This is a genomic window from Primorskyibacter marinus (assembly GCF_003313245.1).
Lineage (GTDB): Bacteria > Pseudomonadota > Alphaproteobacteria > Rhodobacterales > Rhodobacteraceae > Primorskyibacter > Primorskyibacter marinus.
In genome coordinates this window covers 1-57,413 of record NZ_QJSD01000009.1, presented here as the reverse complement: position 1 = coordinate 57,413, position 57,413 = coordinate 1, and the positions used below count along the sequence as shown (strand labels likewise).

Sequence of the window (57,413 nt, the reverse complement as noted above, 5' to 3'; positions counted from 1 at the left end):
GCATCCCGAAACCCGCATTCTGTTCTGGTCAAATTACGCCGACGAGGCCTATCTGCGCGGCATCACCACAATTGTGCCAGAGACGAGCGCCTACGGATATGTCCTCAAGACGACATCGACAAACCGGCTGGGTCTGGCCTTGCGGGCGGTGCTGATCGAGGGGCAGATCATGGTTGACCGCGAGATCAACCGCTATCATCAACGCGCAACCACCCCGCGCAGTACCCTGACGGAAAGCGAGTTCTCGGTTCTGGTCGATCTGGCACTGGGGTTGACGGACAAGCTGATTGCGGATCGCCGGGCGATGTCTTTGCGCTCTGTCCAGAATCGCCTGTTGTCGCTCTATCAAAAGCTGGAGGTCGATGATGAAGGCGGGGCATTCAATAAACGCACACGCGCCGTCAACCGGGCGCTGTTGACCCGGATGCTGAACGTCGAGACATTGATAGCAGCCGAACGCGAGCTTGGCCCGTGGTATGCCAAGAAGCTCGCCCGCAGTAAATGAGCGTTCAGGGTTGTCGTTCGACCAAGGCGCAAAGCAGGATTTCAAGCAATGAATTATGCCGATACACATCAACATCTTATCCTTAGGAACCGGCTGGGCTACGCATGGACCAGTGGTATCGCAGAGCTGGAGAACCGGAGTTTCACGCTTGACGACTATGCCGCCGACACGACCGGCACAGTCGCGCAATCGTTTTTCATGGAAACCGGCGTCGATGATGCGGATTACAAGGACGAAGCGCGTTACATTGCCGGTCAAATCGAACAAGGCCGCTTTGCCGGGCAGATCGCGTCATGCCGCCTTGCCGAGCGCGATTTCGAGACCTGGTTGGATGAATGCGGGGATCTTGGGGTCCGGGCCTTTCGCCAGATTCTGCATGTTGTGCCGGACACCGTTTCGGATGATCCGGTATTTCGCGCAAATCTGGCGCTGATGGGGCGGCGCGACTATCCGTTCGAACTGTGCTTGCGTGCCGATCAGCTTCGGATCGGACTTGATTTGGCACAGGCAAATCCGTCGATGCGTTTCATCCTCAATCATTGTGGAAATCCGGACATTGCAGGGGACCGGTTTGACGCTTGGGCCGACGCGCTTGCCCGCTTCAAAGGGCTAGAGTCCGTGGCCATCAAACTGTCGGGCATAACCGCGAACGCGCGCCAAGACCAACAGACCGACGCGGTGATATTCCCGTATATGCGCCGCGTGATCGACATCTTCGGCCCCGAACGCGTTGTCTGGGGAAGCGATTGGCCGGTCTGCAACACTGGTATGGGACTGCCAAACTGGATCGCGACCTGCGACCGGTTTTTATCTGCCTATAGCCCTTCGGAAGCGGCAGGTATCAGAATGAACAACGCGCTACGCCTTTACGGTGGGGCGCTTGCGAATTGAGCCTATTTTGTTTCGACAATATTGCGGCGGGGTGGTCGCTTGACCAGCCTCCAAAGCGTCACAAGAAAGTCGTTCAAAGTTTCCCGACAGGCGCAACCCGCTTAGCATGACGTCCCAAAGGTCCGGAGGCAGGGAGCAACATGATTTTCGACTATATCATTGTCGGCGCGGGGTCGGCAGGGTGTCTGCTGGCCAACAGGTTAAGCGCGGATCGCAACAATCAGGTGCTGCTGCTTGAGGCGGGCAAGGCGGATACCTATCCGTGGATCCATATCCCTGTCGGGTATCTTTATTGTATCGGCAATCCGCGTGCGGACTGGATGTACAAGACAGAGCCGGAACCGGGGCTGAACGGGCGCAGTCTGCTTTATCCGCGCGGCAAGACCCTTGGCGGATGTTCGTCGATCAATGGCATGATCTACATGCGCGGTCAGGCGCGGGATTACGACAACTGGGCCGAACTGACCGGCGATGACGAATGGAACTGGGAAAACTCTTTGCGGGACTTCAAGGCCCATGAGGATCACTACAGGCTGGATGACGGTGCCGATCCGCAGACCGGCGACAATAGCCGATTTTCCGACATGCACGGCCATGGCGGCGAATGGCGCATTGAAAAGCAACGCTTGCGTTGGGATGTGTTGGACAGTTTTGCCGACGCGGCAGAGCAGACGGGCATTGCGCGGACCGATGATTTCAACAGCGGCGACAATGCGGGCGTCGGCTATTTCGACGTCAACCAGCGGTCCGGCTGGCGGTGGAACACATCGAAGGCGTTTCTGCGTCCGGCCAAGACGCGCCCCAATCTGACGGTCTGGACATCGGCGCAGGTCGAGAGGCTGACATTTGAGAATGCCGCGGATGGGCGACCGCGCTGTAGCGGTGTCGTGGTGAACAAGGGCGGCACAGCGGTTTCGGTCAGTGCCGCGCGCGAGGTGGTGCTGTCAGCGGGCGCGGTCAATTCACCGCAGATCCTGCAACTGTCGGGCGTCGGTCCGGGCGGTCTGTTACGTTCGCACGGTATTGACGTGGTGCTGGACGCGCCCGCGGTAGGCGAAAACTTGCAAGACCATTTGCAGATCCGCGCGGTCTATAAGGTCAAGGGCACCAAGACACTGAATGCACTCACAAGCACGCTTTTTGGCAAGGGGACGATCGCGCTTGAATACTTGTTCAGGCGGTCCGGCCCGATGAGCATGTCGCCCAGCCAGTTGGGGGCGTTCACCCGGTCGGACCCGGACCAGCCTTACCCGAACCTTGAATATCATGTGCAACCGCTAAGCCTTGAGGCCTTTGGCGAACCACTGCACGCCTTCCCCGCAGTGACGGTAAGCGTGTGCAACCTGAACCCGACCAGCCGGGGGAAAATCCATATCCGGTCAGCGGATTTTCGTGACACACCCGTGATTTCGCCAAATTATCTGGACACGGAAGCAGACCGAAAGGTTGCCGCGCAAAGCCTGCGGCAGGTGCGTCAGATCATGTCGCAGCCGGCCATGGCCGCCTATCAGCCGGAAGAATTCAAACCGGGTATCCAATTTCAAAGTGACGACGATCTGACAAAGCTTGCAGGCGATATAGCGTCCACAATTTTTCATCCCGTGGGGACGGTAAAGATGGGCAGAAAGGACGACCCGTCAGCCGTGCTGGACCCACATCTGCGCCTTAAAGGCGTGACAGGACTGCGCGTCGTCGATGCCAGCGTGATGCCGGCGATTACCAGCGGCAACACCAACTCACCCACCTTGATGATTGCCGAAAAAGCGGCTGGCTGGATTCTTGACCGGCAGTAAAGCGACGGCATGTCTTCGCGCAGTGCGTGGAGACGATGCGGTTCGAGGGCCGCCAACGTGTGACGGCCCCGACAAGTGTTTCTAAAGCAGCGCCAGCAACTTCTGCGCGGCCTCTTCCGAAGAGGCGGGGTTCTGGCCGGTCACAAGCTTGCCGTCGGTGACAACAAACGACGCCCAGTCATCGCCCTTCTTGTAGGTGCCACCATTGGCAGTCAGCATATCCTCAACCAGAAAGGGAACGACGTCGGTCAGACCAACGGCCTCTTCCTCTGTATTGGTGAACCCGGTCACGGTCTTGCCAGCCACAAACGGTTTGCCGTCAGCGTCTTTGACATGCTTAAACACGCCCGGCGCATGGCATACGGCACCGACCGGGCGATCGCCGGAGGCAAAGGTTTCAATCAACGCCTTGCTGTCCGCGTCTTCGGCCAGATCCCATAGCGGCCCGTGACCGCCGGGATAGAAGATCGCGTCAAATCCGTCGGCAGAGACAGACGACAGAACTTCGGTGGTGGCGAGATGTTTCTGGGCCGCCTCGTCAGCCTTGAAGCGTTTGGTGGCGTCGGTTTGCGCTTCCTCGGTATCGCTGCCGGGGTCAAGTGGCGGCTGCCCGCCCTTGGGCGATGCGAGCGTGATCTCCGCGCCCGCATCCTTGAACACATAATAGGGGGCCGCGAATTCTTCGAGCCAGAAGCCGGTCTTGTTGCCCGTATCGCCCAATTTGTCGTGCGATGTCAGAACCATCAGAATTTTCATTGGTCATTGCCTTTTGGATTGTTTCAGTCGCTCAGCTTGACGACGCGCTTGCCGAAAGCCTCGCCCTTCAACAACCCAATGAACGCGGCGGGTGCCTGTTCCAAACCGGTGATGACTTCTTCGCGATATTTGATCTTGCCCGACTTCACCCAATCGCCCATCTGTTTCGCAAACTCCGGATAATACGGTCCGAAATCGTCAAAAACGATGAAGCCGCGCACAGTCATCCGCTTGCGCAGGATGGTCCCCAACAACTGGTTCAGACGGTCCGGGCCATCCGGCAGAGAGATTGCGTTATATTGGCTGATCAAACCGCAGACCGGAATGCGTGCCAGGGTGTTCAGCAGGGGAAACACCGCATCGAAAACCGCGCCGCCGACATTTTCGAAGTAGATGTCGATGCCGTCTGGCACAGCGGTTTTCAGAGCGTCCGGAAAACCCTCGGCCTTGTAGTCGATACAGGCATCAAACCCCAGCGTGTCGACAACATGCGCGCATTTTTCGGACCCGCCGGCGATGCCGACAACGCGCAGGCCAAGGATCTTGCCGATCTGTCCAACCGTGGCACCCACCGGACCGCTGGCACCGGCGACGACAAGGGTTTCGCCCTTCTTGGGCTGCCCGATTTGCGTCAGGCCTGCCCAGGCGGTCAATCCCGGCATCCCCAGAACGCCAAGTGCCCAGGACGGGTTTTCGGGCGATTTGCCCATATTGATAACGCCTTTGCCGTCGGACAGGGCATAGTCCTGCCACCCGCCAAAGGCGACAACCCAATCATCCTTTTCAAACCCGGTCACGTCCGAGCTTAGCACTTGCGCCACGGTGCCGCCGATCATCACCTCGCCGATTTCTACCGGGGCGGCGTAAGAGGGCGCATCGCTCATCCGGCCGCGCATATAGGGGTCAAGCGACAGATATTCGTTCCGAAGCAGCATCTCGCCCTTGCCCGGTGTCGGAAGATCGACGGTTTCCAGACGCAATGTGTTTTCGTCAGGCGCGCCTTTGGGGCGCTCTGCCAGAACGAATTTCCGGTTCTGGCTGCTCGATTGTATCACGATTGTATCCTTTCTTGCAGATATTGGGGCTGATCTGCCGTGTGAATGGCATTGCTGGTCGCGTAGGCTCGCGGATGGCAACGCTCGATTTTGGTTTATGGTTTCTTATTTGTGGTGTTGTTCAACATGTAGCTATGCCTGCGACGCAAGAATGCAACGGGCGAAGGCTGCTTTCTGGCTGTATCGCCGGTATCCGCGCTTGGCGGCGCTGTATGTCGAGATTGTTGCCTTGCCGGACGGTCCTACCCGGTGTGTCGAATGACCGGAACGTATTTGTTCTGATCTGTGACCTTGAACATTCCGCAATCCAGCTTCCTGATCTTGTCTTTCTCAAGCAGCCGAGAGAGACACTGCAACCGGTCTGTTAGACTGTAATCTGTGTGTGTTGCCGTGCGAAGTCTGGACATGAGTTGACGTCGCGAAAATTGGGCGTGCCCCTCGACGAAAGTCAAATAAACGGTTGCGGCTTCCATCAAGTCCGGCAGATTGATGGCGTTCACCTCGCTGACGAACGCGGCGAAAGTTGTGGTGCGGTCAATATGATTGATCTTCTTTTGCCTGGGATCAGATACTGACGGGGCAGGCGTTCGGGTCAGATCATTGCGCGACGGGGGTGTTCGGCATGACGGTTTGATTTGTTGTTCGACCTCCAGCACCAATTTGGCGTGGCGCTTAGACGGGTTGCAGAGGCCGACAATGTCGTCGGGAGCCGTCGGTACGCTGCGCGTTCGTACCTCCTTTGCCAAATCCTGCCGATAATTCTGTTCTTGTTCGCGCATGTCATTCCTTGCGGTTCTGGACATGCCAAGCCCGGCCTTGGTCGCTGCCACCGCGGCACGAAGATGCTCAATGGCTTTGCGCCCATGCGGTCCACCGGCCTTCCCCATTTCGTCATTGGTTTTGCTGATCAGTCTGGACAGGTTTCCATGGGGGGCGTCGCCTACCTGTTGTTCGGTCAGCAATGCACGCGCTTGCGTGCCCGTTTCGGGAGGCCGCCCAGAGTCTGCGCGTGTCGGCGAAACGCTCGCCTCGGTGACTTCTTCAAGCTGTCCTGTGGCGACAATCCTCTTGAAATTTGTGCGCTTGATCTTCAACACGCGAGCGAGGGCAACTGCGTCTGCTGGAGCTTGGTGTTTTTTTGGCGATACCGCAGAGGGGGATAATACAGTGACACCGTTGCGCGTATAGGCGCGGACGGCTGAGCCGATTGTGCACCCGACAATCTTGGCAAGCATCTGTGGATCCGGTTGCCTCAGGTCTGGATCCAAGGAGCCGGAGCGCTGTTTGAGATATCGGTCTATCAGGCGGACGATGTCGGCAGGTCTGTCAAAACCTTCAATCCGGCAGGTGAATGCCCCATTGGAAACAGCATGCGTGCTATCTTTCTCTGCCATGCGCATTTCACCTTTGTCGTGCGGCCAGAAGAATATCTGACATGCAATTGCGGCCTTGAACGGCCCTAACCTGTGCCTTTAAATCAACGATTTAGCGGCCATATTGTGTTCTGTTTCCAAAAACGCCATTAAATGACATGAACAAAAAGATATTACATAGTGCCGAACCAGTTACGCTGGTTGGTGGCGGTGACCACGACGAAATTGTTTTTCGCGAATGCCTCAGACACGCGCCAAAAGTGGTAGCAGCAGATAGTGGCGCTGATGTGGCGCTAGGCTGCGACATTTTGCCCGACGCGGTGATTGGCGATTTTGATTCACTGTCAGATGCGGCGAAGGCTTCGATTCCGCCGGAACGCCTGCACCATGTCAGCGAACAGGACAGCACGGATTTCGAAAAATGTCTGCGCAGTATCGAAGCGCCCGCCGTCCTGTGTGCCGGGTTTCTTGGGGCGCGGTTGGATCACCAGGTCGCGGTTCTGTCAGTGCTGGCGCGGCATGACGGGCAATGTCTGTTGGTCGGGGCGGTGGATATCGTCTTTGCTGCGCCGCGACATATCGCGTTGGACCTGCCATTGGGCAGTCGGTTTTCCCTGTTTCCGATGGGCGCTGTAACAGGCCGCAGCAGCGGGCTGCGATGGCCCATTGACGGTCTCGACTTTGCACCTGACGGGCGTATTGGCACGTCCAACGAAGTCACCGGACCCGTCGAACTGGAGACGGACGGCCCCGGTATGCTGGTTATTCTGCCGCGGAGCGGATTTGCGCCGGTCCTGGAGGCGTGGGGCGTAATCGGCTGAGGTTCCGTTCGCGCACGACGATATAGAGGCCGGCGGCCATGGTGATCAGGATGCCGACGGATGCCAGCGCATTGGGCAGGTCGCTGAAAATCAGCCAACCGATAAGCGTTGCAAAGGGGATTTCCAGATACTGCATGGGCGCAAGCGTGGCCGAGGGTGCGTAGCGCAGGGACCATGTCATCAGAAGATGCGCCAGCGTCCCCAGCAGGCCGATTCCCAGAAGCAACACCCAAGTGTTCATCGTCGGGGTCACCCATGTGAAGGCAGAGCCGGAAATGCCACCGAACAACAAAAGCGCGGGGGCGATCATTGCGACAGCCATGACTCCGCTGACGGCTTGCAACCCGATCGGATCAACCTCTTTGGCGATCTGCCGTGTGACCAGCATGAAACAGGCAAAGTTCAGGGCCACGCCAAGTGGCAGCAAGGCTGGCCAGCCGACCTCTTGAAAGCTGGGCTGGACGACCAACAGCGTGCCTATGAAACCGACTGCACAGGCAACCATCCGTCGCCAGCCGATCTCTTCATCCAGAACATAATGGCCGAGAATCATCATCAGGAAGGGCATCACAAACGCAATTGCCACGGCATCGGCGAGCGGCAGGTAAATCAATGCAGTGAACATCATTGCAATGCCGAACGCATGCAGAATGGTGCGCAGGAACGTCAGGCGCAAAACGCGTCCACGCATACGCCAAGGCCGTCCGGTCATGGCGATCAATGGGATCAGCACCAGCGCCTGTACGCCGAAACGTACCAACAGAAGCTCCCCGATCGGGACCACGCCGCCAAGCAACTTGGCTACCGCATCGCCCATGGGGGCCACTACACAAAAACCGAGCATGAGCCCGATACCAAGCAGGGGTCTGTCCATCATCCAGCCAAACTAAGCGGAGATGTTGAACTTGGCAATCTGATTTCATCTATTGCGTGTGGTGATTTCTTTATGCGTGTGCGTCACATTCTGTTCTGCCCCCTGCCAAAATGCAGGCAAGAGACGGTCAAATTGCGGGGCCGCACCCTTAGCAATTGGGGACGTTTACGGCCAAACCACCCAGCGAGGTTTCCTTGTACTTGTCGGCCATGTCCTGGCCAGTCTGGCGCATTGTTTCGATACAGGCATCAAGCGGCACCAGATGCGTCCCATCGCCCCGGATCGCCAGACTGGCCGCGGTGACGGCCTTGACGGCCCCCAGCCCGTTCCGCTCGATACACGGAACCTGAACAAGACCCTTCACCGGATCGCAGGTCATGCCAAGGTGATGCTCCAACGCGATCTCTGCGGCGTTCTCTATCTGCGCGGGCGTGCCGCCCATGACGGCGCATAAGCCGGCCGCAGCCATGGCAGAGGCGCTGCCGACCTCGGCCTGGCATCCCGCTTCTGCACCAGAAATAGAGGCGTTATACTTGACCAGACCGCCAATCGCAGCCGCAGTCAGCAGAAAGTCGGGGATCTTGGACGTCATGGCCCCCGGCACATGGTCCAGCCAATACCGAATTGTCGCCGGCACCACGCCAGCAGCACCGTTGGTGGGGGCGGTGACAACCTGGCCGCCGGCGGCGTTTTCCTCGTTCACGGCCATTGCATACATGCTCATCCAGTCGTTGATCGTGTGCGGAGCCGACTGGTTCATGCCGCGTTCGGCCTGTAGCGCGTCGTGGATGCCCCGCGCGCGTCTTCGGACATTCAGCCCGCCGGGCAGGATGCCGTCACTCTCCAGGCCGCGGTCGATGCAGTCGTTCATCACCTGCCAGATGCGCTTGACCCCATCATCCAACCCTTGGGCCGTACCGCGCGACAACTCGTTGGCGCGTTTCATCTGGGCGATGCTCAGACCGCTATCGTCGGCCATGCGCAGCATCTCGGTTGCGGACTTGAACGGGTAGGGGATGGGGTCGCCCCGATCGGTGTCCTGCCCTTCGGCCAGTTCGGCCTCTGTCAGAACAAAACCGCCGCCGACGGAATAAAACGTCTCGCGCAGCAAGACGTCTCCTTGCGCATCAGTGGCCATCAGGATCATGCCATTGGCATGTCCGGGCAGGGCAGGGCCAAAATCAAATTTCAGATCATTGCGCGGATCAAACTGCATGGGCGGCAAGCCCTCGGGTGTCACCTGTTTGGTGTCTCTGATCTGCTCCATGGCGGCGTCTGCCGCATCGCGGTCATAGGTTTCGGGCGCAAAGCCTGCGAGGCCCAGCACGGTGGCGCGGTCCGTCGCGTGGCCGACCCCGGTATGTGCCAGCGATCCGTGCAGGCTGGCCCGCAACCCGTGCGCTTGAAAAGGCGAATTGCGCAACGTTTCAAGAAAGCGCCCGGCCGCGACCATCGGTCCCATCGTGTGGGACGAAGACGGGCCGATGCCCAGTTTGAACATCTCGAAAACAGAGAGGAACATGGCGAGTTTCCTTTGTTGCGGGCTATCCAGAGACCTAAGCCCAGACACAAGACATAGAAGGCGCAGTCGTCGGCACAAAACTGCGTTCAGGTGCCTATCCAGAACGAGGCCCACAGGAACAGCGCCCCGATCGCTATCGCGGTAAGGCCGACCAGGCGGCGCGCGTCAATATCCAGACTGCGCAGGGCTTCCAGCAGGGTCTCGATAAGCGAAGGGGCCAGCAACCAGGCCAGCCCCTCCACGATGAGCACGAGTCCGATCGCGAGGATCAGCGTCTCGATCAATTGGATGCGGCAGGCGCATCGTCTGCGCCCTCCACGGGATCGCCGGGAACAGGGTCATCTGCCTCTGGTTCGTCGGTTATCGGCGCGGGCAAGTTTGGCGCACCCGGACTTTCGGGGGCCATCTGGCGCAGCTTCTCGACATCCATGTTATCGACATTCACCGCACCCAGACCTTCCGCCCGGATTGCACCGAACATCGGGCTGAGCAGATCACTGTCAGGCGAGATCACCAGTGTGGAGTTCTGTTCCTGCATGGTTTGCTCGAATGCGGCGAGCGAGCGATAGAAGGCGAAGAACTCTGTATTGTCGCCAAAGGCTTCGGCATAAACGCGGTTTCGTTCGGCATCGGCCTCACCTCGGGTGATGTCGGCGTCACGTTCCGCATTGGACACTGTTTCCACCACGGTTCTGTCGGCTGTCGCGCGCACACGCTGCGCGGCCTCGTTACCACGGGCGATCTCGTCGGCGGCTTCGCGTTCACGCTCGGCGCGCATCCGGGCAAAGGTGGCCTCAAGGTTCTGCTGCGGCAGGTTGGTCTGCTTCAGCCGAACATCGACAATCTCCAGCCCAAGGCTTTCGGCGCGGGTCCGGGCCGCAGTGCGGATGCGGACCGCCAGATCGCGGCGCTCAACCGACAGGATGGTGTCAGAGGTGACCTGATCGGCACCCAGAACTTCGCGGATCTGCGCGTTCAGGATGGCCGACAGACGGTCCTCGGCGGTGCGGATGCCACCCACGCCAACGGCCTGACGGAACTGCACCACATCGGAAATGCGGTAACGCGCGAAGGCATCGACGACCAACCGGCGGTCATCCGAGGGCGTCACCTCGATCGTGTCGGTGTCCAGAGACAGGATGCGATCGTCATATTTCACGACCTCCTGAATCAGCGGCACCTTGAAGCCAAGACCCGGTTCCTCGACAACCTGACGGATCTGGCCAAATTGCAGCACCAGCGCCTTTTCGCGTTCATCGACGATGAACAGCGACATGAAAAGCCCAATCAGCACCACGGCGATGACGGGGACAAGCAAAGCGGATTTACGCATCAGTTCGACCCTCCGGAAGTGGAGCCCGCGCCGGATCGGCGCAATTCGTTCAGCGGCAGATAGGGCAACACGCCCTGGCCGTTGCCGCCGCTGCTTTCGTCAAGGATGATCTTGTCGACCTTGCCAAGCGAGCGTTCGATGGTTTCAAGATAAAGACGTCGCTGGGTGACTTCGGGTGCCTGATTGAACTCGCTTGCAACGGCGATGAAACGGCTGGCTTCACCGATGGCCTGGTTGACCACGCTGGCGCGATAGCCTTCGGCCTCTTCCAGCGTTTGCGCCGCTTCACCGCGGGCTTCGGCCAGAACACGGTTGGCATAGGCGTCAGCCTGACGCTGCAAACGGTCGCGTTCCTGCTCGGCGGCCTGCACTTCGCGGAACGCGTCGATCACCTCGTTCGGCGGGTCGGCGCGGTCAAGGTTGACGCGCACCACGTTGATGCCGCTTTCATACTCATCCAGCGTCTGCTGGATGTTTTCCAAAGCGGTATCGGCGATCAGACCACGGTCGCGGTTGAGGATCGGTGCCAGGTTTGACGCCGCGATAATCTCACGCATGACCGATTCGGACACGGCCTGAACCGTCAACTGAGGATCACGGATGTTGAACAGCACTTTTGCGGGGTCGGAGATGTTCCAGACCACCTGAAACCCGATATCCACGATATTGGCATCGGTGGTCAACATCAGGCCGTCGCCGCCGGCACCACGCCCGTCGCCGATATTCTCGGTCCGCTCCGATGTGACGTTGATGACTTCATAGGTCACAAGAGGCCAGGGGGCGAAGTTCAGACCGGAATTGCCGGTGGCGGAATATTCGCCAAGGAACAACTCGACCGACTGTTCTTCGGGCTTGACGGTGTAAAAGCTGGAGAACGCCCACAAACCGATTGCCGCGAGCGCGGCAATGCCGACCGTGCCGCGAGAGAACGCTGGCCCACCGCCACCACCAGAGCCGGTGCCGTTGCCACGACCACCCCTGCCGCCCATCAGGACGCGCAGTTGTTCCTGTCCTTTTTTGACCAGCTCGTCGATCTCTGGCAGCTGAGAGCCGTCGTCGCCGGGTCGTCGGCCACCGCCATTGTTTCCGTTATCGGAACCGCGGTTCCCGCCGCCTTGTCCGCCGCCGCCCCACGGGCCGCCACTGTTGCCTGCCATCTGTGCCGTAACCTCCTCGATCATTTCGCCCGTTCTAACCGGTTACAGGGTAACTGTGAACGAATGTGTGAATTTCAAGCTGTGCGGACTGGTTGCCGCATTGTGACCATCTCTTCGGACATGGTGGGGTGTACTGCCACGGTCCGGTCGAAATCTTCTTTGGTCGCTCCCATCTTGATGGCGATTCCCGCCATCTGGATCATCTCGCCCGCGCCCGGTGCCACGATGTGACAGCCCAGTACCTTGCGGGTTTTCTGGCTGACGACCAGCTTCATCAATACCCGATCAGAGCGGCCTGCAAAGGCCTGTTGCATGGGTTTGAAACTGGTGCAGTAAACCTCGATCGGTTCCTGATCGCGGGCGTCCTCTTCGGACAGGCCAACGGTGCCGATCTCGGGCTGGGTGAAAATCGCGGTCGGGATCAACTCGTGATCGACCGGCGTGGGATTGCCTTTGAACACCGTCTCGACGAAAGCCATGCCCTCGCGGATCGCGACCGGCGTCAGTTCTACCCGGCCCGTTACGTCGCCGATCGCATAGATTGACGGCACGGAGGTTTGCGAAAACTCGTCCACTTCAATCTCGCCACGACGGCCAAGTTTGACACCGACATCTTCCAGTCCCATATCGGTTGTGTTCGGCGCGCGCCCGGTGGCGAACATCACCTGATCGAACACCCGTTCGGAACCATTTGTGCCTTTGACCCAGATGCCATCCTCGACCTGTTTCATCTCAAGCACGTTGGTGCCGAGATGCAGATCGACGCCGGATTGCATCATTTCTTCGGAGACCAGTCCGCGCGCCTCTTCGTCAAAGCCGCGCAGGATCTGTGCACCGCGATAATACTGCGTGGTCTGAACGCCAAGACCGTTCATGATGCCGGCAAATTCACACGCGACATAACCGCCGCCCACGATCAGCAGACGTTTCGGCAACTTGTCGAGATGGAAGATCTCGTTCGAGGTGATCGCCAGTTCGGCACCGGGCAGGTCGGGTTTGACCGGCCAGCCGCCCAGAGCCAGCAGGATATGCTTGGCGGTCTTGCGCGTCCCATCGGACAGTTCCACCGTATGCGGATCGGCGATGCGGGCGCGCATGTCAAAGGTCTCGACGCCGGAATTGGCCAGCAGGTTGCGGTATACGCCTTCAAGCCGGTCAAGCTCTGCCTCCAGCTTGTCACGGAACGTCGGCCAGTCGAACCCGCCTGCCATCATCTTCCAGCCATAGGCCTGTGCGTCCTTGGCAGTCTCACCGTATTCGCTGGCAAAAACCATCAGCTTCTTGGGGACACAGCCCCGGATCACGCAGGTGCCACCATAACGGCTTTCTTCGGCCAGCCCCACTTTCGCACCGGCCTCTCCGGCTGCGACGCGCGCTGCGCGCACCCCGCCAGAGCCGCCGCCGATCACAAACAGGTCGTAGTCAAATTCCATCGGTCTTGCCTCAACTTCTTTGCTGGCAGGTCAGTCCGTCCTGCGCGTTCAGTCGTCCAGATCGCTGAACAGGTTTTCGTTCTTTTCAGTGCCCGGTCGGGCCTGTTTGGCCATTGTCGACGTAATGTCGCGCAGATCGACCGTCCCATCGCTGTGCCCGATCACCACCACGTCACATACGTCGATGAACAGGCCATTTTCCACCACGCCGGGCAGTTGGTTCAAGGTCAGTGCTATTTGACGCGCGTTGCCGATGCGGCCAAGATGCAGATCAAGGATGTGGTTGCCTTCGTCGGTCACATAAGGCGCATCGCCGTTCATCCGCAGGGTCACGTCGCGGCCCGATACATCCATTGACCCCAGCGCATCCTCGATCAGCGTCTTTGTTGTGCGCATCCCGAAGGGGATGACCTCGACAGGCAGAGGAAACTTCCCCAGACTCGCGACTTCTTTGGCGGGATCGGTGATTACTACCATCTTGTCGCTTGCCGTCGCGACGATCTTTTCCTGCAACAATGCGCCGCCGCCGCCCTTGATGAGGTTGAAGTCGCTGTCGAACTCGTCGGCCCCGTCGATCGTGACGTCCAGCCATCCGGCCTCGTCAAGCGTAATGACTTCAATGCCGACCTCGCGGGCCAGATCGGCGGTGCGGGTCGATGTCGGGACGCCGCGGAATTTCAATCCGTTGTCGCGGACCCTCTCGCCCAGACACTTTACCAGCCAAGCGGCGGTTGATCCGGTGCCAAGCCCGACCCGCATCCCATCCTTGACGAAATCGGCGGCACGGCGGGCAGCGGCATTCTTGGCCCTGTCATTGGCGGACAATTCAGACGACATCGACGGCACTCCGTTGGTTGTTGGGGCGTTATAGGCAAGATGGGGCAGGGGTGCGAGGGGCCATTTGCCACAATTCGCTCCGGCCCTGTCGGAAATGTGGGGGTTGGCACCGGACGGGCGACCCCGATGATCGAAATGTTACAATGCGCATCGTAGTGTCAGCATGCGATGCAAGGCCTGCAAATCGAACGCGGTTTTTCCAAGTCCCGGCAATGTAATGATGTTCTGGTCCAGTCACGCAAACCCCTTGATCGCAGCGCGCTCAAGGACTCTCACAACGCGTTGAACAGGGTTTGGATGGACCTACGGGCTGTTTGCGTTCCGCAATTCTGTGCCTACATTGACCCCATTAGATGGTTGTTCGCAGGAATTGACCATCCCACGTCACTGACAAGGAGAAGTCGAGTGCAACCACAGGCAATCGCAACCACGCAGATCTCCGGGTCCCGCCTCCGAATGATCTGGCTGTCCGGTCTGACCGTGATGCTGATCATGTCGCAGGCGATCGCCGCCGCGGCGCGCGGGGCCCCAGAAACTTTCGCCGATCTTGCCGAGCGTATCAGCCCGGCGGTCGTCAATATCACCACTTCGACGATGGTCGAGGGACGTAGCGGCCCGCGGGGCATTGTCCCCGAAGGCTCCCCTTTCGAGGATTTCTTCCGTGAATTCCAGGACCGCAACGGTCAGGGCAACCGCCCACGCCGTTCATCCGCGCTGGGATCCGGCTTTGTGATTTCCGAGGATGGCTTTATCGTGACCAACAATCATGTGATTGATGGTGCTGACGAGGTAACGATCGAATTCTTCAATGGTGGGGAACTGCCCGCCACTGTCGTAGGGACAGATCCCAACACCGACATCGCCCTGCTGAAGGTCGACGCGGATGAACCGCTGCCATTTGTCAGTTTCGGTGACAGCGATATCGCGCGGGTCGGCGATTGGGTCATGGCCATGGGCAATCCGCTGGGGCAGGGTTTTTCCGTTTCTGCCGGGATTGTCTCGGCGCGGAACCGGGCACTATCGGGAACCTATGACGACTATATCCAGACCGATGCTGCCATTAATCGCGGCAATTCCGGTGGACCGCTGTTCAATATGGATGGCGAAGTCGTCGGCGTGAATACGGCCATTCTGTCGCCCAATGGTGGCTCGATCGGGATCGGATTCTCGATGGCGTCCAATGTTGTCACCCGCGTGGTCGATCAACTGAAGGAATTTGGTGAAACCCGCCGTGGCTGGTTGGGCGTGCGCATTCAGGACGTGACCGACGATGTCGCCGAGGCGATGGGCCTTGAGACAACTGCGGGTGCTTTGGTCACCGACGTGCCCGAAGGTCCAGCAATGAAAGCCGGCATCAAGCAAGGTGACGTGATCGTCAGCTTCGATGGCCGCGAGGTCGAGGACACCCGTGAATTGGTCCGTCAGGTCGGCAACACCGAGGTCGGCAAGTCCGTGCGCGTGGTCGTGAACCGCGAAGGCACATCTGAAACGCTGAAGATCACGCTTGGACGCCGCGAAGAGGCACAGGGTGCGATCCCTGCGGCGCAGCCCGGCGCGAACACGCCCGAATCTCCTGCTGAGACGGAGGTTCTTGGTCTGACGCTTTCGGTGCTGAACGACGAGTTGCGCGCGCAGCTTGATCTGGGAAGCAATGCCGAAGGTCTTGTGGTCAAGGACGTGGACGAGGTCAGTCAAGCCTATGAAAAGGGCTTGCGTGCTGGCGATCTGATTACCGAAGCGGGACAACGCAAGGTAAGCAGCATCTCCGATTTCGAGGGCCGGATCGACGAAGCCCGCGAGGCCGGACGCAAATCACTCTTGCTGCTTGTGCGTCGCAACGGTGATCCACGCTTTGTGGCGCTGGGACTTGACGAAGACTGAGCCTGACGCAAAGCGTTACTGAACGGATGGAAAAGGGCGCTTCTTGGTGCCCTTTTCTATTGGCGCACCATGCCTGCGCACGGTTTGCACTACCCCGAGCGGTTCGGTCTGTACGCGGGTGCGCGCATGGGTCCATGCGCGCTGCAAAACATGGGTTGACCGCTTGCGACGAATGGCCTTGATTTGTCCGCTTTGGGTTGACCGGAGATAGGCACGAACGGGACGTCGGAGAACGGGCATTGGACTGGCCGAGCTTATGGCCCTTATCACCATGCACAGCGTCCGCTGCAGCGCGCAAACGCCCATTTGGGGTGGTGCGCGCGTGGTGGCTTGGCTAGGAAGGTCAAAATACTGAGAAACAAGGAGCCAGTGATGGCGAAGATCACCTATATCGAGCACAACGGAACACAGCATGTGGTCGATGTGGCCAATGGGCTGACTGTTATGGAAGGCGCGCGCGACAACAATATCCCCGGTATCGAGGCCGATTGCGGCGGGGCTTGTGCCTGCTCCACCTGTCACGTCTATGTCGATCCGGCCTGGGTCGAGAAATTGCCTGCCCGCGACGACATGGAAGAGGATATGCTGGATTTTGCATTCGAGCCTGATCCGGAACGGTCCCGGCTGACATGCCAACTCAAGGTCACGGATGAGCTGGACGGATTGGTCGTCCAGATGCCTGTAAAACAGATCTGAAGAACAAACTCTGGCGTTTTGTATGCGAAGCAAGGCGCGGCGTCTGCTGCTTCGCGCGTGGCTTGGTCCCGCTCGCCGCGCTCTGCATGCGTCGTGCCTGTGGAGAGCGGGATTGCCGCTATGGGTGTGGCACCACCCTATTTGATTTGCGTGCTATTTGGCACCGACGAACCGCAATGGGCGCGGCATTTCGTTCGATGCGGTCGGAGTGCGCGCGTCGGAGTGGTGCTTTCGGGACGTGATGACGAGACGGCGAAGCGCCGGGATCCTTGGATGCATATGGTGGCTGTGCAATCCTTGACGATGTCATGCATCGTCGATGACGCGCGGTTCCGTCAGAGCGCCCGCCACCCGATGTCGCGACGACAGAAGCCGCCCGGCCAGTTGACGCCGTCGACCAGCGCATAAGCGCGGTCGCGGGCTTCGGACAGGCTGGCACCGCGCGCGGTGGCGTTCAGCACGCGTCCGCCATTGGCGGTGATGCGACCGTCCGACAGTTTGGTGCCGGCATGGAACATCATGTGAAAGCTGTCCTCGGGCAGGGTTTCAAGGCCAGAGATGACATCGCCCTTTTCATAGCTGCCGGGATAGCCGTCCGCCGCCATCACCACCGTCATCGCATGATCGTTTCCCCAGTTGACCTGCGCATCCGCCAGCCTGCCCTCGGCTGCGGCATGGATCAGATCCAGCACCTGAGCGCCAAGGCGCATCATCAACACCTGACATTCCGGATCGCCGAACCGGACGTTATATTCCACCAATCGCGGCGCGCCGTCCTTGATCATCAGGCCAGCGTAAAGAACGCCCTGATAAGGCGTGCCGCGCCGGGCCATTTCGGCCATGGTCGGGCGGATGATCTCGGCCATGGCGCGTTCGGCAATCTCGTCGGTCAGGACCGGGGCGGGGGAATAGGCACCCATGCCGCCGGTATTGGGGCCGGTGTCGCCTTCGCCGACGCGCTTGTGGTCTTGCGCGGTGCCGATGGGCAGCACGCTTTCGCCGTCACACAGCACGAAGAACGACGCCTCTTCGCCGGTCATGAATTCCTCGATCACCACCTCTGCGCCCGCAGCGCCGAAGGAGCCGCCGAACATGTCGTCGATGGCGGCTTCGGCCTCGGCCACGGTTTCGGCGATGATGACACCCTTGCCTGCGGCAAGCCCATCCGCCTTGACCACGATGGGGGCACCCTGCGCCCGGACATGCGCCTTGGCGGCTTCGGCATCAGTGAAATGGCCATAAGCGGCGGTGGGCGCGTTTGCGGCATCGCAGATCTCTTTGGTGAAGGCCTTGGACGCCTCCAGCCGGGCAGCGGCGGCGGAGGGGCCGAAGACCAGCAACCCGGCGTCGCGCAAACGGTCAGCAACGCCAGCAGCCAAGGGTGCCTCGGGCCCGATAATGACAAGCTCGATGGCCTCGGCCTCGGCGAAATTCACCACTGCGGCACGGTCTTCGATATCGAGCGTTGCGCAGGTGGCGATCTGGGCGATGCCCGCATTGCCCGGTGCCACGATCAGCTTGTCGCATTTGGGGTTCTGCATCACCGCCCATGCCAGCGCATGTTCGCGCCCGCCGCCGCCAAGAATGAGGATGTTCATTGCATCGCCTCTGCCCGTTGTCACGTTGCACGCCTTCTAGGGTGCCGCGCCAAAAGGCACAAGCGCGGCTAGGGCCCGTGCACCATCAAGGCGACAACAAATGCCGCGGCATCCTTCCGGTACAGCGCAATATCCTCGCGCAGCCGGGTCAGCAGTTCGTGTTGCCTGTGCGCCGGTACACGCGCCAGCTCCATCGCCGTGCTGATCCGGGGGCCGGTCCCAGCGGCGATCTCATCGATGATCTGAGCGTGGTGGTGCTGCACATACCATGCAAGCCGCGCCCGCCGGGCATTGTAGGCCGCGTTCTCCAGTCCCGTTGCAACCGCCTGACCCGGCAACGAAAGCGGGTTGGGCAGATGGCTGGCACCGGGACTGCAACCGGCCAGCAGGCAAAGCCCAAGGATCAGGAACGCACGCACCATATCGCCAGACTGTCAGTTTTCGCCTGACCTGAGCAAGCCTGCTTGGCCTTGGGCATTGGGACGATTACACTGCGCCCAAACAGGCAGGAAACCAGCACTTTGTCCGATCTTTTCGACGATCCCATTCCCGGCAAAAACTCCCCCGAATTCAGCGTCACGGAGCTTTCCGGCGCGATCAAACGCGTGATCGAGGGCGAATTTGGCCATGTCCGCATCCGTGGCGAAGTGGGGCGCGTGTCAATGCCGCGCTCGGGGCATGTCTATCTAGATCTCAAGGATGACCGTTCGGTGATTTCGGGGGTGATCTGGAAAGGCGTGGCAGGGCGTCTGGCCACCAAGCCGGAAGAAGGGATGGAGGTGATCGCCACGGGCCGCATCACCACGTTTGGCGGACAATCCAAATATCAGATCGTGATCGAGGATATTCGTCCCGCAGGCATGGGCGCGCTGATGGCGATGCTGGAAAAGCGCAAGGCCGCTTTGCAGGCCGAGGGGCTGTTCGATCCTGCGCGCAAGAAAAAGCTGCCCTACCTGCCAGAGATCATCGGCGTCGTGACCTCGCCCTCGGGGGCGGTGATCCGCGACATTCTGCACCGGCTGCGCGACCGGTTTCCGCGCAAGGTGCTGATCTGGCCGGTGGCGGTTCAAGGGGCGGCTTGCGCGCCGGAAGTGGCGAAGGCCATTCGCGGGTTCAACGCCATGACACCGGGGGGCGCCTTGCCCCGGCCCGATCTGTTGATCGTGGCGCGGGGTGGTGGCTCGATCGAGGATCTTTGGGGGTTCAACGAAGAGGTCGTCGCCCGCGCCGCCGCAGCATCGGAGATCCCTTTGATTTCCGCCGTCGGACACGAGACCGACACCACCTTGATCGACTTTGTGTCGGACCTGCGCGCGCCGACGCCGACCGCCGCCGCCGAACATGCGGTTCCGGTGCGGATGGAATTGCTGTCCTGGGTCGGGGATGCGCAGGCGCGGCTGGGCCATGCGTTGACCAGCCGATTGGATCGCAATGGTCAACGGCTGCGCGACCTTGCCCGCGCCCTGCCGCGCCCGGAGACGCTGCTGGACAGCCCGCGCCAAAGGCTTGATGCGCAATCGGACCGCCTGCCCGCCGCGCTGATCCGCTCGGTTCAGGTGCGCCGGGTGGCGCTTTCCGATGTCGCGGGCAGCTTGCGGCCGTCACTGTTGCGCCGCGCCATCGAGGGGGAACGCCGCCGCCTTTCTGTGCTGGGTCCACGTCTTGCGCCCGCCCTGTCACGCAGCACGGAGAACAGGCGCGCCGCGCTTGACGCGCTTTCCGCACGGCTGACCCCGCGCCCGATCCGCAGTGAGGTGACACAACAGCATCGTGCATTGACTGACCTGACACGACGGCTGAGCGAGGCGCAAACCCGCCGCGTCGATGAGGCGAAGGCGCGGCTGGATGGGCTTGACCGGTTGCGTGAAACCCTGGGCCATCGCGCCACCTTGGCACGGGGCTATGCCATTGTGCGCGGCGACGACAAGGTCATCACCAACACGGTGGCCGCTGCCGATGCGTCGGGACTTGAGTTAGAGTTTTCCGACGGTCGTTTCAAAATCGGTGGGGCTGGCACCAAGGCAAAACGGTCAAAGCCCAAACCGCCCGAACAGGGGTCTTTGTTCTAGTCAGGCACGGGCGGGAACAGGCAAATGCGCCTCTCGCGTGGCAGGCGTGCCGAACATTCATCTGGGTGAGGGTCGCGCCGTGTCGATTGCCGGTCAGACCCCGACTTCTGGGCCTAAACACAGCATCGGATCATCATCCTGCTGTGCTTCGTACAGCGTCGTCGCGTCGGGATCATTTTCGAAAATCGCCCTCAGGCCGCCCGGCTCTTGGTAAAAGGTCCAGCACTGCGGATCGGGCGTGTCGTCATAGACAAAGCAGATCTGATCGGCCTCTTCATACCAGAAGCCGTCCTTGCATTGCCCATCCAGAAACGACCACTGCACGCGCCGGTTGCCCAGATACCGCTCGACCCCGTAAGCCTCGCCATCATAGCCGAAATACAGCGTCTTGCCCTGCACATAGCTTTCAAATTCCGCGGCTGACATGGCGCTTTGCGATGCGGCGATGCCGGGACAGACCGCCAGGGCCAGAACAAGGGAAAGCTGAATTCGTCTCATACGGTCACCCTGCCAGATGTGGTTCGCCGGGGGAAGCCTGTCACGCTCACGATGCAGTCAGACGGCAGCGCCCTGCCGGTTTTTCGCGTCCCACTTGGCAACCTGCGGGTCCATCACTCGGCGCCACAGGGGTGGCCAAAGCGCCAGCATCGCCATGACCGGCAAGGACCGGGGCAGGATCGGCATGGAAGCAGGCCGCAAATCCAGCGCCGGATAGGGGGTGGCAGGGCGCTGATGATGATCGGAATGGCGCGTCGCATTCAGCACGAGTGCCGACGAAAACCACTGCGGCGCGTTCCACGAATGTTGCGGTCCCACAGGTTCCGTTCGGCCGTCGGCACGTTGATGGCGGCGAAGCCCGTAATGCTGCACATAATCCGACAGAAGCAACTGCATCTGCGCATGGGCTGCCAGCCCGCAAAGCACAAGGACGCCCGTGAAACCTGCCAGCAGAAACGCCACGATCAACACGGCACCCGCCCCACCAAGATAGACCGCATAGGGATGCAGCAGCGCAGGCGAGGCGGCGCGCGCCCGAAGAGCTGTTTCCGCCCGTAACCCTGCCCGGAATGACCCGACCCAGGCGCGGGTGGCAAAGCGGTAGTAGCTTTCTCCGGCGCGGGCGCTGTTGGGGTCGGCAGCTGTTGCGACATTCACATGATGCACCCTGATATGGGCCGAGGCATGATGCCCGAATAGCAATGACACATAGACCGTCACCCCAAGCCGCCGCAGCCAACGGTTCGATCTGTGAACAAGTTCGTGGGCATTGGCGTTGCTGACCTGTCCGAAGAACAGCCCCAGCCCGATAAAGGCAGCCACCGCGGACACGCCTGTCAGATGTCCGCCCGCTATCGTCCAGACCCCCGCCGCCAGAAGCACCAGATGCGCGACGGCCAGCGATACGGCCAAAGCGTCGCCGGCCGGAAACTCCTGCCCCGGAGCGGGTGATGCGCCGGGTCCGATCAGACGGTCCATCATATAGGTGAAGACAGTCACAAAGCTTAGCGCCACCCATGGCCAAAGCCCGCCTTGCCAAAGCCCGATGGCCAGCAACGCGACAAGCGTCAACGTGATGAAGGTGAACCGTGCCATCCTGTTCTGCCCTGCGCCGTTTGACACGCAACATATGCCAGTTTCAGCCCCAACGTGAAGCCAAACAGTAGCGCTGGCCGGATCTGCCGACTGCCCCGACGGTCTTGCGGATCATGAATAGTGCCGCGTCGCTGTCACGACCGTGCAGCTTTCCCTCTGCACCCGGGAGACTCGCAGGTCTGGCAAACTCTCCGGGATCGGCGATCCTTTTGGTTTTCCGTTTTGGCACTTGCGACATTCATAGCTGAATTGGAACTTCAGTTTGTACGCGCGCGCCATTCATGCAGCCACTTTAGTTAAGTTTTTCAAGACTTTTGAGCGAGATTTTCGACCCATTCAGGATCAGGAAAAAGCAAACGTAACCTTTGTTGGCTAGTGAGTTCGCACATCGCGGCCAGCAAGGTTTTTGGAAATGGCAGATCAAGTAGTTACCGTAAACACAACCGTTGGCGATGTTCCGGTAACAACGACAAGCACAATTCCGGATACTTCTTTCGACACGTTGAGCATCGACCATACGGTGAATATCGGGGCGCAAGGCTCGCCAGAACTGAATGTCGCGATCGCGGTCGACACCTCCGGTTCCGCGGGCTGGTCATCAAGGTCCGACGTCGATGGCGACGGCATCGTCGACTCTTTTCTGGAAGCACAGGCTTACGCGGCCAAGGAATTGTTCAAGACCTATATCGAGAACGGTTATGACCCGTCGGCGGTGACGGTCACGTTGGTCGAGTACGGCAGCAATGCATCGCTGGTCGGGGTCTACACGTTGGATGAGCTTGTCCAATTTGAAGCCGATATAGATGCGCTGACCCCCGGAGGGGCGACGAATTTCGCAGCCCCCTTATCCAAAATACACGACAGCTGGACAGCGCAGGGTGTCAGCGATCAGGCGAGCAATTCCATCGTGTTCATGTCCGACGGCCGGCAAAACCGCGGCGGTGACTTCACGGACGAGGCGCAGGCATTGGAGGATGACTTTGGTGCGTTGATTTCAGGTGTAGGCGTGGGGGCTGGCAGCAGCCTGACAGCAGGACGCAACGGTGGCTTGAACGATCTTGACAACACCGGCGGCGCGATTGGTCAGAATGGCGGGGCGGTGCAGGTTCTTGACGCATCGCAATTGACGGCGGAGATCGGCTCGCCGCCGCCGGTCTTGGACGTTGACGCTGTTACAGTGACGGTAACCTATCCCGATCCGGCGAATGCGGCGGAAACGATCACGATTGTCGAAACCATTCCTGTTGGCGATCCACGCCTTGTACCGACCCCGTCCGGCTACGCGTTGAGAAATTTTGAAATCGACTACGAGCCAAATCCGGCCGGTGGAACCACGATCAACGTGGAAATGGAAACCTGGTTCAATGATGGCAGCAGCGTGTTGTCAACCGGGGCAGTGCCTATTCAGCAGATGATCTGCTTTGTCGGCGAAACACGCATTCTGACGTCGCAGGGCGAAAAACGTGCCGACGCATTGCGGATTGGCGACCTTGTGCTGACAAAGGATCACGGGATGCAGCCGATCCGCTGGATTGGTCGGCGTGTCGTTGATGCCGGTTTTCTGACTGCGCAGCCGAAGGCCCGGCCGGTCCAAATCTCTGCCGGTGCTTTGGGGCGGGGAAAACCCAGATGCGATTTTCGGGTCTCCCAGCAGCATCGCATCTTGATTCAGTCAAGTGCAGTCGAACCGATGATTGGAACGAGAGAAACCGTTATCGCGGCCAAAAAGCTCTGCGGGCTGAAAGGCGTTGCGATCGACAACAGCTGCGCGCCGTTGGAATATATTCATTTCCTGTTCGACCGGCACGAACTGGTTCTGGCTGACGGCGCGTGGACAGAAAGCCTTTATATTGGTCCCCAAGTCTGGGCGCATCTTGACGAAGACAGCAAGCAAGAGTTCCGCCTTATTCTTGGCACCGGGTCTGACGAGGATGTACCGCGACAAACCCCGGCCAGACAGATCCCGCCTCCGCGTCTTCAACGCGACATCGCTTGGGCCTTGCATGACTGCGCAGAGATTGGTGGCTGATCCGCCCTAGTGTCCGAGGATCTGGCTGAGGAACAGCTTCGTCCGGTCGGATTGCGGGTTGTTGAAGAACGCCTCGGGCTCGTTCTGTTCGACGATTTGCCCCTGATCCATGAAGATCACCCGGTTCGCCACCTGACGGGCAAAGCCCATCTCATGCGTGACGCACAGCATGGTCATGCCTTCTTCGGCCAGTTCGATCATCGTGTCGAGCACCTCTTTGATCATCTCCGGGTCCAGCGCCGAGGTGGGTTCGTCAAACAGCATGACCCGTGGTTTCATGCAAAGCGACCGCGCAATGGCAACGCGCTGCTGCTGCCCCCCCGAAAGCTGGCCGGGGTATTTCTTCGCCTGATCGGGTATCTTGACCTTTTCAAGAAAATGCATGGCCGTTTCAATGGCTTGTTTCTTGGGCTCCTTGCGGACCCAGATCGGCGCCAGGGTGCAGTTTTCAAGGATCGTCAGGTGTGGGAACAGGTTGAAATGCTGAAAGCACATGCCAACCTCGGACCGGACCTTGTCGATGTTCTTCAGGTCATTGGTCAGCCGCGTGCCGTCCACCTCGATAGAGCCTTGCTGATGTTCTTCCAGCGCGTTGATGCAGCGGATCAGCGTGGATTTGCCCGACCCGGAGGGGCCGCAAATCACGATCCGTTCGCCCTGATAAACCGTCAGGTTGATGTCGCGCAGCACATGAAATGTGCCGTACCACTTGTTCATTCCCCGGATGTCGATGGCGACCTCGTCAGAGACGGCCAGTTCCTTGCGGGCGGTTGCGTGTTCGGACATATTCTATCTCCTCACCGGTGAGAGCGGTCGAGTTTGTTTTCCATGTAAACCGAATATCGCGACATGCTGAAACAGAAGATCCAGTAGATCAGGGCGATGACAAGATAGCCGGTATAGGCGGTGGTCGGCGTTGACCATTCGGGGTCTTTCAGCGTGGCAGACAGGATGCCCAGCAGGTCGAAGATCGAGATGATCAGGACCAGCGTCGTATCCTTGAACAGGCCGATAAACGTGTTGACGATGCCCGGAATGACGGTGGTCAGCGCCTGCGGCAGGATGATAAGCCGCATCTGCTGCCAGAAGCTGAGCCCCAGCGACATGCCGCCTTCGTATTGGCCCTTTGGGATGGCTTGAAGGCCGCCGCGGATGACCTCTGCCATATAGGCCGAGGCAAACAGGACCACGCCGATCATGGCGCGCAACAGTTTGTTGAAGTCCACACCCGGTTCCAGGAAGTAGGGCAGCATCGCGCTGGCGAAGAACAAAACCGAGATCAGCGGAATGCCCCGCACCACCTCGATGAAGATGATCGAGCTGTAGCGGATGATCGGCGCGTTGGACTGACGCCCCAGTGCCAGAAGCATCCCCACCGGCAAGGAAATCACGATGCCGAAGATCGCCACCACCAGCGTGATGGTCAGGCCACCCCATTTGTTGGTCTCGACGACCTCTGTGCCAAGCGCCAGGTCCAGCGCCATCGTCACCAGCGGCAGCCCCGCGAAGATACCCAGCACGATGGCCGCCATCAGCAGGGCAGGTGCCATTGCGTTGACCACGTCGCCGTAGCGGTCGGACCTTGCCAGCCACCAGCCCGCAAAGGCAATACCGGCCAGGATCAGCGGAAACCAGACGCCGGAAACGACCTGGCCAATATCGCCCTCATGTTCGATCGGCATGCCGTTCAGCAGCACAAAGGCGATGACCGGATAGGCAAACAGCATGAACAGGGCGACCTTGCCCCGATGCGGCAGGGGGAAGACAAGCCACGCAATGCCGATGGCCAGCATTCCCATGCAGACATTCACCCGCCAGACCTCTTCCGGGGGGTAGAACCCATACATGAACTGATACCATTTGGCCTTCACATAGGGCCAGCAGGCACCGGCCTCGTCAAGGCAGGCGTCGCGTTTCAGACCTTCGGGATCAAAGAAGGTGGCCGAAAAGAGCGCGAAATCCAGCAAGGTCCAGGTCATCCAGATCAGCGCATATGCGGTGAAAATGGTGATGACCGTCATCAGCAGTGATATGACAGCCTTGCCCGGTGTCGCGTAATCGGCCATCGAGGCGAAGATGTTCTTCCACAGCCAGGCGCGCAGCCCGATCTGGGAAGAGGGGGCCTCCATCAGGGGGGCATCTTCGGTGCGGACGAAAGCGGCGTTATGGTGCGTTGTCATGTGGCTCTCCCTACCGCTCTACCAGCTTCACGCGGTTGTTGAACCAGTTCATGAAGGCCGATGTCAGCAATGAGATCGTCAGATAGACAAGGATCACGATTGCAATGATTTCGATCGCGCGACCCACTTGGTTAAGCGTGGTGCCCGCAAAGACGGCGACCAGTTCGGGATAGCCAATCGCGGCGGCGAGCGACGAGTTTTTCGTCAGGTTCAGGTATTGCGAGGTCAGCGGCGGGATGATCACCCGGAACGCCTGCGGCAGGATTACCTTGCGCATCGCCAGACCGGGCGGCAACCCAAGGGCGCCTGCGGCCTCGGACTGTCCCTTGGGGACGGCCTGAATGCCCGCACGGACAATCTCGGCGATGAAGGCGGCGGTGTAGGTTGTAAGCGCAAGGAACAGCGCAAAGAATTCCGGCGCGATATAGCTGCCGATGCCATTCTCGAAACCGCGCCGCAGGATCGGCCCCTCTGTCACGAAGTTGGGCCATTCGATCGCCATCGGGCGGCCGGTCACAAGAAAGACCAGCGTCGGCAGGCCGATCAGCAGCGCAACGGTGACAAGGCCGACAGGGCTTTGCTTGCCGGTACGGTCCTGATTGCGCCTGGCCCACCGGGCAAAGCCCCAGGCCGCGACACAGGCGATCACAAAGGCGATCAGCGTGTAGCTGAACCCCTCTTCGACCAGCGGATAGGGGCCATAGATGCCCTTGGAATTGAAGTTGAGCAATCCGGGTATCAACCACCCTTCTTCGCGCGGACCGGGGGCCACAAGGCGCAGCACGGCAGTCCAGAAGAAGATCTGCAACAGCAGCGGCACGTTGCGCAGAAGCTCGATATAGATCGTGGCGAAAGAGTTCAGCACGAAGTTATGGGACAGCCGGAATATGCCCAGCAGAAAGCCCCAGAGCGTGGCAAAGATCACGCCCGCGACAGAGATGATCAGCGTGTTGGCAATCGACAGAAGGAACACGTCCCAGACGGTGTTCTGACCGGCCTCGTAGTCCAGAAGCCAGGTGCCGAAGGTGGTGAGAATTTGAATATCGGAAGGGCGGTCGAAAAAGTCGAAACCGAATTCTCGGCCCTGTTCTGTCAGGTTTGCGCCTGCGTTGCGCACGGCGATGCTGGCGGCGAGTATAATCAAAACGGCCAGGATGACCTGAAAGAAGAGCGATCGGGCCTTGGCGTCGAAGACAAGCGCGGCCAGACCGCTACGCTCGCTCCGGACGGCGTCATCGCTGTCACTGATGGAGCTCATGTTGGTTCCCCGTCGAATAGATTTTTTGTTTTTTTTGGGAAAGGGACGGGGTTGGCCCGTCCCTTTCATTCGTGGTCGGATCTATTCGGTTAGCGGATCGGCGGCGCGTACATGAAGCCGCCGTTGTTCCACAGGTTGTTGACGCCGCGCTCCAGCTTGAGCGGTGTGTCGGGGCCGACATTGCGGTCATAGATCTCGCCGTAGTTGCCGACGGCCTTGATCGCGCGCGCGGCCCAATCCTTGGTCAGACCCATCGCGGCACCATAATCGTTGTCGCCCGCGCCCAGGATGCGCTGAACCGAAGGGTTGTTGGAGCTCATCATCTCATCGACATTTTCCGAGGTGATGCCATATTCTTCGGCTTCGATCAGGGCGTTCAGAACCCAGCGCGACACGCGCTCCCATTCTTTGTCATCGGCGCGGACGGACGGCCCAAGCGGCTCTTTCGAGATGGTTTCGGGCAGAACGACATGCGCATCCGGATCCGCCAGCTTCAGGCGTTCGGCGGCAACCCCGGACCGGTCGGTGGTGAAGACATCGCAGCGGCCGGCACCATAGGCGGCGACAACCTCGTCCGAATTTTCAAGCGCGACCAGTTCGAAGGTCATGTCATGCTGCTTGAAGTAATCGGTGATGTTCAACTCTGTCGTGGTGCCGGTATTGGTGCAGATCGTCGCGCCATCAAGTTCCAGCGCCGATGTCACGCCAAGACTTGCGGGCACCAACATGCCCTGACCATCGTAATAGCTGATGCCGGTGAAGGTGATCCCAAGATCGGTGTCGCGGGTGATCGTCCAGGTGGTGTTGCGCGACAGGATGTCGATCTCGCCCGAGGACAGCGCGGTAAAGCGGTCCTTGGCCGACAGCGATACGAATTCGACGGCTTCGGGATCGTCCAGAACGGTTGCTGCTACGGCGCGGCAATAGTCAACATCCAGTCCGGTCCATTTACCACTGTCATCTGGGGTTGAGAAGCCGGGCAGACCCTGGCTTACACCGCATTTCAACTGGCCGGCGGCTTTTACATCATCAAGCGTGCCCGCAGTGGCACCCCCGGCGGCAAGCATGGCAATCGCAGCCAATGGATAAAATTTGGGCGTCATTCAGTTACTCCATGTTGGTCGTTTTTTTAGGGGCATTCAGCAGGTTCCCCGGTTTTGGCAGAGCTTGCGGCTCTTTGCCGTGCTTGCGATCCGCCGCCAGTCTTCGGAACAAAGGCGATTTGCCTGTGATCCGAACCGGTGCGCTTGGCGCGACCCCTTGCAGGTGACTCGACGAATAGCATGCCATTCTTTGTAAAGCGCGATTCGTCGTTCTGTAAATCGCCCATTCGCAAAGCGTTCCGGAACCGCCGTGCAAGGTCTGTCTGGCGGGCGTGTCGGGATTTCACGGAGATAATCTTAATGCATTGAAATATATACGTTAAATCGGATCTTCGTTGAGATGTTCCGGACTATTGGCCGGAAAAACCAGTTAACGCGACAGTCAAATTCGCGGGCAATTTGCGGATTTTTTCAGCGATAACGTTGCGTCAATTTTGTTGCGCGAATGCGGCGGAACCCAACGGAAAGGTGGTTTCGCTGCTGCAATTCACGGCGCGCCGTAGGGGGTGACCCCGTGAAATGGCGCGTGTTTGGGTGGGCTGTGCGGGAAATGGTTTGAGGCCTTTTGTGCGTTTTGTACGCCCGATATGTACAAATGCCTTTGGGGTGCGGTGCCACCCGCAAACACGGGGCGGTTGTGAGGCATCGCCGCGGCGGGTCTGCAACGTGCGGCGCGTTCAGATCGTGGTAATCTGTCCGTGCCAGCATTCCCCCATGAAGACAGAATATCGCATCACCCCGCTAAGCAGTTTCCGCCGCGACTCTGGCCGGCTGACCGAATGGGTCCGCCATTCGGGGGGGCGGATCTGGCTGACCAAACACGGCAAGGCCGTCGCCGCCGTGATCCCGATGTTCCAATGCGAACGGCTGGAGACATGGGAAAACGTCTCCCTCGCCGAGAAACGCCGCCAGATGGAAGAAGGCTATGCCCGCTGGAAAGCCGTCAAGGCGCTGAGCGGCGACACGGCAGAGCGGGATTTCTGGGATCGGGGGATTTGAGATTTTCCCACTTGCAACAGTACCCTGAAGCAGTCCTGCCTGCGCTACAGGAGAGCACGAAATTGCTCGGCTTGATCCAAGCGATCAAAAATCTCTGGTGATTCTGCAATGAGCCGAAGACACTCCAAAGCCATCTGATGGAATGTTGGCCCATTGAAAGGAAGCAAAATCGGGTCACCCGAAAAGATGAACCCCTCGCCATTTTCCTTAAGATCCTCCGCGGTGAACCGTTTCGACCACCCAGTACGTCGGTTTCCGTTTTCAGATGTGAAAGTGAAATGCGCGTTCACTATCTCGGGTTGAAACTCGACGAAGTCCAAGGATTTAGGGGTTCCGCCAAGTACAATAATTGGCCACTGACCGGCAACGGAAGACGTACCGTAGTTAACGGTACATAAGCATGGATTTTCGTCGTCCGAGCGATATAGGTGGAAGATCAATCCTGGTGCACAGCTAATTTTCCCTTGAATTACTTGAACGTCGATTGTGACAAATATTTTATTACCAAATCGGTTCCAACCTCGCGGTTCTTCATAAAATATGCTTTCTTCAAGGACACCTCCCCATGTTTTGTCCATTGCACTCTCTGGGGTGAAGTAGCGTTTTAGATTCTTAATGGCGATAAAGTCGCGAACAGCATGTATCTTGTCATGCATATTGGTGCCGCAAAGGCGCTCGCTATTACGTTTGCAGAAATTGTCTAGGTCTTCGAAAGCATCTATCGCGCCGGAGCCAATTGCATGAACGTCTGCCAGGCCGGAAATATTTCTTGTCTTAAAGTTAAATCCCTGAAAGTTCCAAACGCCGTCCATCATTTTGAGCGCCATCATTTCTATTGGCCTTCGTCCGTAAAAGAAGTTCTCAAAGTGACTTCGAATTTTCTCTGGGTGTTTTTCGTGTTCATTGAGGAGATTCCAATAGTCTCTCATGCTAACAAAGAAACCTAAAATATCAGACATATTGCCAGCCGCGAGCAGCACTGTGCTGTCATCTAGAAAAAGCTGCTTTCGTAGCAAAATCGCAGTATGTCTGGCTTTGATATTTTCCGAAGTGAACGCTGTGTGAGGGCTATCAAGTATGTCTGTGCCCCGAGACACCAAGCAATCCGAAACGACGTAAGCTGCGCCTTCAATATGAAAGACAATGGCTAGCGTCATAATGTAGTTCCAAGTGTAATTTATTCACACTATCAAAGTCATTGTGAGGTTGGCGTCAAGCTGAGACTTGTCATATTTCTGGCGGGTTACCGATAACACCATAGCGTAGACACTGCGAACAGCAATCACTCTGCCTCCGCCTCCATCACCTGCAAGCCGACATTGCCGATGACGGTGTTGCGCAGGCGGTCTCGGTGCATGAGGACTCCGTCCGAGATGTAGAGCTTGTCGACGTCTAGGATCCACGGGCCGACACCGGGGGAGGCGACGCGGATCTTGGCCTCGCCCGCGGTGGCGGGTTTGCCTTCAAGGGTCACATAGTCGGTGCCGGACGGGATCAGCGCGAACATGGTGGGATCGGAATTGGCGGCGAGATTCTGCATGATGTAGAGAATCTCGTCATAGTCGGTGATGCGGTCGGCCTTGAAATAGCAGGCACCTTCGTACCCGCCCAGGGCGACGGCGGTCAGTCCGGCAATCACGATGGTGACGGGGGCGGTGGCGATGGCCGTCGCGGTGCCAAGCGCGCCGGATGCGCCGGTGGCGATGCTGGTGCCCGCAGCGGTGGCGCTGGTGACGCCGGAACTGATCATGGTGGCACCGGTGACGGGGTTTTCCAGCGTGTAGGCACCCACGGCCTTGACGCGGTTGGCGGCGGCACTGGCCGCACCCGTTGCCACGTCGCGGGCGACGGACCCGGCCTTACCTGCCATGATGCTGGGACGGAAATCGCAGACCTCTGCCGCGCTGGTCTGGGCGGCGAGGATCAGGGCGAGGGTCAAAACCGGGCGCATATGTGCCTCCTGCATGGGTGTTTCAGCGCACTCTAGCGGAGTGGTGCCGACCCTTGCAGGGGGATTGCGATCACGATGGTGTGCGGGCAGGGTGGCCTAGCCGTCCATCTTGAGGGCGGAGATGAACGCCTCTTGCGGGATGTCGACCTTGCCGAACTGGCGCATCTTCTTCTTGCCGGCCTTCTGCTTTTCCAGCAGCTTCTTTTTCCGCGTGGCATCGCCGCCGTAGCATTTCGCGGTCACGTCCTTGCGCAGCGCGGCGAGGGTTTCGCGGGCGATGACCTTGCCGCCGATGGCCGCCTGAATCGGGATCTTGAACATGTGGCGCGGGATCAGGTCTTTCAGCTTTTCGCACATCGCGCGGCCGCGCATTTCGGCCCGGTCGCGGTGGACCATGGTGGACAGCGCATCGACGGGTTCATCGTTCACCAGGATCTGCATCTTGACGAGGGCATCCTCGCGGTAATCCAGCATCTGGTAGTCGAAACTGGCGTAACCTTTTGTTACCGATTTCAGGCGATCGTAGAAGTCGAACACCACTTCGTTGAGGGGAAGATCGTAGACCACCATGGCACGGCTGCCCGCATAGGTCAGATCAAGCTGGATGCCGCGGCGGTCCTGGCACAGTTTCAGCACATCGCCGAGATAGTCGTCCGGCACGAGGATGGTCGCCTTGATGCGCGGCTCCTCGATATGGTCGATGGTCGAGGGGTCGGGCATGTCGGCGGGGTTGTGCAGCTCAATCTCTGTCCCGTCGCGCATGAAGATCTTGTAGATCACCGAAGGCGCGGTGGTGATGAGGTCGATATTGTATTCGCGTTCCAGACGGTCGCGGATGACCTCCAGATGCAGCAGGCCGAGGAAGCCGCAGCGGAAGCCAAAGCCAAGCGCGGCTGAGGTTTCCATCTCCGACGTGAAGGAGGCGTCGTTCAGGGCGAGCTTTTCGATGGCGTCGCGCATATCCTCGAAATCGGCGGCGTCGACGGGGAAAAGCCCGCAGAAGACCACCGGAATCGAGGGTTTGAAGCCGGGCAGGGCGGTTTCGCAGCCCTTCTTCTCGGTCGTGATCGTGTCGCCGACGCGGGTGTCGCGGACCTGTTTGATCTGGGCGGTGATATAGCCGATCTCGCCGGGGCCGAGTTCCGTGACGGCCTGCATGGCGGGGCGGTAGACGCCGATCCGGTCGATGTCATAGGTGCCACCCGTGCGCATCATCTTGATGCGCTGGCCCTTTTTCAGCACGCCGTCGATGACGCGCACAATGACGACGACGCCAAGATAGGGATCGTATTTGGAATCGACCAGCATGGCCTTCAGCGGCTTGTCGGGGTCGCCTTCATGGGGCGGCGGCAGGCGGTTGACGATCGCCTCCAGCACCGACGGGATGCCGATGCCGCTTTTGGCGGAAATCAGGCAGGCATCGGATGCGTCGATACCAATGACATCCTCGATCTGTTCGGCGATGCGTTCGGGTTCGGCTGCTGGCAGGTCGATTTTGTTGAGGACCGGCACGATCTCGTGGTCGGCGTCGATGGCGGTGTAGACATTGGCCAGCGTCTGCGCCTCGACGCCCTGTGTGGCGTCCACGACCAGCAAAGAGCCTTCGACCGCGCGCATGGAGCGGGAGACCTCATAGGCAAAGTCGACATGGCCGGGGGTGTCGATCAGGTTGAGGATATAGGTCTCGCCATCTTCCGCGATATACTCGATCCGGACGGTGTTGGCCTTGATGGTGATGCCGCGTTCGCGCTCGATATCCATCGCGTCGAGCAATTGCTCTTTCATCTCGCGGTCCGAGACGGTGTTCGTGGACTGGATCAGCCGGTCGGCCAGGGTGGATTTCCCGTGGTCGATATGGGCAACGATCGAGAAATTGCGGATATGCGAGAGCTTTGTCATGCAAGCCGATATGATGCGGATTGCGGCAACGGTCAAGGTGCCACGATGCGGCGGAAACACTTGATATGACCGCTGCGCGCGCCAGTTTGTGTTGATGGCAGAAGAGGAGATCACCATGAGACGGAAAATTGCAAGAAAGGCGCGGGTGATGGGCCAGGTCCAGGGCGTCGCGTTTCGGGCCTGGACGCAGGCAGAGGCGCAAAAGCGTGACCTGCACGGCTGGGTCAGAAACAATGATGACGGATCGGTGTCGGCGATGCTCATCGGCCCGGATGACGCGGTAGAGGAAATGCTGGACCGGCTGCGCGACGGCCCCGGTGCGGCGGCGGTGCGCGACATAGAGGTCGAGGAACTGCCCGCCTCGCCGGATATTTCAGGATTCGAGATCACCGGCTGACAGAAACAGGACGTTTTGGTCCGGCATTGCTGTTGTGAATTGAAATCTGGCCATAGATCGGACAGGATAGAGTCAGAGGCAATCAGTGCCGGACAAGAGAGGATAACCTCCGCATCCCGGCACAAGCGGAGCAGTGAAATGCGTTTAGTCATTATGTTTGTGCTGGTATCTGTGCTGGCAAGCTGCGGCGGTGGCAACCGGACTGTGGTGAAATCCGGCGGCGCGGTGATGCGCCTGTCAACGGGACCGATCAGCAGGGCGTGCATGGCCTCTGATCGCAAGGCGCGCAATCCGCAGCTATGTGGCTGCATCCAGACCGTGGCCAACCAGACGCTTGACGGCGGCGATCAACGCATGGCCGCACGGTTCTTTTCCGACCCGCATCAGGCGCAGGAAATCCGCCAGTCCGACCGGCTGAACCACGAGGTTTTCTGGAAGAAGTACAAGGCGTTCGCGGGGAACGCAGAGCGTCTTTGCCGGTAATGTAATGGCCGGGGCCGCACCCGGCGCTGGGCAGCCGTGCCTGACCTTCCAGGCAGGGGGCTTTGTCGTTTTTGCCGGGGCCGTTAGGTGCGACGCAATCACGTTCATCGAAGCACGGGCGCGATTGGTGGCTTGACGGGGCGCGGGGTTAGTTTCAGAAAAGATGAAACTGTCTGCGGGGGCAAACCGGTGATAAATGGCGTAACCGTGAAGGGTCTGGAAGTGTTCGAGGCGCTGGCGGCGACGGGGTCGGTGGCGCTTGCGTCAGAGCGAACCGGGCTTAGCCAGCCTGCTGTCAGCCAGCAAATGCGCAATCTGGAAACGGCGCTGGATGTCGATCTTCTGGACCATCGGCGCAGACCGATGCAGTTGACACCCGCGGGACGAAGTTTCTTGCAACGCACGCAGTCGGTGCTAAGCCAGTTGCGTCTGGCGCAGAGCGAATTGCGGGTGATGGACCTCACCCATCTGAGCACGCTGAATCTGGGGATGATCGACGATTTCGACAATGATCTGACGCCGCGGCTGGTGACGCTGCTTGCCGAAAGCATGACGCAGTGCCAGTTCAGGTTGATCTCGGCCCCCAGTCACGAAATCAGCGCGGCCTTGGTGGCCCGGAAACTGCATGTCGCGGTGGCGGCCAGCGCCGGAGATCCATTGGAAGGTGTGGCGGAATATCCCTTGGTCCGAGACCCTTACATAGTGGTTGCGCCGCGCGGGGCAGGGGCACCGGATGCGGTGATGAACACGCGACCCTTTCTGCGCCATGACCGCGCGCAACTGATCGGGCGGCAGATCGAATCGCATCTGTCGCGGCAGGGGCTGAACTGGCCCTCAAGGTTCGAGATCGGGCCGCATCTGTCGCTGATGGCGCTGGTGGCGCGCGGTGTGGGCTGGGCGGTGACGACGCCGCTGGGCTATATGCGGGCGGCACGGTTTCACGCCGAGATCGAGGCCCATCCGGTGCCGTTCGAGCCATTCTCGCGCCGGATCTCGCTGTTTGCCGGGGCCGATTGGGCCGATCAGGTGCCGCGCGACGTGGCGCAGACCATGCGGATGCTGCTGACCGATATGGTGATCGAGCCGGCGCTGCGGCAATTGCCCTGGCTGGAGGGGGACTTGCGGGTGCTGGAGGCTTAGCACGCCATATTGTCCGCAAATTCAGGTTTTTCGAATCTGTCGGTTCTGTTCAGCGCAGGCCGGCATTACGAGTCGAAGAAGGCGCGGGCCGATGCCTCAAACTCGCGCGGTTTTTCAGCGTGCAGCCAATGCCCCGCCCCCGTGACCTTGGCGAACCGTGCCTTGGGAAACAGGTTGCGGATCGTGCTGCGATGTTCGGGCAGGACGTAATCGCTGTCGCTGCCGGACAGAAACAGCGTCGGCTTGTCGAATTTTCCAGTCATTTCGGGAAAGCCGAGGACTTTGGGCATTTCGGCGTCCAGCGCGTCAAGGTTCAGCTTCCAGCGGCGTTCCTTGACGTCGAGCGACTGGGTGAAGAAGGCCTGCAAGGTCTTGTCCTCGACCGTGCGGGCCAGTTGTTCGGACGCGTCAGAGCGTTTCTCGACCGTGCCGAGGTCAACACTGCGCATGGCCTCGATGAACCGGGCCTGCGTGTGGCCGTAGGTGACCGGCGCAATGTCGGCGACCAGCAGACGGTGCAGCAGATCCGGTTCCTGTAATGCCAGCGTCATCGCCGCCTTGCCGCCCATCGAATGGCCGATCACGTCGGCGGGGGCGTCCAGCGTGCGGATCACCTGTGCCAGATCCTCGGCCATGTCGGGATACCCATGCCTGTCCGACCAGAAGCTGTCGCCGTGATTGCGCATGTCGACCGCGATGACCTGACGGCTGTCAGCCAGACGGCGGGCAATCACCGACCAGTTGCGGCCAGATCCGAACAGGCCATGCACGATCAGCAGGGGCGGGCGCGCGGTTTTCTCACCGAATGTCAGCAGGGTCAGCATGAGAGCACCTTTAGTCTTTGGGGCCGGGCATTTCCAGTGATTTGGCGGGGTTGATCCGACGTGAGGCGTGACGTGATCGCGTGCCGCAGGGGGCTCATTGCCTGAGGCCCGCGCCGGTATGCCACAGATGGGTCCGGCTGCCGCCTTCGTCCATTTCGATCAGCGCCGGGAACGGGCCCTCATCAGCGCGGTGCAGCGGATCGGGCAGGATGCCGATGCTCATGGCAAGCGCCGCAAGCTCTGGGCGGCTGGCGGCACCGGTGCGTTGCATCAGGGCATTCATCCGTTGACGCACGGCAGAGACAGAAATGCCCAGTTTCTGCGCGATGGCCTTGTCTTTGGTGCCCAGACCGATCAGGCGCAGCAGCTCTTGCTGCTTGTCGGTGATCTGGTTTCGGTTGGTGAATTCCTGTGCGAAGTGGTAGATATAACGCTGATGGCCGGCCAGTGCGGCGGCGTGCAATGTCCAGCCATGTGCCTTGACGATTGCGATCATTTCGCGCCGCGAATGATCGCCCGCAAAGGTCAACAACCCGGATTGCGGTGGCGCATGCTGGCGCAGGGGAATTGAAAAGCCGGCCCGCATCCCGCGCTTTGCGGCCTCGCGCAGAAGGTTCACACGGGTGGCGGGGATGTGGTGATATTCCTCGACAAATTCCAGCCCGATGGTGATGGGCGTCAGGCAGTGCATCGCGTGGCTGCGGAAATACGACCAGCGATCATTTTCCGGGTCCAGATTGAGATCCTGCATCCATCGGGAATCGTAGGACGTGCGGATAAACAACGTCTTTTTCCAGTCAGTGTAGCCGCTGGTAGAGAAGAAATCGACAAAGGGCAGGCGCAGATCCCGCCCCAGCCCGACGATCAGTTGCCAGACTTGCGTGGAGTGGGTCGTGGTTTCGAGGTCGCACAGGAACTGCTGGAGAAGATCCGGCACATAGCGTTCGGCCTCGATAAGGGGGCGACGTTCAGCGGGGGGCGCTTCAGACAGTTTCGTCCTCCAGATGCAGCTTCATGTCGATAAGAACTTGTTGCAGGGTCAGGGTTTCCTTGAGCATCCGCTTGGCTTCGTTCACCGTGATGACGCCATCCTGAATGGAAATCTGGTATTCGGCCATCAGCATGGCGAATCGCTGGCTAAGCTTGATGACATCGTTATTGACCCCGCCGGGGCCGTCAGAGTTGCTGCGGCGGTCGTCCTGAGACATGGTCAGCCCGCGCAGTTCCGAAAGTGCCGCGGTGACATGCGGATAGCTGGCAGCCCCTTCCAGCCGGGCGACGGCGTCAATCGGCATGAACCGGTCTGCATGTTCTTCGTGGTCTGAATAATACCGGCCGAGCGTTGCCTTGGATTTGCCGGTGATGTCGCAGGCGGGTTCGATGCCTACATCTTTCACCAGCGCCTCGGTGTGTTTTTTCAGGTAACTCCCGATGGTGTTCATCCGCATTCCTCATCTGCCAGTCGTCACGGGAAATTCAACCCGCGGTTCCCCTTAATCGTATAGAATGGAAATGTCATTTATAAAGCAAGCCCATGATAGAGCGGGTCTTGTATAGAGTTGCCGCTTTGCGGTGTGGTTTGAAAGGGGACTTGTCGGTCCTGGCCAGTTGGCCGAACCTGACGGGGCGTGTATTCCTTGGTCACCTGTGCCGGGAATGGTTAAATGTTTTGCGACGGCAAGCATCATGTCGGTGTGAGCCCCCTTCGTGCCTGCATGGGCTTGTCGTCGCGTTTTTATCCGTTGTCTCGCGCCGATCCGGCTTGAGGGGCACGCGCGGCTGCGGCATATCGTGTGCCATGGCAAAGCTGTATTTCCACTATTCCACGATGAATGCCGGCAAGTCGACCTTGCTGTTGCAGGCGTCTTACAACTACCGCGAACGCGGGATGGATACCTACCTGCTGACCGCACAGGTGGACCGGCGCGCAGGGGCCGCGCGGATCGGGTCGCGCATCGGGATTTCCTCCGAAGCAGAGACATTTGCCGCGGGCGATGATCTATATGCCCGGATTTCCGAGAAACTGGATAGCGGGCGGATTGCCTGCGTCTTTGTTGACGAGGCGCAGTTTCTGAACCCCGAACAGGTCTGGCAACTGGCCCGCGTGGCCGATGATCTGAAACTGCCGGTGATGTGCTACGGGCTGCGCGTCGATTTCCGGGGCGAGCTGTTCCCCGGATCGGCCACCTTGCTGGCGCTGGCGGACGTGCTGCGCGAGGTGCGTACCATTTGCCATTGCGGACGCAAGGCCACGATGGTGGTCCGGCAGGATCAGGATGGACGGGTGCTGCGTGACGGGGCGCAGGTGCAGATCGGCGGGAACGAGGCCTATGTCTCGCTGTGCCGTCGCCACTGGCGCGAGGCGGTGGGCGACCGTCCGGGCGGCTAGGCGTCAGTGCATTTTGCCGCCATCGGGCACCGGGGCTTTGGGGCCGATCAGCACGATATCGCCATTCTCGTCCGACAGGCCGAGCGTCAGGCATTCCGACATGAACGGCCCGATCTGGCGCGGCGGAAAGTTGACCACGGCCATGACCTGCTGGCCGATGATGCTTTCGGGGTCGTAATGCTGCGTGATCTGGGCCGAGCATTTCTTCTGCCCCACCTCTGCGCCGAAATCGATCCATAGCTTGATGGCAGGCCGCCGCGCCTCGGGGAAGGGTTCCGCGCGGGTGACGGTGCCGACACGGATGTCGAGCTTCAGGAAATCGTCGATCGTCACCTCAGCCATTGGCAAGCGCCCTTGAGCGATCGGCGGCTGCGGCCACGGTGTCTTTCATCAGCAGGGGCAGGCCCTTGGCGGTGTCCATCAGCACCTCTAGCCCGGCCTGCGTTGTGCCATTGGGCGAGGTGACGTTCTTGCGCAGTTGCGCGGGCGTTTCATCGGCGGCTTCGGCCAGCGCGCCTGCGCCCGCAACGGTGGCTTTGGCGAGCGTCATGGCCAGATCGGGTGCCAGCCCCTGCGCCTCGCCCGCCGCCGCCAGACATTCGATCATGTGAAAGACATAAGCCGGACCGGACCCGCTGACGCCGGTGACGGCATCCATCTGCGCCTCTTTCTCCAGCCGCACGGTCTGGCCCACGGCTTGCAACAGATCTTCGGCCATGGCCATCTGCGCCTCTGACGCGATGCTGTTGGCGATCAGGGCAGTGATGCCGCGCCCCACGGCGGCGGGGGTGTTGGGCATGGCGCGGATGATCGGGGTCCGGTCGCCCAGAAGCGACGCATAGGTGGCGATGCCAATGCCAGCCGCGACCGACAGAAACAGGGTGCTGCCATTGCCATAGCTTTTCAGCGTCGGCAGCGCGTCCTGCATCATCTGGGGTTTGACAGCGATCAGCACGATGGCGGGATTTTCGGGCAGGGTGGCGTTCAGGTTCACGCCCTGCGCGGTCAGCCAGTCCGATGGGTTGGGATCATTAACCCAGACAGAACCGGCGGGCAGACCGCCTTTCAGCCAGCCTTCGAGCATGGCCGACCCCATCTTGCCGCAGCCCAGAAGCACAAGGCCACGGTTTGCAAGTTCCGTCATGTTCATCGTAGATCCCTCGTCGGAAATTTCCTTAACGGGGATAGTGTTACGCGCGACCGTAGGCCTCTGCAATGGCGACCTGAAGCGCGTCTTTCGGGGATTGATCGCCCCAGACCATCAGTTGGAAGGCGGGGTAATAGCGTTCAGCACTCAGCACGGCGGCGGTGATCATCGTGTCGATCTGATCGGGGCTGGCAACCTGACCGCCCGCAAGGATCAACCCGTAGCGATAGACCATCAACCTGGGCTCTGCCCAGTAGCTGAACGCGCCGGCCCAGCATTGATCATTCACCAGATTGAGGCCCTCGTGCAGCGCCGGCATCTTTTCGGGCGGCGGGTCCATGTCGAAGGTGCAGATCATCCGCAGGGTTTCGTCATAGGCCGACCAGGCCAGGGTGATCGAATATGTGCGCCATTGCCCAACAACGGCCATCGCGATCTGATCGTCACCGACGCGGTCGAAATCCCATTCGTGGTTCTCGGCCAGATGTTCGACGATGTCGATCGGGTGAAGGTCTTCTTCGAGATATTGTTCGGACAGTGCCATGGCGCCACCTCATTTTGTTGTAGCGCGGGTGCCGGGTGGCGACCCCTAGCGCTTGGTGCCTGCTCTAGGGTGAGGGGGAAATCCCGTCACCCTTACAACATATGGTGAGGGCTGTGCTTCTAGCTGTAAAGCTAAATATTCGTGACAAACGCAATAAGTTGTGGATTAACCGGTCGTCCCTACCAGACTGCGCGCTGGTCAGGGTGGTCCTGTGTTCAACTGATGCAAATCACGAACGATATGCGGACATGCGAAACGCTATTGGCCCGGCAGGGCAGGTGCACGGTCAATACCCAGCCAGGGCCAGTCGTTACGGTTCATCGCGAGTTGTGAAGAGGCCCGTGGGGTGACGCGATGCGTCAGAGGTGCCTGTTCAACAGGTCTTTCTTGTTTTTCAAATGCCTCGCGATCAGCTTTTTCTGCTGCGGACCGGACGGGATGAGGCGGGCAGATTTGGGGATATATTTCAAATCTGCGATTTGCGGGAGGATCGTCAGGATCTCTTCGCGCGCGTCGGGTCCGACTGATTTCAACGCTTCCGGTCCCGTGAGCAGGCTTTCGGCCCCGGTTCCTTCCACATGGAGGATTTCGTGAGTGTCGAGTAGAATATGATAGTATTCCACAACATCAAAAGCATCGTCGATGAATATTCCGGGCAACTCGGTCAGCTTGATGGCCGGGATCAACACCTCGGCAGCGCCGAACATCCGTTTCGCAATTTTCGATTGCACCAGCACCCTATGCTGGCGCGAGACGACAAGATCGCGCGTCGGAAACCCATCACCAAGCGCGCCAGCCAGAATCCGTACCGGGCGCAGCTTCGGGTTTGCGTCGAGTTCGGTCTTGCTCAACTTGCGGTGGCCGACCCAGCGGATCGGAACCGCACCGTGATCCCGCGTCAAGACCAGATCGCCTGCCGCAAGGCTTTCTACGGGACGTTCACCACACGGACAGCCGACAAGCGCACCTTTTGAGAAACAAAGTGGCAACGTGTCTTGCCGGTCCGCAGCTAGGTTATATGCTTCATTGGTCGAGCCATTTGCGTAGATGGGTGACAGCAGTTCCAAGGATTGTATCGGTTGCGCATTGATTGCAGCCTGATCTGCGTTGGCGGACGTTTCCGGTGCCCAGTATGTGTTGCCCAGCGTATCTTGAAAGAGGACCGCAGAAATGTCGGCCGTCGTCCCATCCTCATAGGTGATGGTCGCGTTAAACAGCATGGTTGCATCATGCGTTTGCGGGGCCCCGCCATCGATGCTGAACTGATCATTGGAAACATTGTTGTCGGTGTCGTACGCTCCTGCCGCACCGCCGCTGAAGCCATTGCCCGCAGGCGAAAACTCATGGCGATCGAAAGACAGTGGATCTGAAGCCGAGCCATAGGTGCCCAAGGACTGGTTCACCGCGACTGTGGAAACCAAGTTGTTGCCTTCCACGGGATCCCAGATTGGCATCACACCCAACGAAAAAACAGTAAATGTCGTGGCCATTGCCGTATCCTTGGATGCCTGTTTGTTAAGCGCATGTTAATCTGTGTTCACAATCAAGTCAAAGAGGAACAAGCTGAATTCCCGATGGTGGTTAAGAATGTCGGGCCGATGATTTGGTTTTGTCACCGTCTACAAAGGCGTGTGATCGAATGGTGTCAGGAAGGGTGTTCATTTTTCAATATGGCCAGCAAAAACGCGTTGGCGCGGATGAGCATGCCTGTCAAAACGGTTTGCAAGGCATGGGGCGGAGAAGCTGGCAGTCGCAGGCCGATGTCGGGCGTTCCGTCGGCGCTGCCTGTTCGAACTATTTTTCCATGCGCGGTAGACTTGTCGCAAACGCCGCGGAGTGTTGGAAATTTACGCGTTCACGCAGTGAAATCTTCAGGTCGAACACGTCTTGCCCTGCACAAAGCAGTAAGGCAGGCCCTTTTTTAGGCCTGCCTTTTGAAGTGCTGCGCGACGAGAGTCGGCGTTCGCTTATTTTGAAGGGCCTGTTGTCTTTGTGGCCGCAGTTTTGTTCTTGCGTGCCGAATTGGACGCAGAAGCGGATTTCGGCTCTGCCGCTTTGGCAGGTGCGGTGCGCGTCGTGGTTTTTGCCGGGGCAGTGGCGGCGGCGGTCTTGGGCGCAGGCTTGGCCGCCGGTTCCGCGAGCGTCTTGGCAGGTGTATTCATGGCAAGCTTTTCGGTGGGCTTGCCCGCCGGCGCAGCGGTTTTGCCAGCAGCGTTCACGTCGGGCGCAGCTGTCTTTTCGGTGGACCTGACAGTGGATGAGGCTGGTTTGGGCGCAGGCTTTGCGGCCGAAGTCGCAGCTTTTTTGCTTGCCCTCACGGTTGAGGTCGCAGGCTTTTCGGCGGGCTTGGCGACTGCAGCAGCGGCCTTGGGCGCGGTTTTTTCTGCCGAAGCATCCATTTTGGCCGATGTGTTCACGGCAGGCTTTGCCGCGTTCTTGGCGGATTTGACGCCAGCTTTGGCGGGCTTGGCAGTGTCAGTCACCGGCTTGCCAGTCGCTTTTGCGGGCTTGGCAGCTTTTTGACCGGACGGTTTTGTTGCAGCGGGGGCGGCTTTGGCCAGGTTCCCGCCAGCGTTTGTCATCACTCCGATCGCATCGGTTTGCGCTTTCTTGGCGATCTCGGCGAATGTCATCATATGCGCGGTCGCCGCCTTGGAATAACTGGATGCGAAAACCGACATTGCGCGGGCATAATCTGTCGGTTGCGATTTGGCCGCGGACATATCCGACAACCCTGCCAGCGCGTCCTTGCTCCACTGTGTGGAAACATCAAGAGACTTCGACGCGGCATCCAGCGCCACAGCATTGATTTTCTCATTCAGTTCGGCGGTGGACTGAAACGCGCCCGTAAGAGAGGTCACGCCGAAAGGAAATGTCGCCATTGCGTCCTTAATGATCGCGGACATGTCAGGTGTCTTGCTCATATTGAGGTTCCTTTGTTTGGCGGGAAATCTCCCGCTAGGGGGCATCGGAAATTTGCGCCCGAAATACCGCGTCGCAACAGGTTGTACCCCGTGGCGCGGGGCGGCTCTTGCCCAATGCAGCAACTTAAATGCAAAAATGGCAGGCCCTTGTGAGGCCTGCCCTTGCCAAGCGCGCTTTCCAAGAAAACAACGCTTGGTATAGTCACCTTACTTCGCAGCAGTCGCCGACTTTACAGCCGAAGTTGCGTCTTCGCTGAATGTCTTGCCCGCAGCCGTCATCAGTTCCAGCGTGTCAGCCTGAGCTTTCTTCGCGATTTCGGCGAAGGCTGTCATATGCTCTGTCGCGGCTTTGGAGTAGTTGGATACGAAATCGGTCATCGCCTGAGCATAATCTGTCGGCTGAGCTTTTGCTTTCGAGACGTCCGAGATGCCTTTCAGCGTGTCCTGGGTCCACTTTGTGGAGATCGCTGTCGACTCTTCGACGGCGGTCAGGGCAACGGTGCTGATCTTTTCGTTCAGGTCAGCTGTCGATTTGAAGGCACCTTCGGCTGCGGAAGCGTCGATCGGGAAGGCGGCCATTGCGTCTTTGAACATCGCGGTTATATCAGTTGTCTTGGTCATGTCTAATTCCTTTGGCTTGGCGGGACCATTCCCGCTTTGCGTGTCTGCATCCCATATGAATGCTGCAGTGCCGCAATTCAAGCCTTCATTGCTGCGATGCAGCAATTTTTTCGCAATCCCTGCCGGACAGCGACAAAGTCTGACGTCGCGTTCAAGGCGCAAGCAGACCGGACATCCTAAGGCAGCCGACCGGGCGATGATGCGCCGGGTCTTGCCGAGCTTTTCTTGGTTTCGGCAATCGCTTTGACGTGGCAACGGTGTGCCGATGTGCTTCTTCGGAACGTCTGTCCCGAAGAAGCTTGTTTGATATGTCTCCGGTCAAAAATCCGGAGTGGCGCGTGTCTCAGCGTAGGTGGTGGACGTCCTGAAGGCCGTAGACAGGTGTTTCCAGCCCTTCAAACCGCGCTTTCAATTGCAGGGCCAGATACAGTGAATAGTGCCGGGACTGGTGCAGGTTGCCGCCATGCATCCACAGGTTCTGCTGCTGCGTGGGCTTCCACATATTGCGCTGCTCGCCCTCCCAGGGGCCGGGATCCTTGGTCGTGTCCGAGCCAAGCCCCCAGACCTTGCCGATCTTGTCCGCGACCTCCTGGCTGATCAGATCCGCAGCCCAGCCGTTCATCGACCCATAGCCGGTGGCCATCACCACGAGATCCGCTTCAAGCCGCGTGCCATCTGACAGCACGACGGCATCTGCCTCGAAATGATCAACCTGGCCTTTGACCAGCTTGACCTCGCCGTCAATGATCAACTGGCTGGCACCCACATCGATGTAATACCCGGAACCGCGGCGCAGGTATTTCATGAACAGGCCAGAATTGTCATCCCCCCAGTCCAGTTCGAACCCGGCCTTTTCCAGACCGGCATAGAATTCGGCATCGCGTTCGCGCATCTGTTCGTAAAGCGGGATCTGGAATTCATGCAGGATCCGGTAGGGCAAGGAGGCAAAGATCATGTCCGCCTTTTCCGTGGTCACGCCATTGGCAACGGCCTCTTCAGAATAAAGCGCGCCCATGCCGATATCCATCAGCGTATCCGACCGGACGATATGTGTGGAGGATCGCTGCACCATCGTCACATCGACATCGTGTTCCCAAAGCGCGGCACAGATGTCATGTGCCGAATTGTTCGACCCGACCACGACAACCTTCTTGCCGGTCCAGGCATCCGGCCCGTCATGTTGCGACGAGTGTTGGATTTCGCCCTTGAAATCATCCATGCCGGGAAATTCGGGCATATGCGGCTTGCCGGACATGCCCGTTGCCAGCACCAGTTGCGTGGGCTTCAGGATAACGGTTTCGCCGTCGCGGTTGACCTCGACGGTCCATTGGTTCGCGGCCTCGTCAAAGCTGGCCTTGATCACTTCGGACCGGGACCAGTAGTTCAGTTCCATCACCTTGGTATACATTTCCAGCCAGTCGCCGACCTTGTCTTTGGGCGTGAAGACCGGCCAGTTGTCGGGGAATTTCATGTAAGGAAGATGATCGTACCAGACCGGATCATGCAGGCAGAGCGATTTGTAGCGTTTGCGCCATTGGTCGCCCGGACGGTCATGCTTGTCCAGAACGATGGTCGGCACGCCAAGCTGACGCAGGCGCGCACCCAGCGCAATGCCGCCCTGACCGCCACCGACGATGACGGTATAGGGCTGGGTGTCATATCCCAGCTTCGCGGTTTCCGTCTCGCGTTCTTCCTTCCAGGTGGTCCGGTTCTTGCCGGCACCATGTTGCGCCCCCATCGGACGGCGTGTGCCACGCTGTTCCTCATGGCCCTTGAGTTCCTGCAACGCGGTCAGAAGCGTCCAGATCCGGTCGTCCTTCAGGCGCATCAGCCCCCAGCCGCGCCCGACCTCGGTCTCGAAGGTGATCCAGGCGGTGGTAACGCCGTCTTCCTCGGCCGGTGTCTCGCCGTCTTGCAGGCTGAAGTTCCGGGGCTTCACCGAGGCCAGTTGGCTGTTCAGCATCTGGCCGATCTCCTCCGGGCCTTCGGCTGTCTTCAGGTTCCAGGTAAAGGCCACCAGGTCGCGCCAGTAGCTGTCAGTGGCGAACTGTTCCTTGATTCGGTCCACATCGCCATCCGCAAAAGCGGCATTCAATGTGTCCAGCACCTGCTGCGTGCGGGTTGTCACGGTTGTATCGAGCATCGCGTATCCTCCTCATTCGCGTCTCTATTGCGTAATCCTGTGGTATTTCATGCGGCGGATGCCAGCTTTATCGGCAGGATAGCCAAGGAAGTCCGGGGAAAGAAGGGCAGGGTGTTGCACGCGCAACGGCGCGCAACGCGACGTGTCAAAGCGGGAGGGTCAATCCGGAACGGCGCACCCGCCGCATTACCGTAGAGCGGTTGACGCCCAGTCGTCGCGCCGCCTGCGCCATGTTCCAGCCGCAGGCCTCCAGGACATCCTCTAGCGAGTCCTCTTCAGGCGCGGCCGGTCCGGAATCTGCCGGAACAGGCAGGTCGGGAAGGTCGATGACATCGCCATCACATAAGGCGACGGCCACATCAAGAACCCGTTCCAGCTCGTGCAGGTTTCCTGTCCAGACGCGACCTGCCAGCTCGGCCCTTGCCGAGGGTGAAAGCCGCAGCTCGTCGGGTGCGCGCCGCCGCAATAGCCGGTCCATCAACCAATCCAGATCCCGGCGTTTCCGCAGCGGTGGCACAGACAGAAAAGCCCCGGAAATCCGATAGAACAGGGGTTTGTGAAAACTGCCCTCATGGACCGCCTGCCCAAGATCAACGCAACTGGTTGCCACGGGGCGCAATCCGGGGCGTTCGTCCAGCAGCGCCGACAGCAGCGCCTGTACATCCGGTGGAAGCTCCTCGATCCGTCGCAGGATAAGCGTTGCGCGCATCGGGCCGGGTGGCCCCAAGGCCTCGATCAGCCTGTCCGGCGTCTGCGCGGCGCATTCGACGGTGATCAGGTCGCGATCCTTTCCTGTGGCCACATGCAGTGCCCGCGCAATCCGCATCTTGCCGGTGCCGGTTTCCCCCGAAAGGATCAATGGCACATCCGTGGTTGCCAGCCGCTCGGCCTGCATCAGCAGACGTTGCATTTCTGGGTCCGGCCCCGCCAGCGCCGCCAGAGATCCGCCTTTGCTTTGCAGCCTGCGGGTTACGGCCCCCGTCGATCTTGGTGCCTGTGGCGCGATGGCATGACCGAACAACGCGCCTCCGTCGGGCATGTTGACGACGCGGTCCTCGGTCGGCCGGTCCCGCATCAGATCAGGCAGATCGTCGACTGACAAAGCCAGCAAGGAATCGATCCGCTGGCCAAGAAGCGTTGGCGCATTGCCTCGGAACAGCTTGTCGGCACCGCGGGTGAAGCCGATGATCCGGCCAGAGCCGTCCAGCGTCACCGCTGCCTCTGGATCGACGTCCAGAAACTCGGGGCTGGCCGACAGCCGCAGCACCCATTCCCGGCGGCTTTGGGCCATCAGGTTGGCCATTTCGACCCGCCTTGCCGAAGCCGTCACCATGCTCATGGCCAGGTTCTGGCTGGATTTGGGGGAAGGGGATTGTAACAGTGAGATGTCCAACACCGCGGCCAGTTGGCCCATACTGTCATAAATGGGCGCCGCCGTGCAGGACAGCGCCGTATGCGCGTTGCCGAAATGGTCGTCTTGATGGATCGTCACTGGCTCTCCGGTGACGATGCAGGCCCCCGCGGCGCTGGTCCCGGCCAGTTCTTCGGACCAGTCCGCGCCCATGAACAGCCCCGAGCCGCGCAGTTCAGTCTCAAAGTTCCGGTCGCCGAAGAAGTCGACGCAGACGCCTTTGGCATCCGTCAGCAATACGGTATAATTTTGTCGGGCAACCTGCCGGAAAAGGCTTTGCAGGCCAGAGCGCGCCGAGGCGATCATCCGTTCAGCCTGCATGCGATGTTCGCGCAGTTCCGTTTCGGTCACGATATGCGCAGGGTCGGCACGGGACGGGTCCATGCCATAAACCTCGACGCAGCGTTTCCAGGAATCCGACACCTGACTGTCCCGCCCGGTTATACGTCCGTCCAGAACGCTTTCTATTTCCTGAACGTGATTATGCGCGATCATGTCTTCCGCCCAAAATAAGTGCATAGTGGACATATCACGCCTGCACAGGATTTGCGACGCGCCTAAAGTTGGATCTGTGGATGGCCGGTCGCGTGTTAAACCTTGCAACGGCTCCGCTTTGGCGAGAGGTCGCGCAGACCCCTTGGCGCGCGCGCGGCGTAGCGATATGACGGACGTCCCGAAGCCAGACAGAAAGACGCCCCGTGGATACCAGTAATCGCATCGCCCGGACCATTGCCACAGAGATCAGCGCCCAGCCGGGGCAGGTCAACGCCGCTGTTGCCTTGCTGGATGGCGGGGCGACCGTGCCGTTTGTCGCGCGCTACCGCAAAGAGGCGACGGGCGGGCTGGACGATACGCAGTTGCGCAATCTGGCCGACCGTCTGGCCTATCTGCGAGAGCTGGAAGCGCGGCGTGCGAGCATTCTGGAGTCGATCAAGGGGCAGGACAAGCTGACCGACGAACTGGCCCGCGCCATCGCCGGGGCGGAAACCAAAGCGACGCTGGAAGATATCTATCTGCCTTACAAACCCAAGCGCCGGACAAAGGCGATGATTGCCCGCGAAAACGGGCTGGAACCGCTGCTGGAGGAGATTCTGGCCGACCGTTCCGCAGATCCGGAGGTTTTGGCAAAGAGCTATTTGTCAGAGGCTGTCGAAGGCACGAAACAGGCGCTGGAAGGCGCGCGAGATATTCTGGCAGAGCGGCTGACAGAGGATGCGGGACTGCTGGGCAATCTGCGGGCTTTCATGCAGAAAGAAGCGTTCCTGACCGCCAAACTGGTCAAGGGGCAGGAAGAAAAGGGCGCGAAGTTCTCGGACTATTTCGACCACCGCGAACGGTGGGCGGATGTGCCTTCGCACCGGGCGCTGGCGATGTTGCGCGCCTCGAAAGAGGGCGTCGTGACGGTGGATATTGCGCCCGATCCCGAAGAGGGGGCCGAACGGGCCGAACGCATGGTCGCAGCGGGGCTGGAATGCCGGACGGATGGCGCGGGCGATGTGTGGCTGCGCAAGATGGCGGGCTGGACATGGCGGGTAAAGCTGTCCATGTCGATGATGTTCGAGCTGCTGGGCGATCTGCGCGCCCGCGCACAGGAAGAGGCGATTTCGGTTTTTGCCCGTAACCTCAAGGATTTGCTGCTGGCGGCACCGGCGGGGGCGCGCGCGACGCTGGGACTTGACCCCGGCATCCGCACGGGCGTCAAGGCGGCGGTGATCGACGCCACGGGCAAGGTGGTGGCGACAGATACGCTGTACCCGTTCCAGCCCAAGAACGACACGCGCGGCGCGCAAGAGGCGATCCTGCGGCTGATCAAGGGGCATGGCGTGGATCTGATCGCCATCGGCAACGGCACAGCCAGCCGGGAAACCGAACGGCTGGTGGCCGAGACGCTGAAGCTGCTGCCTGCGGGCGTAAAACAGCCCACAAAGGTGGTGGTGTCAGAGGCCGGTGCCTCGGTCTATTCGGCGTCGGAACTGGCGGCGCGCGAGTTTCCTGATCTGGATGTTTCCCTGCGCGGGGCCGTGTCCATCGCGCGGCGGTTGCAGGATCCGCTGGCCGAACTGGTAAAGATCGAACCCAAGAGCATTGGCGTTGGCCAGTACCAGCATGACGTTGATCAATCGCGCCTGTCCAAATCCCTGGAAGCCGTGGTCGAGGATGCGGTGAACGCGGTGGGCGTGGATCTCAACACCGCCTCCGCGCCGCTGCTGGCGCATGTCTCGGGGCTTGGGCCGGGGCTGGCGGAATCCATCGTGGCGCATCGCGACAGCAACGGGGCATTCGCGGCGCGCAAGGAGTTGCTGAAAGTCGCGCGGCTGGGGCCAAGGGCGTTTGAACAATGCGCGGGTTTCCTGCGGATCCGGGACGGCAAGGAACCGCTGGACGCGTCCTCGGTTCACCCCGAAGCTTACGGCGTGGCGCGCCGGATCGTGCAGGCCTGCGGGCGCGATCTGCGGTCGATCATGGGCGATAGCGGCGCGTTGCGCGGATTAAAGCCTGAGGATTTCGTCGATGACAGCTTTGGCCTGCCAACGGTGCGCGACATCCTGTCGGAGCTGGAAAAGCCCGGCCGCGACCCGCGCCCGGAGTTCAAGACGGCCAGCTTTGCCGACGGGGTTGAGGACATAAAGGATCTCAAACCCGGTATGGTGCTGGAAGGAACGGTCAGCAATGTCGCGGCTTTCGGTGCGTTTGTGGATGTCGGCGTGCATCAGGACGGTCTGGTGCATGTCAGCCAGTTGGCGGACCGGTTCGTGAAAGACCCGCATGAGGTGGTCAAAGCCGGTGACGTGGTCAAGGTCCGCGTGACCGAGGTGGACGTGCCGCGCAAACGTATCGGGCTGACGATGCGCAAGGATGGCGGGGATTCTGCCCGGTCTGCAAAGGCAGAGCGTGATGCCGCCCCCGGCGCGGCGAGGGGTGGCCCCGGCGGCAAAGGCAGTAATGGTGGTGGCCGCGGTCCGGGCAAAGGGCCGCGGGGTGCCTCCAGCCATTCAAGCAAGCCCGCAGGCAAACCGGACCAACCGGGCGCTTTCGGTTCGGCCCTGCTGGACGCGCTGAAGAAGAAATAGGGCAGGGCCAGGGGCCAAGTGTCGGGTTTGACGGTGGTTTGCGCGACCACAGGGTGCGGTCGGCGCAGAGCCGCGCCCGCTTTCCGCCTATTTCCCCAACAGCCTTAACAGCCCTTTGGCGGCCTCCTCCTCCAGTTTCCGCTGGAGGGCATCTTCGATGCTGTCGCCTTGCTCGACCGTGACGCCCAGCTCCTTCTCCAGCTTCTCGCTGACCTTGCTGCGCACATCGTCTTCCAGTTGCTTGCGCTCTTCGGCGAGGTTGCGGTCAATTGCTTCGCCCATATCCGCGCGAATGGCGGGCGCGTCCCACGGCCCCTTGATGCGCACCGGGATAGCCAGCCCGCGCCCGTCACGCGCGTTCAGCGCCGTGGGGACCACCAGATAATCCAGGCTCCGCGCGCCAATGTTGACCTTGCCTTCCCCCTCGGCCTTGATGCCGGGCAGGGACATGGCCAGATCCTTGTTGCGCAACACGCCGCCCGCGATGGTGTAGGTGGCAGACAGCGTGTCGAAAACCGTGGTGCCACCGCCGACACCGCCTGCCCGGAAAAGCTGATCCAGATCGATGCCGGAAATCACGCCGGGACCGGCTTGCACCGATCCGTCGCCCTTGAGAGAGGACATGATCGCGGCAGTGCTCTGCCCGACACCAAGAAAGTTGAGCGACGCATCCGCCTTGCCCGAGAAACGGCTAACATCAGCGGCATCGTTCAGAAGCGTCTGCATCTCGACACCCGAGGCGCGCAGCTTGCCGCCGACTGACAGGCCATTGCGGTTGTTGGCGACAAATTCCCCGGTGATGAGCCCGTCATAAGCACGCACTTCGTTCAGGGCAAAGACCGCGCGGGACCGGTCGAGCGTCATTACGGTGCGGGTCTTGCCAAGTGTCAGCGTGCCAAGCTCAATGGCCCCGGCCTCCAGCGAAACCTTTCCGTCGAAGGCGGCCAGGCCTGACGCATCAATCGCCGCCCTGGACCAACCCGCTGCATTTCCGGACCCGCCGCCGTTTCCGCCACCGCTATCGCCCTGCGCTAAACCGGAGAAATCCAGCGCGTCGGCACTGAGCTGCGCAGTCACACGCGGCTTGGCGTCCAGCGCGATATCCGCCGCCGCTTGCAATCTGTTGCTGTCCAGGGTGAGTTTTCCGTCACGCAGGGCCAGCCGGTTGCCTTCGGACAGGGTGATCTGGCCCGTGCCGTTGGCCTTGCGCCCCAGACCCTGTGGCAGATCAACGCCCGCAATGCCGAGCGCGGCCAGAAATCGGGCCGTATCCGCAAGATCGAACGACACAGCGCCCTGTGCCTCTGGCTTGGTGCCGAACGTGCCGTCAAACTTCGCCGTGCCACCCGGCGCGTCCAGCGAGGCGACCAGAGGTCCAACGGCACCGGTCATCATCGCCTGCGGGCGGCCTATCGTGGCGGCGATGCGCAACGGGTCGCCCTGGGGCCGCAATGTCAGGTCAAACGTCGCCGGGCCTTCGCGGTCGGGCCACGCAAGGTCCAGATCGACGCCTTCTATCACCACCGGGTCGGCACCCGCCGCGCGCCAGTCGAGCGACGCATCGCTCAGTCGCAGGCGATCCAGCGTGAAGACGGGAATGGCAGGTGTCTGATCGGATGACGGGGCTGGCGCGGCGTCGGTCTGCTTGGCCTCTGTCGTGGACAGCTCCCAGTTGCCGCGGCCGTTTGCGTCAGTGATCAGCGTGATCCGGGGCGCGTCGGCCTCGATCATGCGAAAGGTGATGTCACCTGACAGCAGGGCGGCCGCGTCCATTCCGATCCGCGCGGCCTGCGCGCGCAACAACGGCGTGTCCCCGGCCCAATCGGCATTTGCCACCTCCAACGGACCGGTGCTGATCGACAGCGTTGGCCAGAAGGTCAGCGAGACATCGCCTCCGATCGTGACCTCGCGGCCCAACTGCTTGGACAATTGCGACGAAGCAAGGTGCGCGAGCCGTTCGCCCGGCAGCATCAGAACACCGACGACGGCCAGAAGAATCAGGATGACGACCGCTGAAAGAAGGCGGAACACAAGGCGCATCGGGCTGCTCCCTTACCGATTACCATAGGGTTTTGCGCGTAGCGTGACGCGAAGGTGCGGTACACGCAAGCGAGATGGCACCGTCTTCGCTCTTTTCTGCCGCAAAATGGGACTGTAAGAGGGCGCATGACGCAGAACCCGCCGAATCTTCGCCCCGACCTTGCGCCGCGTGCGCGCTATGATGACAGCCGCCGTGTCGGCCAGCCGACAATCGGCATGGTCAGTCTTGGTTGCCCCAAGGCGCTGGTGGACAGCGAACGCATCCTGACCCGGCTGCGCGCCGAAGGCTACGGCATCTCGGCCGACTATTCCGGCGCGGATGCGGTGATTGTGAACACCTGCGGATTTCTGGACACCGCCAAGGCCGAAAGCCTGGAGGCAATCGGAGAGGCGCTGAACGAAAATGGCCGGGTGATCGTCACCGGCTGTCTGGGTGCAGAGCCGGACTATATCACCGGGGTGCATCCGCGCGTTCTGGCCGTCACTGGCCCGCATCAATATGAACAAGTGCTGGATGCGGTGCATATCGCCGTGCCGCCCGATCCAGATCCGTTTGTGGATCTGTTGCCAGCTTCGGGCGTAAAGCTGACACCGCGCCATTACAGCTATCTGAAGATTTCCGAGGGCTGCAATCACAAGTGCAAATTCTGCATCATCCCCGATATGCGCGGACGGCTGGCCTCGCGTCCTGCCCATGCCATTGTGCGTGAGGCGGAAAAGCTGGTTGAAAACGGCGTCAAAGAGCTGCTGGTCATTTCGCAGGACACCTCTGCCTACGGGCTGGATATCCGCCATGCCGAGGATCGCGGGCACCGGGCGCATATCACCGATCTGGCGCGCGATCTGGGCAGCTTGGGTGCCTGGGTGCGGCTGCATTACGTTTATCCCTATCCGTTCGTGCGCAACCTGATCCCCCTGATGGAGGGGGCCGCCGGGGCAGGGGACAGCAAACTGCTGCCCTATCTGGACATCCCGTTCCAGCACGCGCATCCGGATGTCCTGAAACGCATGGCGCGGCCTGCCGCCGGGTCCAAGACACTGGATGAGATCGCCGCCTGGCGCGACATCTGCCCGGACATCACCCTGCGCTCAACCTTCATCGTCGGCTATCCCGGCGAGACCGAGGCCGAGTTCCAGACCCTTCTGGATTGGATGGACGAGGCGCAACTGGATCGGGTCGGGTGCTTTCAATATGAAAACGTCGCCGGTGCGCGGTCCAATGATCTGCCGGATCATGTGCCCGCAGAGGTCAAGCAGGACCGCTGGAACCGGTTCATGGAGAAAGCACAGGCAATTTCCGAAGCCAAATTGGAGGCCAAGGTCGGCACGCTGCAAGAGGTCATCGTGGACGATATTGATGCGGACGGCATTGCGACCTGCCGCACCAAAGCCGATGCGCCTGAAATCGACGGGAATCTGTTCATCGACGCAGGGACCGAAGGCTTGTCCGTTGGCGATATTGTCCGGGTCAAGGTTGATGAGGCTGGCGAGTATGACCTGTGGGGCCAACTGGAGTGACGCGGTATGGCGTCACGCATGCTTCTGATGAGCGTCAGGATGAGGACTTCCGTGTCCGACCCGTAAAAAGCCTTGCAACGCCAGACGCTTAAGCGCATCGACGGTGAATATTTTCTTCGAAGCGAAGGCCTGTTGGCGCAACGCGGGAGGCGCGAGGCGAGAATTAACACGTTGATATTATTAGGAATAATAGAGATTTCAGGCGGGCTCTGAAAAATCCGAATCATTGGGCCGACCATTTCGATGTGAAATCGATATTTGAGCGCCTTCCATCTCTGAACCTGATGTTTTTTACAGGTCCAAAGGTCTCACCTGCACGAATTACCATAATATCGGCGGATTTACCCGGACAAACTGGGGCGACAAAGCGTCAGGGTGACGCTAATATGAAGAGGCAGCCGACAGAGCGGACCGAGGGCCCAACACCTCAGAAGCAAAGCCGGTCACAGGGAGAAATTGCCGCATCCGCACCAGTCCCGCGGTACCAGATCAAGACCCTGTGTATGCGCAAAACCTTTATCCGCCTCTGTGCGGCGTATGATTTGAACGAGTATTTTTTTAATGACGAGACGACGGTGTCCCAGCAATGGGGCACCGTCATTCGTTTGAGCGGCCCATCTTTGCGACGGGTTCTGAGCTGGGCGGGCGCTTTCGAACCTTGCCCCCAGAGCGCAGACACTATCAAACAAACTGTTCGCGGATCAGTCTTTCTTCCAGTCCATGACCGGGGTCGAACAGGATGTGATGCTCGACTGACGCGTCCGAATGGATGTCCACCACGGACACGTTGCGCACGGATTTTCCATCGGTGTCTGCCATCACCGGTCGCTTTTCCGGCTCCAGCACCTCGAACCGGACATGCGCCGATTTTGGCAGCAGCGCGCCACGCCACCGCCGTGGGCGAAAAGGCGCAACCGCCGTCAGGGCAAGCACATCCGACCGGATCGGCAGAATCGGGCCATGGGCCGAGTAGTTGTAGGCGGTCGACCCGGCGGGGGTGGCCACCAGTGCTCCGTCGCAGACCAGTTCGGCCATGCGCAGCTTGCCATCGACGCTGATCCGCAGATGCGCCGCCTGCGGGCCTGCACGCAGCAACGACACCTCGTTGATCGCAAGATTCTCATGCCGCGTGCCATCGGTGGTTTCCGCCTGCATCAAAAGCGGGTTGATCACGGCCTTTTCCGCTGCGGCCAGCCGTTCCTCAAGGCCCGCTTCGCTGTATTCGTTCATCAGAAAGCCAACAGTGCCTCGGTTCATTCCGTAAACCGGGGCGGGCAGGTCACGGGTGCGGTGCAGCGTTTCCAGCATGAACCCGTCGCCCCCCAGGGCCACGATCACGTCGGCATGCGGTTCGGCATGATCGCCATATTGACGACTCAAGGCGGCAAGCGCTGCACGGGCAAGTGGCGCATCGCTGGCGCAAAAGGCGATTCGAAGGGACATGAAAGGTGCATTTTTCCTGAAACAAGACGATACATTTCCAAAACAAACACAAGTTTCTTCGAAGGGCCAGCATTGGCGGACTGAATGATCCGGATTGTCGCTTTACGATCTTTGCACTTTGGCTGACGTGGGGTAGGAACTGGCATCCTTTCCAAACGCACCCCCCAACCGGAGTGACCGCCTATGACCGTTCCGCCTCGTAACACAGGATTTTTCACTGAACCGCTTTCTGATCGTGACGCGGATGTATTTGCCGCGATCACGGGCGAGCTTGGCCGCCAGCGCGACGAGATCGAGTTGATCGCCTCCGAGAACATCGTCAGCCGGGCGGTGATGCAGGCGCAGGGCTCTGTGCTGACCAACAAATATGCCGAAGGCTATCCGGGCCGGCGCTATTACGGTGGCTGTGACTGGGTCGATGTGGCCGAAAACCTTGCCATCGACCGCGCCTGCCAGCTGTTTGGCTGCGGCTTTGCCAATGTGCAGCCCAATTCCGGCAGCCAGGCCAATCAGGGCGTGTTCCAGGCGCTGATCAAACCCGGCGACACCATCCTGGGCATGAGCCTCGATGCGGGCGGTCACCTGACCCATGGCGCGCGGCCCAACCAGTCGGGCAAATGGTTCAACTCGGTCCAATACGGCGTGCGCGAGCAGGACAATATGCTGGATTACGATCAGGTTGCGGCGCTGGCGGCGGAACATAAGCCCAAGCTGCTGATCGCCGGTGGGTCGGCGATTCCGCGCCGGATCGACTTTGCCCGGATGCGCGAGATCGCCGACAGCGTGGGTGCCTATCTGCTGGTCGACATGGCGCATTTCGCCGGTCTCGTGGCCGCGGGCGAACATCCCAGCCCCTTCCCGCATGCGCATGTCGCCACCACGACGACGCATAAAACCCTGCGCGGGCCCCGCGGCGGCATGATCCTGACCAATGACGAGGAGATCGCCAAAAAGGTCAACTCGGCGATCTTCCCCGGCATCCAGGGCGGCCCGCTGATGCATGTGATCGCGGCCAAGGCGGTGGCTTTCGGCGAGGCGCTGGACCCCTCCTTCAAGACCTATGCCAAACAGGTCATCGCCAACGCGCAGGCGCTGAGCGACCAGCTGATCAAGGGCGGGCTGGACACGGTCACCCACGGCACCGACACGCATGTGGTGCTGGTCGACCTGCGGCCCAAAGGCGTGAAAGGCAACGCCACGGAAAAGGCCCTGGGGCGGGCGCATATCACCTGCAACAAGAACGGCGTGCCATTCGATCCCGAAAAGCCGACCGTGACCAGCGGCATCCGGCTGGGCAGCCCCGCCGGTACCACACGCGGCTTCGGTGAGGCCGAATTCCGCCAGATCGCCGACTGGATCATCCAGGTGGTCGACGGCCTCGCAGCCAACGGCGAAGACGGCAACACAGAGGTCGAAGTCAAGATCCGCGCCGAAGTCGAAGCGCTGTGCAAACGCTTCCCGATCTACCCGGACATCTGAAGCGGCATCCAGCACCTGCCCCCAGACAGGCACCGGGGGCGGGGCATAACTTTCCGGCGGACATTCTGACAGGAAACGATGCAGAGACGGGCCGTCCAGAACCAGTCGACCGAGGCTAGAAAACCATATTCCAGCCTCCGTCATCCCGAACCCCGCCTTCTCTCGCCAGCCCCTCTTTCAAATTCTCATTGGCAAAAATACTCCGGGGAGTGTGAGGGGCTGGCCCCTCACTC

The 57,413-nt window shown here is 60.1% G+C and carries 50 protein-coding genes (1 of these 50 running past the window's edge); 16 read left to right on the top strand and 34 right to left on the bottom strand.

Annotated elements, in window-relative coordinates; genetic code table 11:
• The 3 genes from DMZ65_RS12260 to DMZ65_RS12250 form a co-directional block, all read left to right on the top strand.
• Window positions 1-505: the 3' portion of a response regulator transcription factor gene (locus DMZ65_RS12260; RefSeq protein ID WP_116599175.1), read on the top strand. 215 nt of this gene lie to the left of the window's left edge; only the last 505 of its 720 coding nucleotides appear in the window; the start codon falls outside the window, past its left edge; its stop codon occupies window positions 503-505.
• Between the two features lie 48 nt (window positions 506-553).
• Entirely contained in the window at window positions 554-1,396 is an 843-nt protein-coding gene (locus tag DMZ65_RS12255; protein ID WP_116599174.1) for an amidohydrolase family protein, read from the top strand.
• A gap of 140 nt (window positions 1,397-1,536) precedes the next feature.
• Window positions 1,537-3,189 (top strand): GMC family oxidoreductase, encoded by a 1,653-nt coding sequence (locus DMZ65_RS12250; RefSeq protein ID WP_116599173.1) that lies wholly within the window; start codon window positions 1,537-1,539, stop codon window positions 3,187-3,189.
• Between the two features lie 81 nt (window positions 3,190-3,270).
• Here DMZ65_RS12250 and DMZ65_RS12245 read toward each other — a convergent pair whose 3' ends face one another.
• The 3 genes from DMZ65_RS12245 to DMZ65_RS12235 all read right to left on the bottom strand — a co-directional run bounded on the left by DMZ65_RS12245 (window position 3,271) and on the right by DMZ65_RS12235 (window position 6,394).
• Complete coding sequence (locus DMZ65_RS12245) at window positions 3,271-3,945, bottom strand: type 1 glutamine amidotransferase domain-containing protein (RefSeq protein ID WP_116599172.1); 675 nt, start codon at window positions 3,943-3,945, stop codon at window positions 3,271-3,273.
• A 23-nt stretch (window positions 3,946-3,968) separates the two neighbouring features.
• Window positions 3,969-5,000: an NADPH-dependent curcumin/dihydrocurcumin reductase gene (gene curA, locus DMZ65_RS12240; protein WP_116599171.1), complete on the bottom strand. Its 1,032-nt coding sequence runs from the start codon at window positions 4,998-5,000 to the stop codon at window positions 3,969-3,971.
• 242 nt (window positions 5,001-5,242) lie between these two features.
• Complete coding sequence (locus DMZ65_RS12235) at window positions 5,243-6,394, bottom strand: hypothetical protein (RefSeq protein ID WP_157960619.1); 1,152 nt, start codon at window positions 6,392-6,394, stop codon at window positions 5,243-5,245.
• A 137-nt stretch (window positions 6,395-6,531) separates the two neighbouring features.
• On the opposite strand from DMZ65_RS12235, the gene DMZ65_RS12225 reads away from it, so the two are divergent.
• A complete protein-coding gene (locus DMZ65_RS12225; protein ID WP_116599168.1) occupies window positions 6,532-7,194 on the top strand; it encodes a thiamine diphosphokinase in 663 nt (220 codons plus the stop codon).
• Here the strand turns inward: DMZ65_RS12225 and DMZ65_RS12220 are convergent.
• The 7 genes from DMZ65_RS12220 to rpiA form a co-directional block, all read right to left on the bottom strand.
• On the bottom strand, window positions 7,136-8,071 hold the full coding sequence (locus DMZ65_RS12220; protein ID WP_232824985.1) for a DMT family transporter: 936 nt from the start codon (window positions 8,069-8,071) through the stop codon (window positions 7,136-7,138). The two genes, DMZ65_RS12225 and DMZ65_RS12220, sit on opposite strands and share 59 nt — an antisense overlap.
• Window positions 8,072-8,216: 145 nt before the next feature.
• On the bottom strand, window positions 8,217-9,590 hold the full coding sequence (locus DMZ65_RS12215) for an L-serine ammonia-lyase (RefSeq protein WP_116599167.1): 1,374 nt from the start codon (window positions 9,588-9,590) through the stop codon (window positions 8,217-8,219).
• Window positions 9,591-9,676: 86 nt separating this feature from the next.
• The gene (locus DMZ65_RS12210) at window positions 9,677-9,874 is read right to left on the bottom strand and encodes a DUF2065 domain-containing protein (RefSeq protein WP_438942726.1); all 198 of its coding nucleotides are present in this window, start codon (window positions 9,872-9,874) and stop codon (window positions 9,677-9,679) included.
• On the bottom strand, window positions 9,871-10,923 hold the full coding sequence (gene hflC, locus DMZ65_RS12205; RefSeq protein WP_116599166.1) for a protease modulator HflC: 1,053 nt from the start codon (window positions 10,921-10,923) through the stop codon (window positions 9,871-9,873). Before hflC ends, DMZ65_RS12210 begins: the two co-directional genes overlap by 4 nt.
• A complete protein-coding gene (gene hflK, locus DMZ65_RS12200; RefSeq protein ID WP_116599231.1) occupies window positions 10,923-12,080 on the bottom strand; it encodes an FtsH protease activity modulator HflK in 1,158 nt (385 codons plus the stop codon). The genes hflC and hflK overlap by 1 nt, the downstream gene beginning before the upstream one ends.
• Before the next feature lie 74 nt (window positions 12,081-12,154).
• Entirely contained in the window at window positions 12,155-13,513 is a 1,359-nt protein-coding gene (gene gor, locus DMZ65_RS12195; protein ID WP_116599165.1) for a glutathione-disulfide reductase, read from the bottom strand.
• Window positions 13,514-13,561: 48 nt separating this feature from the next.
• Complete coding sequence (gene rpiA / locus DMZ65_RS12190) at window positions 13,562-14,350, bottom strand: ribose-5-phosphate isomerase RpiA (RefSeq protein ID WP_116599164.1); 789 nt, start codon at window positions 14,348-14,350, stop codon at window positions 13,562-13,564.
• 456 nt (window positions 14,351-14,806) lie between these two features.
• Between rpiA and DMZ65_RS12185 the strand changes: the two genes are divergently transcribed.
• Together DMZ65_RS12185 and DMZ65_RS12180 are read left to right on the top strand one after the other, a co-directional pair.
• Window positions 14,807-16,231 carry a DegQ family serine endoprotease gene (locus DMZ65_RS12185; protein WP_116599163.1) on the top strand — a complete coding sequence of 475 codons (1,425 nt, stop codon included), beginning with the start codon at window positions 14,807-14,809 and terminating at the stop codon, window positions 16,229-16,231.
• A gap of 372 nt (window positions 16,232-16,603) precedes the next feature.
• On the top strand, window positions 16,604-16,927 hold the full coding sequence (locus DMZ65_RS12180) for a 2Fe-2S iron-sulfur cluster-binding protein (protein WP_084353987.1): 324 nt from the start codon (window positions 16,604-16,606) through the stop codon (window positions 16,925-16,927).
• Between the two features lie 335 nt (window positions 16,928-17,262).
• Here DMZ65_RS12180 and purD read toward each other — a convergent pair whose 3' ends face one another.
• Both purD and DMZ65_RS12170 read right to left on the bottom strand, forming a co-directional pair.
• On the bottom strand, window positions 17,263-18,525 hold the full coding sequence (gene purD, locus DMZ65_RS12175; protein WP_116599162.1) for a phosphoribosylamine--glycine ligase: 1,263 nt from the start codon (window positions 18,523-18,525) through the stop codon (window positions 17,263-17,265).
• Between the two features lie 68 nt (window positions 18,526-18,593).
• Window positions 18,594-18,947 carry a hypothetical protein gene (locus DMZ65_RS12170; protein WP_116599161.1) on the bottom strand — a complete coding sequence of 118 codons (354 nt, stop codon included), beginning with the start codon at window positions 18,945-18,947 and terminating at the stop codon, window positions 18,594-18,596.
• Window positions 18,948-19,046: 99 nt separating this feature from the next.
• Between DMZ65_RS12170 and xseA the strand changes: the two genes are divergently transcribed.
• Complete coding sequence (gene xseA / locus DMZ65_RS12165; RefSeq protein WP_116599230.1) at window positions 19,047-20,594, top strand: exodeoxyribonuclease VII large subunit; 1,548 nt, start codon at window positions 19,047-19,049, stop codon at window positions 20,592-20,594.
• Between the two features lie 93 nt (window positions 20,595-20,687).
• On the opposite strand, the gene DMZ65_RS12160 is transcribed toward xseA, so the two are convergent.
• Window positions 20,688-21,092, bottom strand: a complete 405-nt coding sequence (locus tag DMZ65_RS12160; RefSeq protein WP_116599160.1) for a hypothetical protein — start codon at window positions 21,090-21,092, stop codon at window positions 20,688-20,690.
• A 57-nt stretch (window positions 21,093-21,149) separates the two neighbouring features.
• The gene (locus DMZ65_RS12155; RefSeq protein WP_116599159.1) at window positions 21,150-22,187 is read right to left on the bottom strand and encodes an alkane 1-monooxygenase; all 1,038 of its coding nucleotides are present in this window, start codon (window positions 22,185-22,187) and stop codon (window positions 21,150-21,152) included.
• 412 nt (window positions 22,188-22,599) lie between these two features.
• On the opposite strand from DMZ65_RS12155, the gene DMZ65_RS12150 reads away from it, so the two are divergent.
• Complete coding sequence (locus tag DMZ65_RS12150) at window positions 22,600-24,216, top strand: Hint domain-containing protein (protein ID WP_116599158.1); 1,617 nt, start codon at window positions 22,600-22,602, stop codon at window positions 24,214-24,216.
• A gap of 6 nt (window positions 24,217-24,222) precedes the next feature.
• Here the strand turns inward: DMZ65_RS12150 and DMZ65_RS12145 are convergent, their stop codons facing one another.
• The 4 genes from DMZ65_RS12145 to DMZ65_RS12130 form a co-directional block, all read right to left on the bottom strand.
• The gene (locus tag DMZ65_RS12145; RefSeq protein WP_116599157.1) at window positions 24,223-25,002 is read right to left on the bottom strand and encodes an amino acid ABC transporter ATP-binding protein; all 780 of its coding nucleotides are present in this window, start codon (window positions 25,000-25,002) and stop codon (window positions 24,223-24,225) included.
• Between the two features lie 11 nt (window positions 25,003-25,013).
• Window positions 25,014-26,396 (bottom strand): amino acid ABC transporter permease, encoded by a 1,383-nt coding sequence (locus DMZ65_RS12140; protein ID WP_116599156.1) that lies wholly within the window; start codon window positions 26,394-26,396, stop codon window positions 25,014-25,016.
• Window positions 26,397-26,406: 10 nt separating this feature from the next.
• The gene (locus DMZ65_RS12135) at window positions 26,407-27,654 is read right to left on the bottom strand and encodes an amino acid ABC transporter permease (protein ID WP_116599155.1); all 1,248 of its coding nucleotides are present in this window, start codon (window positions 27,652-27,654) and stop codon (window positions 26,407-26,409) included.
• 89 nt (window positions 27,655-27,743) lie between these two features.
• Complete coding sequence (locus DMZ65_RS12130; RefSeq protein WP_116599154.1) at window positions 27,744-28,757, bottom strand: amino acid ABC transporter substrate-binding protein; 1,014 nt, start codon at window positions 28,755-28,757, stop codon at window positions 27,744-27,746.
• A gap of 714 nt (window positions 28,758-29,471) precedes the next feature.
• Here DMZ65_RS12130 and DMZ65_RS12125 point away from each other — a divergent pair.
• Complete coding sequence (locus tag DMZ65_RS12125) at window positions 29,472-29,756, top strand: type II toxin-antitoxin system Phd/YefM family antitoxin (RefSeq protein ID WP_116599153.1); 285 nt, start codon at window positions 29,472-29,474, stop codon at window positions 29,754-29,756.
• A gap of 44 nt (window positions 29,757-29,800) precedes the next feature.
• Here the strand turns inward: DMZ65_RS12125 and DMZ65_RS12120 are convergent, their stop codons facing one another.
• The 3 genes from DMZ65_RS12120 to lepA all read right to left on the bottom strand — a co-directional run bounded on the left by DMZ65_RS12120 (window position 29,801) and on the right by lepA (window position 33,606).
• Window positions 29,801-30,913 carry a hypothetical protein gene (locus tag DMZ65_RS12120; protein WP_116599152.1) on the bottom strand — a complete coding sequence of 371 codons (1,113 nt, stop codon included), beginning with the start codon at window positions 30,911-30,913 and terminating at the stop codon, window positions 29,801-29,803.
• Between the two features lie 125 nt (window positions 30,914-31,038).
• Window positions 31,039-31,707 (bottom strand): hypothetical protein, encoded by a 669-nt coding sequence (locus DMZ65_RS12115; protein WP_116599151.1) that lies wholly within the window; start codon window positions 31,705-31,707, stop codon window positions 31,039-31,041.
• Between the two features lie 96 nt (window positions 31,708-31,803).
• Window positions 31,804-33,606 carry a translation elongation factor 4 gene (lepA, locus tag DMZ65_RS12110; protein WP_116599229.1) on the bottom strand — a complete coding sequence of 601 codons (1,803 nt, stop codon included), beginning with the start codon at window positions 33,604-33,606 and terminating at the stop codon, window positions 31,804-31,806.
• Window positions 33,607-33,721: 115 nt separating this feature from the next.
• Here lepA and DMZ65_RS12105 point away from each other — a divergent pair, with 115 nt between their 5' ends.
• The 3 genes from DMZ65_RS12105 to DMZ65_RS12095 all read left to right on the top strand — a co-directional run bounded on the left by DMZ65_RS12105 (window position 33,722) and on the right by DMZ65_RS12095 (window position 35,626).
• Complete coding sequence (locus tag DMZ65_RS12105; RefSeq protein ID WP_116599228.1) at window positions 33,722-34,003, top strand: acylphosphatase; 282 nt, start codon at window positions 33,722-33,724, stop codon at window positions 34,001-34,003.
• A gap of 138 nt (window positions 34,004-34,141) precedes the next feature.
• Window positions 34,142-34,486, top strand: coding sequence for a hypothetical protein (locus DMZ65_RS12100; protein WP_116599150.1), 345 nt, complete (start codon window positions 34,142-34,144; stop codon window positions 34,484-34,486).
• 192 nt (window positions 34,487-34,678) lie between these two features.
• Window positions 34,679-35,626, top strand: a complete 948-nt coding sequence (locus tag DMZ65_RS12095; RefSeq protein ID WP_116599227.1) for a LysR family transcriptional regulator — start codon at window positions 34,679-34,681, stop codon at window positions 35,624-35,626.
• Window positions 35,627-35,691: 65 nt separating this feature from the next.
• On the opposite strand, the gene DMZ65_RS12090 is transcribed toward DMZ65_RS12095, so the two are convergent.
• The 3 genes from DMZ65_RS12090 to DMZ65_RS12080 all read right to left on the bottom strand — a co-directional run bounded on the left by DMZ65_RS12090 (window position 35,692) and on the right by DMZ65_RS12080 (window position 37,892).
• Window positions 35,692-36,450, bottom strand: coding sequence for an alpha/beta fold hydrolase (locus DMZ65_RS12090; RefSeq protein WP_116599149.1), 759 nt, complete (start codon window positions 36,448-36,450; stop codon window positions 35,692-35,694).
• Window positions 36,451-36,544: 94 nt separating this feature from the next.
• Window positions 36,545-37,387, bottom strand: coding sequence for a helix-turn-helix transcriptional regulator (locus DMZ65_RS12085; protein WP_116599148.1), 843 nt, complete (start codon window positions 37,385-37,387; stop codon window positions 36,545-36,547).
• 46 nt (window positions 37,388-37,433) lie between these two features.
• Window positions 37,434-37,892 carry a hypothetical protein gene (locus tag DMZ65_RS12080; RefSeq protein WP_116599226.1) on the bottom strand — a complete coding sequence of 153 codons (459 nt, stop codon included), beginning with the start codon at window positions 37,890-37,892 and terminating at the stop codon, window positions 37,434-37,436.
• Between the two features lie 356 nt (window positions 37,893-38,248).
• Between DMZ65_RS12080 and DMZ65_RS12075 the strand changes: the two genes are divergently transcribed.
• Window positions 38,249-38,839 carry a thymidine kinase gene (locus tag DMZ65_RS12075; RefSeq protein WP_116599147.1) on the top strand — a complete coding sequence of 197 codons (591 nt, stop codon included), beginning with the start codon at window positions 38,249-38,251 and terminating at the stop codon, window positions 38,837-38,839.
• A gap of 3 nt (window positions 38,840-38,842) precedes the next feature.
• Here the strand turns inward: DMZ65_RS12075 and DMZ65_RS12070 are convergent, their stop codons facing one another.
• From DMZ65_RS12070 to DMZ65_RS12035, 8 genes are all read right to left on the bottom strand, one after another.
• A complete protein-coding gene (locus DMZ65_RS12070; protein WP_116599146.1) occupies window positions 38,843-39,181 on the bottom strand; it encodes a tRNA-binding protein in 339 nt (112 codons plus the stop codon).
• Window positions 39,174-39,989 (bottom strand): pyrroline-5-carboxylate reductase, encoded by an 816-nt coding sequence (gene proC / locus DMZ65_RS12065; RefSeq protein WP_116599145.1) that lies wholly within the window; start codon window positions 39,987-39,989, stop codon window positions 39,174-39,176. Before proC ends, DMZ65_RS12070 begins: the two co-directional genes overlap by 8 nt.
• Before the next feature lie 40 nt (window positions 39,990-40,029).
• The gene (locus DMZ65_RS12060; RefSeq protein WP_116599144.1) at window positions 40,030-40,530 is read right to left on the bottom strand and encodes a type III secretion system chaperone family protein; all 501 of its coding nucleotides are present in this window, start codon (window positions 40,528-40,530) and stop codon (window positions 40,030-40,032) included.
• A 359-nt stretch (window positions 40,531-40,889) separates the two neighbouring features.
• Window positions 40,890-42,020, bottom strand: a complete 1,131-nt coding sequence (locus DMZ65_RS12055) for a Hint domain-containing protein (RefSeq protein WP_232824983.1) — start codon at window positions 42,018-42,020, stop codon at window positions 40,890-40,892.
• Window positions 42,021-42,497: 477 nt separating this feature from the next.
• Complete coding sequence (locus DMZ65_RS19705; protein ID WP_116599143.1) at window positions 42,498-43,454, bottom strand: phasin family protein; 957 nt, start codon at window positions 43,452-43,454, stop codon at window positions 42,498-42,500.
• A gap of 207 nt (window positions 43,455-43,661) precedes the next feature.
• Window positions 43,662-44,075 (bottom strand): phasin family protein, encoded by a 414-nt coding sequence (locus tag DMZ65_RS12045; protein WP_116599224.1) that lies wholly within the window; start codon window positions 44,073-44,075, stop codon window positions 43,662-43,664.
• A 343-nt stretch (window positions 44,076-44,418) separates the two neighbouring features.
• A complete protein-coding gene (locus tag DMZ65_RS12040; RefSeq protein ID WP_116599142.1) occupies window positions 44,419-46,218 on the bottom strand; it encodes an NAD(P)/FAD-dependent oxidoreductase in 1,800 nt (599 codons plus the stop codon).
• Window positions 46,219-46,363: 145 nt separating this feature from the next.
• Window positions 46,364-48,124 (bottom strand): sigma-54-dependent Fis family transcriptional regulator, encoded by a 1,761-nt coding sequence (locus tag DMZ65_RS12035; RefSeq protein ID WP_116599141.1) that lies wholly within the window; start codon window positions 48,122-48,124, stop codon window positions 46,364-46,366.
• 203 nt (window positions 48,125-48,327) lie between these two features.
• On the opposite strand from DMZ65_RS12035, the gene DMZ65_RS12030 reads away from it, so the two are divergent.
• Window positions 48,328-50,700, top strand: a complete 2,373-nt coding sequence (locus DMZ65_RS12030) for a Tex family protein (protein WP_116599140.1) — start codon at window positions 48,328-48,330, stop codon at window positions 50,698-50,700.
• An 87-nt stretch (window positions 50,701-50,787) separates the two neighbouring features.
• On the opposite strand, the gene DMZ65_RS12025 is transcribed toward DMZ65_RS12030, so the two are convergent.
• Window positions 50,788-52,740 (bottom strand): AsmA family protein, encoded by a 1,953-nt coding sequence (locus DMZ65_RS12025; protein WP_116599139.1) that lies wholly within the window; start codon window positions 52,738-52,740, stop codon window positions 50,788-50,790.
• Window positions 52,741-52,866: 126 nt separating this feature from the next.
• Between DMZ65_RS12025 and rimO the strand changes: the two genes are divergently transcribed.
• Complete coding sequence (rimO, locus tag DMZ65_RS12020; protein ID WP_116599138.1) at window positions 52,867-54,258, top strand: 30S ribosomal protein S12 methylthiotransferase RimO; 1,392 nt, start codon at window positions 52,867-52,869, stop codon at window positions 54,256-54,258.
• Between the two features lie 681 nt (window positions 54,259-54,939).
• On the opposite strand, the gene DMZ65_RS12015 is transcribed toward rimO, so the two are convergent.
• Entirely contained in the window at window positions 54,940-55,701 is a 762-nt protein-coding gene (locus DMZ65_RS12015; RefSeq protein WP_116599137.1) for an NAD kinase, read from the bottom strand.
• A 183-nt stretch (window positions 55,702-55,884) separates the two neighbouring features.
• On the opposite strand from DMZ65_RS12015, the gene glyA reads away from it, so the two are divergent.
• A complete protein-coding gene (glyA, locus tag DMZ65_RS12010) occupies window positions 55,885-57,180 on the top strand; it encodes a serine hydroxymethyltransferase (RefSeq protein ID WP_116599136.1) in 1,296 nt (431 codons plus the stop codon).
• Window positions 57,181-57,413: the final 233 nt, after the last annotated feature.

Excerpts from the sequence above, each read along its gene's own strand:
- DMZ65_RS12255 (WP_116599174.1), top strand. The coding sequence starts at position 554 with ATGAATTATGCCGATACACATCAACATCTTATCCTTAGGAACCGGCTG.
- DMZ65_RS12250 (WP_116599173.1), top strand. The coding sequence starts at position 1,537 with ATGATTTTCGACTATATCATTGTCGGCGCGGGGTCGGCAGGGTGTCTG.
- DMZ65_RS12245 (WP_116599172.1), bottom strand. The coding sequence starts at position 3,945 with ATGAAAATTCTGATGGTTCTGACATCGCACGACAAATTGGGCGATACG.
- DMZ65_RS12235 (WP_157960619.1), bottom strand. The coding sequence starts at position 6,394 with ATGGCAGAGAAAGATAGCACGCATGCTGTTTCCAATGGGGCATTCACC.
- DMZ65_RS12225 (WP_116599168.1), top strand. The coding sequence starts at position 6,532 with ATGAACAAAAAGATATTACATAGTGCCGAACCAGTTACGCTGGTTGGT.
- DMZ65_RS12220 (WP_232824985.1), bottom strand. The coding sequence starts at position 8,071 with ATGATGGACAGACCCCTGCTTGGTATCGGGCTCATGCTCGGTTTTTGT.
- DMZ65_RS12215 (WP_116599167.1), bottom strand. The coding sequence starts at position 9,590 with ATGTTCCTCTCTGTTTTCGAGATGTTCAAACTGGGCATCGGCCCGTCT.
- hflC (WP_116599166.1), bottom strand. The coding sequence starts at position 10,923 with ATGCGTAAATCCGCTTTGCTTGTCCCCGTCATCGCCGTGGTGCTGATT.
- hflK (WP_116599231.1), bottom strand. The coding sequence starts at position 12,080 with ATGGCAGGCAACAGTGGCGGCCCGTGGGGCGGCGGCGGACAAGGCGGC.
- gor (WP_116599165.1), bottom strand. The coding sequence starts at position 13,513 with ATGGAATTTGACTACGACCTGTTTGTGATCGGCGGCGGCTCTGGCGGG.
- rpiA (WP_116599164.1), bottom strand. The coding sequence starts at position 14,350 with ATGTCGTCTGAATTGTCCGCCAATGACAGGGCCAAGAATGCCGCTGCC.
- DMZ65_RS12185 (WP_116599163.1), top strand. The coding sequence starts at position 14,807 with ATGATCTGGCTGTCCGGTCTGACCGTGATGCTGATCATGTCGCAGGCG.
- DMZ65_RS12180 (WP_084353987.1), top strand. The coding sequence starts at position 16,604 with ATGGCGAAGATCACCTATATCGAGCACAACGGAACACAGCATGTGGTC.
- purD (WP_116599162.1), bottom strand. The coding sequence starts at position 18,525 with ATGAACATCCTCATTCTTGGCGGCGGCGGGCGCGAACATGCGCTGGCA.
- DMZ65_RS12170 (WP_116599161.1), bottom strand. The coding sequence starts at position 18,947 with ATGGTGCGTGCGTTCCTGATCCTTGGGCTTTGCCTGCTGGCCGGTTGC.
- DMZ65_RS12160 (WP_116599160.1), bottom strand. The coding sequence starts at position 21,092 with ATGAGACGAATTCAGCTTTCCCTTGTTCTGGCCCTGGCGGTCTGTCCC.
- DMZ65_RS12155 (WP_116599159.1), bottom strand. The coding sequence starts at position 22,187 with ATGGCACGGTTCACCTTCATCACGTTGACGCTTGTCGCGTTGCTGGCC.
- DMZ65_RS12150 (WP_116599158.1), top strand. The coding sequence starts at position 22,600 with ATGGCAGATCAAGTAGTTACCGTAAACACAACCGTTGGCGATGTTCCG.
- DMZ65_RS12145 (WP_116599157.1), bottom strand. The coding sequence starts at position 25,002 with ATGTCCGAACACGCAACCGCCCGCAAGGAACTGGCCGTCTCTGACGAG.
- DMZ65_RS12140 (WP_116599156.1), bottom strand. The coding sequence starts at position 26,396 with ATGACAACGCACCATAACGCCGCTTTCGTCCGCACCGAAGATGCCCCC.
- DMZ65_RS12135 (WP_116599155.1), bottom strand. The coding sequence starts at position 27,654 with ATGAGCTCCATCAGTGACAGCGATGACGCCGTCCGGAGCGAGCGTAGC.
- DMZ65_RS12130 (WP_116599154.1), bottom strand. The coding sequence starts at position 28,757 with ATGACGCCCAAATTTTATCCATTGGCTGCGATTGCCATGCTTGCCGCC.
- DMZ65_RS12125 (WP_116599153.1), top strand. The coding sequence starts at position 29,472 with ATGAAGACAGAATATCGCATCACCCCGCTAAGCAGTTTCCGCCGCGAC.
- DMZ65_RS12120 (WP_116599152.1), bottom strand. The coding sequence starts at position 30,913 with ATGACGCTAGCCATTGTCTTTCATATTGAAGGCGCAGCTTACGTCGTT.
- DMZ65_RS12115 (WP_116599151.1), bottom strand. The coding sequence starts at position 31,707 with ATGCGCCCGGTTTTGACCCTCGCCCTGATCCTCGCCGCCCAGACCAGC.
- lepA (WP_116599229.1), bottom strand. The coding sequence starts at position 33,606 with ATGACAAAGCTCTCGCATATCCGCAATTTCTCGATCGTTGCCCATATC.
- DMZ65_RS12105 (WP_116599228.1), top strand. The coding sequence starts at position 33,722 with ATGAGACGGAAAATTGCAAGAAAGGCGCGGGTGATGGGCCAGGTCCAG.
- DMZ65_RS12100 (WP_116599150.1), top strand. The coding sequence starts at position 34,142 with ATGCGTTTAGTCATTATGTTTGTGCTGGTATCTGTGCTGGCAAGCTGC.
- DMZ65_RS12090 (WP_116599149.1), bottom strand. The coding sequence starts at position 36,450 with ATGCTGACCCTGCTGACATTCGGTGAGAAAACCGCGCGCCCGCCCCTG.
- DMZ65_RS12080 (WP_116599226.1), bottom strand. The coding sequence starts at position 37,892 with ATGAACACCATCGGGAGTTACCTGAAAAAACACACCGAGGCGCTGGTG.
- DMZ65_RS12075 (WP_116599147.1), top strand. The coding sequence starts at position 38,249 with ATGGCAAAGCTGTATTTCCACTATTCCACGATGAATGCCGGCAAGTCG.
- DMZ65_RS12070 (WP_116599146.1), bottom strand. The coding sequence starts at position 39,181 with ATGGCTGAGGTGACGATCGACGATTTCCTGAAGCTCGACATCCGTGTC.
- proC (WP_116599145.1), bottom strand. The coding sequence starts at position 39,989 with ATGAACATGACGGAACTTGCAAACCGTGGCCTTGTGCTTCTGGGCTGC.
- DMZ65_RS12060 (WP_116599144.1), bottom strand. The coding sequence starts at position 40,530 with ATGGCACTGTCCGAACAATATCTCGAAGAAGACCTTCACCCGATCGAC.
- DMZ65_RS12055 (WP_232824983.1), bottom strand. The coding sequence starts at position 42,020 with ATGGCCACGACATTTACTGTTTTTTCGTTGGGTGTGATGCCAATCTGG.
- DMZ65_RS19705 (WP_116599143.1), bottom strand. The coding sequence starts at position 43,454 with ATGAGCAAGACACCTGACATGTCCGCGATCATTAAGGACGCAATGGCG.
- DMZ65_RS12045 (WP_116599224.1), bottom strand. The coding sequence starts at position 44,075 with ATGACCAAGACAACTGATATAACCGCGATGTTCAAAGACGCAATGGCC.
- DMZ65_RS12040 (WP_116599142.1), bottom strand. The coding sequence starts at position 46,218 with ATGCTCGATACAACCGTGACAACCCGCACGCAGCAGGTGCTGGACACA.
- DMZ65_RS12035 (WP_116599141.1), bottom strand. The coding sequence starts at position 48,124 with ATGATCGCGCATAATCACGTTCAGGAAATAGAAAGCGTTCTGGACGGA.
- DMZ65_RS12025 (WP_116599139.1), bottom strand. The coding sequence starts at position 52,740 with ATGCGCCTTGTGTTCCGCCTTCTTTCAGCGGTCGTCATCCTGATTCTT.
- rimO (WP_116599138.1), top strand. The coding sequence starts at position 52,867 with ATGACGCAGAACCCGCCGAATCTTCGCCCCGACCTTGCGCCGCGTGCG.
- DMZ65_RS12015 (WP_116599137.1), bottom strand. The coding sequence starts at position 55,701 with ATGTCCCTTCGAATCGCCTTTTGCGCCAGCGATGCGCCACTTGCCCGT.
- glyA (WP_116599136.1), top strand. The coding sequence starts at position 55,885 with ATGACCGTTCCGCCTCGTAACACAGGATTTTTCACTGAACCGCTTTCT.